The sequence below is a fragment of the Mucilaginibacter sediminis genome (genome assembly GCF_051903035.1).
Lineage (GTDB): Bacteria > Bacteroidota > Bacteroidia > Sphingobacteriales > Sphingobacteriaceae > Mucilaginibacter.
Window position 1 is genome coordinate 4,091,753 of sequence record NZ_CP170602.1, and the last position, 57,671, is coordinate 4,149,423.

The 57,671-nt window shown below is 44.0% G+C and carries 48 protein-coding genes (1 of these 48 cut by a window edge); 26 read left to right on the forward strand and 22 right to left on the reverse strand.

From position 1 onward, the window contains the following. Positions 1 to 148: 148 nt before the first annotated feature. On the forward strand, positions 149 to 1,150 hold the full coding sequence (locus ACFGVS_RS16660; RefSeq protein WP_439694797.1) for a glycoside hydrolase family 43 protein: 1,002 nt from the start codon (positions 149 to 151) through the stop codon (positions 1,148 to 1,150). 114 nt (positions 1,151 to 1,264) lie between these two features. Here the strand turns inward: ACFGVS_RS16660 and ACFGVS_RS16665 are convergent, their stop codons facing one another. Both ACFGVS_RS16665 and ACFGVS_RS16670 read right to left on the reverse strand, forming a co-directional pair. Next, positions 1,265 to 2,521, reverse strand: coding sequence for a pyridoxal phosphate-dependent aminotransferase (locus ACFGVS_RS16665; protein ID WP_439694798.1), 1,257 nt, complete (start codon positions 2,519 to 2,521; stop codon positions 1,265 to 1,267). 272 nt (positions 2,522 to 2,793) lie between these two features. After that, complete coding sequence (locus ACFGVS_RS16670) at positions 2,794 to 3,528, reverse strand: acyl-CoA desaturase (RefSeq protein ID WP_090641046.1); 735 nt, start codon at positions 3,526 to 3,528, stop codon at positions 2,794 to 2,796. An 812-nt stretch (positions 3,529 to 4,340) separates the two neighbouring features. On the opposite strand from ACFGVS_RS16670, the gene ACFGVS_RS16675 reads away from it, so the two are divergent. Next, entirely contained in the window at positions 4,341 to 4,760 is a 420-nt protein-coding gene (locus tag ACFGVS_RS16675; protein ID WP_090641044.1) for a response regulator, read from the forward strand. Here the strand turns inward: ACFGVS_RS16675 and ACFGVS_RS16680 are convergent. After that, positions 4,757 to 5,533 (reverse strand): MBL fold metallo-hydrolase, encoded by a 777-nt coding sequence (locus ACFGVS_RS16680; protein WP_439694799.1) that lies wholly within the window; start codon positions 5,531 to 5,533, stop codon positions 4,757 to 4,759. The two genes, ACFGVS_RS16675 and ACFGVS_RS16680, sit on opposite strands and share 4 nt — an antisense overlap. 85 nt (positions 5,534 to 5,618) lie before the next feature. On the opposite strand from ACFGVS_RS16680, the gene recJ reads away from it, so the two are divergent. The 4 genes from recJ (at position 5,619) to ACFGVS_RS16700 (ending at position 10,846) form a co-directional block, all read left to right on the forward strand. Beyond that, positions 5,619 to 7,319: a single-stranded-DNA-specific exonuclease RecJ gene (recJ, locus tag ACFGVS_RS16685; RefSeq protein WP_439694800.1), complete on the forward strand. Its 1,701-nt coding sequence runs from the start codon at positions 5,619 to 5,621 to the stop codon at positions 7,317 to 7,319. Positions 7,320 to 7,983: 664 nt separating this feature from the next. Beyond that, positions 7,984 to 8,724 (forward strand): LPS export ABC transporter ATP-binding protein, encoded by a 741-nt coding sequence (gene lptB / locus ACFGVS_RS16690; protein WP_090641041.1) that lies wholly within the window; start codon positions 7,984 to 7,986, stop codon positions 8,722 to 8,724. A 12-nt stretch (positions 8,725 to 8,736) separates the two neighbouring features. Further along, positions 8,737 to 10,260, forward strand: a complete 1,524-nt coding sequence (locus ACFGVS_RS16695; RefSeq protein WP_439694801.1) for a GH3 auxin-responsive promoter family protein — start codon at positions 8,737 to 8,739, stop codon at positions 10,258 to 10,260. A gap of 58 nt (positions 10,261 to 10,318) precedes the next feature. Beyond that, positions 10,319 to 10,846 (forward strand): hypothetical protein, encoded by a 528-nt coding sequence (locus ACFGVS_RS16700; protein WP_439694802.1) that lies wholly within the window; start codon positions 10,319 to 10,321, stop codon positions 10,844 to 10,846. A gap of 164 nt (positions 10,847 to 11,010) precedes the next feature. Here ACFGVS_RS16700 and ACFGVS_RS16705 read toward each other — a convergent pair whose 3' ends face one another. Further along, positions 11,011 to 11,502, reverse strand: coding sequence for a GNAT family N-acetyltransferase (locus ACFGVS_RS16705; RefSeq protein ID WP_439694803.1), 492 nt, complete (start codon positions 11,500 to 11,502; stop codon positions 11,011 to 11,013). 9 nt (positions 11,503 to 11,511) lie between these two features. Continuing rightward, positions 11,512 to 12,363 (reverse strand): dihydropteroate synthase, encoded by an 852-nt coding sequence (folP, locus tag ACFGVS_RS16710; RefSeq protein WP_439694804.1) that lies wholly within the window; start codon positions 12,361 to 12,363, stop codon positions 11,512 to 11,514. Positions 12,364 to 12,527: 164 nt separating this feature from the next. On the opposite strand from folP, the gene ACFGVS_RS16715 reads away from it, so the two are divergent. The 5 genes from ACFGVS_RS16715 to ACFGVS_RS16735 all read left to right on the forward strand — a co-directional run bounded on the left by ACFGVS_RS16715 (position 12,528) and on the right by ACFGVS_RS16735 (position 16,984). After that, on the forward strand, positions 12,528 to 13,010 hold the full coding sequence (locus tag ACFGVS_RS16715) for a DUF1599 domain-containing protein (RefSeq protein WP_439694805.1): 483 nt from the start codon (positions 12,528 to 12,530) through the stop codon (positions 13,008 to 13,010). Then, the gene (locus ACFGVS_RS16720; RefSeq protein ID WP_090641031.1) at positions 13,007 to 14,158 is read left to right on the forward strand and encodes a BT_3928 family protein; all 1,152 of its coding nucleotides are present in this window, start codon (positions 13,007 to 13,009) and stop codon (positions 14,156 to 14,158) included. The genes ACFGVS_RS16715 and ACFGVS_RS16720 overlap by 4 nt, the downstream gene beginning before the upstream one ends. Positions 14,159 to 14,160: 2 nt before the next feature. Beyond that, entirely contained in the window at positions 14,161 to 15,219 is a 1,059-nt protein-coding gene (locus ACFGVS_RS16725; RefSeq protein ID WP_439694806.1) for an ABC transporter permease, read from the forward strand. A gap of 127 nt (positions 15,220 to 15,346) precedes the next feature. After that, complete coding sequence (locus ACFGVS_RS16730; protein WP_439694807.1) at positions 15,347 to 15,859, forward strand: shikimate kinase; 513 nt, start codon at positions 15,347 to 15,349, stop codon at positions 15,857 to 15,859. 291 nt (positions 15,860 to 16,150) lie between these two features. Further along, positions 16,151 to 16,984 carry a maleylpyruvate isomerase N-terminal domain-containing protein gene (locus ACFGVS_RS16735; RefSeq protein ID WP_439694808.1) on the forward strand — a complete coding sequence of 278 codons (834 nt, stop codon included), beginning with the start codon at positions 16,151 to 16,153 and terminating at the stop codon, positions 16,982 to 16,984. Between the two features lie 94 nt (positions 16,985 to 17,078). On the opposite strand, the gene ACFGVS_RS16740 is transcribed toward ACFGVS_RS16735, so the two are convergent. Further along, complete coding sequence (locus ACFGVS_RS16740; RefSeq protein WP_439694809.1) at positions 17,079 to 17,264, reverse strand: hypothetical protein; 186 nt, start codon at positions 17,262 to 17,264, stop codon at positions 17,079 to 17,081. A 91-nt stretch (positions 17,265 to 17,355) separates the two neighbouring features. Here ACFGVS_RS16740 and ACFGVS_RS16745 point away from each other — a divergent pair, with 91 nt between their 5' ends. Both ACFGVS_RS16745 and ACFGVS_RS16750 read left to right on the forward strand, forming a co-directional pair. Then, the gene (locus tag ACFGVS_RS16745) at positions 17,356 to 18,294 is read left to right on the forward strand and encodes an SPFH domain-containing protein (protein WP_090641020.1); all 939 of its coding nucleotides are present in this window, start codon (positions 17,356 to 17,358) and stop codon (positions 18,292 to 18,294) included. Positions 18,295 to 18,315: 21 nt separating this feature from the next. Next, a complete protein-coding gene (locus ACFGVS_RS16750; RefSeq protein WP_439694810.1) occupies positions 18,316 to 18,867 on the forward strand; it encodes a DUF922 domain-containing protein in 552 nt (183 codons plus the stop codon). A 91-nt stretch (positions 18,868 to 18,958) separates the two neighbouring features. Here ACFGVS_RS16750 and ACFGVS_RS16755 read toward each other — a convergent pair whose 3' ends face one another. The 3 genes from ACFGVS_RS16755 to ACFGVS_RS16765 form a co-directional block, all read right to left on the reverse strand. Further along, on the reverse strand, positions 18,959 to 21,415 hold the full coding sequence (locus tag ACFGVS_RS16755; protein WP_439694811.1) for a PIG-L family deacetylase: 2,457 nt from the start codon (positions 21,413 to 21,415) through the stop codon (positions 18,959 to 18,961). A gap of 151 nt (positions 21,416 to 21,566) precedes the next feature. After that, a complete protein-coding gene (locus tag ACFGVS_RS16760; RefSeq protein ID WP_090641014.1) occupies positions 21,567 to 22,046 on the reverse strand; it encodes a nucleotidyltransferase in 480 nt (159 codons plus the stop codon). 2 nt (positions 22,047 to 22,048) lie between these two features. Next, positions 22,049 to 22,213 (reverse strand): hypothetical protein, encoded by a 165-nt coding sequence (locus tag ACFGVS_RS16765; RefSeq protein WP_274211364.1) that lies wholly within the window; start codon positions 22,211 to 22,213, stop codon positions 22,049 to 22,051. Positions 22,214 to 22,399: 186 nt separating this feature from the next. On the opposite strand from ACFGVS_RS16765, the gene ACFGVS_RS16770 reads away from it, so the two are divergent. Together ACFGVS_RS16770 and ACFGVS_RS16775 are read left to right on the forward strand one after the other, a co-directional pair. Further along, a complete protein-coding gene (locus ACFGVS_RS16770) occupies positions 22,400 to 22,597 on the forward strand; it encodes a hypothetical protein (protein ID WP_090641012.1) in 198 nt (65 codons plus the stop codon). A gap of 9 nt (positions 22,598 to 22,606) precedes the next feature. Next, positions 22,607 to 22,888, forward strand: coding sequence for a type II toxin-antitoxin system YafQ family toxin (locus ACFGVS_RS16775; protein ID WP_090641010.1), 282 nt, complete (start codon positions 22,607 to 22,609; stop codon positions 22,886 to 22,888). A 7-nt stretch (positions 22,889 to 22,895) separates the two neighbouring features. On the opposite strand, the gene ACFGVS_RS16780 is transcribed toward ACFGVS_RS16775, so the two are convergent. The 8 genes from ACFGVS_RS16780 to ACFGVS_RS16815 form a co-directional block, all read right to left on the reverse strand. Next, positions 22,896 to 23,879: a glycoside hydrolase family 43 protein gene (locus ACFGVS_RS16780; RefSeq protein WP_439694812.1), complete on the reverse strand. Its 984-nt coding sequence runs from the start codon at positions 23,877 to 23,879 to the stop codon at positions 22,896 to 22,898. A 115-nt stretch (positions 23,880 to 23,994) separates the two neighbouring features. Then, positions 23,995 to 25,002, reverse strand: a complete 1,008-nt coding sequence (locus ACFGVS_RS16785; RefSeq protein WP_439694813.1) for a family 43 glycosylhydrolase — start codon at positions 25,000 to 25,002, stop codon at positions 23,995 to 23,997. A 208-nt stretch (positions 25,003 to 25,210) separates the two neighbouring features. After that, positions 25,211 to 27,184, reverse strand: coding sequence for an alpha-L-arabinofuranosidase C-terminal domain-containing protein (locus ACFGVS_RS16790; RefSeq protein WP_439694814.1), 1,974 nt, complete (start codon positions 27,182 to 27,184; stop codon positions 25,211 to 25,213). Positions 27,185 to 27,467: 283 nt separating this feature from the next. Then, the gene (locus tag ACFGVS_RS16795; RefSeq protein ID WP_439694815.1) at positions 27,468 to 28,955 is read right to left on the reverse strand and encodes an arabinan endo-1,5-alpha-L-arabinosidase; all 1,488 of its coding nucleotides are present in this window, start codon (positions 28,953 to 28,955) and stop codon (positions 27,468 to 27,470) included. Positions 28,956 to 28,972: 17 nt separating this feature from the next. Continuing rightward, complete coding sequence (locus tag ACFGVS_RS16800) at positions 28,973 to 31,045, reverse strand: hypothetical protein (RefSeq protein WP_439694816.1); 2,073 nt, start codon at positions 31,043 to 31,045, stop codon at positions 28,973 to 28,975. A 126-nt stretch (positions 31,046 to 31,171) separates the two neighbouring features. Continuing rightward, positions 31,172 to 32,731: a RagB/SusD family nutrient uptake outer membrane protein gene (locus ACFGVS_RS16805; RefSeq protein WP_439694817.1), complete on the reverse strand. Its 1,560-nt coding sequence runs from the start codon at positions 32,729 to 32,731 to the stop codon at positions 31,172 to 31,174. A 20-nt stretch (positions 32,732 to 32,751) separates the two neighbouring features. Then, complete coding sequence (locus ACFGVS_RS16810; protein ID WP_439694818.1) at positions 32,752 to 36,030, reverse strand: TonB-dependent receptor; 3,279 nt, start codon at positions 36,028 to 36,030, stop codon at positions 32,752 to 32,754. Positions 36,031 to 36,251: 221 nt separating this feature from the next. Further along, positions 36,252 to 37,346 carry a FecR family protein gene (locus tag ACFGVS_RS16815; protein ID WP_439694819.1) on the reverse strand — a complete coding sequence of 365 codons (1,095 nt, stop codon included), beginning with the start codon at positions 37,344 to 37,346 and terminating at the stop codon, positions 36,252 to 36,254. A 222-nt stretch (positions 37,347 to 37,568) separates the two neighbouring features. Here ACFGVS_RS16815 and ACFGVS_RS16820 point away from each other — a divergent pair, with 222 nt between their 5' ends. From ACFGVS_RS16820 to ACFGVS_RS16830, 3 genes are all read left to right on the forward strand, one after another. After that, positions 37,569 to 38,591, forward strand: coding sequence for a PDDEXK nuclease domain-containing protein (locus tag ACFGVS_RS16820; RefSeq protein ID WP_439694820.1), 1,023 nt, complete (start codon positions 37,569 to 37,571; stop codon positions 38,589 to 38,591). A 190-nt stretch (positions 38,592 to 38,781) separates the two neighbouring features. After that, entirely contained in the window at positions 38,782 to 39,456 is a 675-nt protein-coding gene (locus ACFGVS_RS16825) for a cyclase family protein (protein WP_274211354.1), read from the forward strand. A gap of 85 nt (positions 39,457 to 39,541) precedes the next feature. Continuing rightward, on the forward strand, positions 39,542 to 39,901 hold the full coding sequence (locus ACFGVS_RS16830; protein ID WP_274211353.1) for a hypothetical protein: 360 nt from the start codon (positions 39,542 to 39,544) through the stop codon (positions 39,899 to 39,901). A gap of 146 nt (positions 39,902 to 40,047) precedes the next feature. Here the strand turns inward: ACFGVS_RS16830 and ACFGVS_RS16835 are convergent, their stop codons facing one another. Both ACFGVS_RS16835 and ACFGVS_RS16840 read right to left on the reverse strand, forming a co-directional pair. Next, entirely contained in the window at positions 40,048 to 40,638 is a 591-nt protein-coding gene (locus tag ACFGVS_RS16835; RefSeq protein WP_439694821.1) for an RNA polymerase sigma-70 factor, read from the reverse strand. Positions 40,639 to 40,687: 49 nt separating this feature from the next. Beyond that, on the reverse strand, positions 40,688 to 41,863 hold the full coding sequence (locus ACFGVS_RS16840; RefSeq protein ID WP_439694822.1) for an aldose epimerase family protein: 1,176 nt from the start codon (positions 41,861 to 41,863) through the stop codon (positions 40,688 to 40,690). 307 nt (positions 41,864 to 42,170) lie between these two features. Between ACFGVS_RS16840 and ACFGVS_RS16845 the strand changes: the two genes are divergently transcribed. The 6 genes from ACFGVS_RS16845 (at position 42,171) to ACFGVS_RS16870 (ending at position 50,883) form a co-directional block, all read left to right on the forward strand. Further along, a complete protein-coding gene (locus tag ACFGVS_RS16845; RefSeq protein WP_439694823.1) occupies positions 42,171 to 42,872 on the forward strand; it encodes an NUDIX hydrolase in 702 nt (233 codons plus the stop codon). Positions 42,873 to 42,979: 107 nt separating this feature from the next. Continuing rightward, on the forward strand, positions 42,980 to 44,698 hold the full coding sequence (locus ACFGVS_RS16850; protein WP_439694824.1) for a ribulokinase: 1,719 nt from the start codon (positions 42,980 to 42,982) through the stop codon (positions 44,696 to 44,698). Beyond that, positions 44,695 to 45,393 (forward strand): L-ribulose-5-phosphate 4-epimerase, encoded by a 699-nt coding sequence (locus ACFGVS_RS16855; protein ID WP_090640978.1) that lies wholly within the window; start codon positions 44,695 to 44,697, stop codon positions 45,391 to 45,393. Before ACFGVS_RS16850 ends, ACFGVS_RS16855 begins: the two co-directional genes overlap by 4 nt. A 2-nt stretch (positions 45,394 to 45,395) precedes the next feature. Next, positions 45,396 to 46,763, forward strand: a complete 1,368-nt coding sequence (locus ACFGVS_RS16860; protein ID WP_439694825.1) for a glycoside hydrolase family 27 protein — start codon at positions 45,396 to 45,398, stop codon at positions 46,761 to 46,763. Between the two features lie 156 nt (positions 46,764 to 46,919). Continuing rightward, positions 46,920 to 48,410 (forward strand): L-arabinose isomerase, encoded by a 1,491-nt coding sequence (gene araA, locus ACFGVS_RS16865; protein WP_439694826.1) that lies wholly within the window; start codon positions 46,920 to 46,922, stop codon positions 48,408 to 48,410. A 766-nt stretch (positions 48,411 to 49,176) separates the two neighbouring features. Further along, on the forward strand, positions 49,177 to 50,883 hold the full coding sequence (locus ACFGVS_RS16870) for a sodium:solute symporter family transporter (RefSeq protein ID WP_439694827.1): 1,707 nt from the start codon (positions 49,177 to 49,179) through the stop codon (positions 50,881 to 50,883). A gap of 209 nt (positions 50,884 to 51,092) precedes the next feature. Here the strand turns inward: ACFGVS_RS16870 and ACFGVS_RS16875 are convergent, their stop codons facing one another. Together ACFGVS_RS16875 and ACFGVS_RS16880 are read right to left on the reverse strand one after the other, a co-directional pair. Next, a complete protein-coding gene (locus ACFGVS_RS16875; protein ID WP_439694828.1) occupies positions 51,093 to 53,027 on the reverse strand; it encodes a PAS domain-containing protein in 1,935 nt (644 codons plus the stop codon). A gap of 195 nt (positions 53,028 to 53,222) precedes the next feature. Continuing rightward, positions 53,223 to 53,627, reverse strand: a complete 405-nt coding sequence (locus ACFGVS_RS16880) for a hypothetical protein (protein ID WP_439694829.1) — start codon at positions 53,625 to 53,627, stop codon at positions 53,223 to 53,225. A gap of 286 nt (positions 53,628 to 53,913) precedes the next feature. Here ACFGVS_RS16880 and ACFGVS_RS16885 point away from each other — a divergent pair, with 286 nt between their 5' ends. Next, positions 53,914 to 56,385: a TonB-dependent receptor domain-containing protein gene (locus ACFGVS_RS16885; RefSeq protein ID WP_439694830.1), complete on the forward strand. Its 2,472-nt coding sequence runs from the start codon at positions 53,914 to 53,916 to the stop codon at positions 56,383 to 56,385. Positions 56,386 to 56,487: 102 nt separating this feature from the next. Here the strand turns inward: ACFGVS_RS16885 and ACFGVS_RS16890 are convergent, their stop codons facing one another. Further along, positions 56,488 to 56,679 carry a hypothetical protein gene (locus ACFGVS_RS16890; protein WP_090640963.1) on the reverse strand — a complete coding sequence of 64 codons (192 nt, stop codon included), beginning with the start codon at positions 56,677 to 56,679 and terminating at the stop codon, positions 56,488 to 56,490. 219 nt (positions 56,680 to 56,898) lie between these two features. Here ACFGVS_RS16890 and ACFGVS_RS16895 point away from each other — a divergent pair, with 219 nt between their 5' ends. Further along, positions 56,899 to 57,671 carry the beginning of a PAS domain-containing sensor histidine kinase gene (locus ACFGVS_RS16895; RefSeq protein WP_439694831.1) on the forward strand. Its footprint extends 1,900 nt past the window's final position, so 773 of the gene's 2,673 nt are visible here — the first part of the coding sequence; it begins with the start codon at positions 56,899 to 56,901; its stop codon lies beyond the right edge, outside the window.

Consider the following 57,671-nt stretch of genomic DNA (forward strand, 5'->3'; position numbering starts at 1 on the left):
CTAAACTTACAACAAATAGCTATTATTTTTCATGATGTATATAACAATAGCATGTCATGGCCAATAACAGCAAAAATGTTATAAAAATCTTAATTTACTAAACCAATTTAGCTGTTATATTAGCGGCCTTAAAAACATGTAACCTATTATGAAAACGGGCATTTACCATAAAATTCTTTTAACGGCGGTTATGGCAACCGCAATGACGATGCCAGTCCGGCAAGTTTTGGCGCAGGATAAAAAAACATCGGGCAACCCCGTGGTTGAGGGTTGGTATGCCGATCCGGAAGCTAAAATTTTTAATAAACAATATTGGCTATATCCAACCTACTCGGCTAAATACAACGAGCAGGTTTTCATGGATGCCTTCTCTTCGCCCGACCTGGTACATTGGACCAAACACCCCCACATTGTTGATACCACTGGCGTAAAATGGGTTCGCCGGGCGCTTTGGGCGCCTGCCGTTACCGAAAAAGGCGGCAAATATTATATCTTCTTCGGCGCAAACGACATCCAGAACAATAACGAAAAAGGCGGCATCGGCGTAGCCGTAGCCGATAACCCGGCAGGCCCGTTTAAAGATTACCTGGGCAAGCCGCTGATAGACCAGATTATTAACAAAGCCCAGCCTATAGATCAGTTTGTTTTTAAAGATGATAACGGCCAGTACTATATGATATATGGTGGCTGGGGCCAATGTAATATTGTAAAACTAAAAGACGACTTTACCGGCGTTGTTCCTTTTGAGGATGGCGTCACTTACAGAAAAATAACTCCCGAGGGCTATGTAGAAGGCCCGGTAATGTTTAAACGCAAAGGTAAATACTACTTTATGTGGAGCGAGGGCGGCTGGACAGGCCCCGATTACCGGGTAGCTTACGCCGTAGGCGATACCCCGTTCGGTCCGTTTAAGCGGATAGCTACTGTTTTAAAGCAGGATGCCAGTATTGCCACCGGCGCGGGGCACCATTCGGTTATTAACGTGCCGGGTACCGATGAATGGTACATTGTGTACCACCGCCGACCATTGACCGAGACCGACGGCAACCACCGCGTAATGTGCATTGATAAAATGTACTTTGATAAAGACGGCATGATACAGCCGGTGAAGATAACCAACGAAGGTGTTGCGGCGAGGGAGATAAAATAATTTGAAGATGGCTGAATCAGAATTTTCAGAATTAAAGAATGCCCAGAATTATTACAGTATTGAATTTACAGGATTTTGTTAATTCTAAAATCCTGTAAATTCTGATTCTGACAATTACTTCAGCTTACTCAAAGCCGCTTTCACCCTCGGTATCAGCTGCTCAATATCCTCCAGTGTGCTTGCACCTACTGATGCACGGAACCAGTTAACCGAATCATCGGTACCGAAGGCCGAAAATGGCACCAGGGCCACTTTAGCTTCTTTGATAAGGTAAAAGTTAATATCGGCCGAGTCCTTTAATACCTTACCATCTGGTGTGGTTTTGCCGGTGTAATCGATTTTAAGAGTAAGATATATTGCGCCCATTGGCGTTATCGAATCTACCTGGAAACCTTCGGCTTTCAGTGCCTGGAAACCTTCGTGCAGGGTTGTTAAGCTGGCGCGGATTTTTCCTTTCAAATCATCCAGGTAGGTATCTACAGCGGCGGTATCGGTAATAAAATGAGCCATGGCAACCTGCTCGGCCTTTGGCGACCATGCCCCCATGTGGCCAACAATGGCTTTCATATTATCAATAATATTTGCCGGGCCAAAACCCCAGCCTACGCGTACGCCTGTTGAGGCAAAACATTTAGATGCACCATCAACAAATACGGTATATGGCCTCAGTTCCGGGCGTAAAGTAACCGGATCGTAATGTTTAAAATCACCGAAGGTTAGTTGCGAATATATTTGATCGTACAGCAGGTACAAAGGCTTTTCGCCGGCTGCGCGGTTTTTGTTTTCGGCAATTACCAGGTCGCAAATCTCTTCCAGGTCTTTTTTATTAAACATGGTACCCGTTGGGTTCAGGGGCGAGCAAAGCGCCAATAAAGTTGCGCCTTTCAAATGCGGTGCAATTTCATTTGCCGTAGGCATAAAATTATTTTCGGGCTTGGTTTCAACAATAATAGCTACAGCACTGGTAAGGTCGCTGTAGTGGTTATTGTTCCATGATGGTGCCGGAAAAACAACCTTATCGCCCGGATCAACCAGGGCCAGAAAAGTTGAATAGATCAACGGACGTGAGCCGCCCGAAATCAATATCTCGTTAGCTTTATAATTTAAACCCATGCGGCTGCTTAAAAATGCCGATACACTTTCGCGCAGGTTAAGCATACCATCAGCCGGCGGATAATTAGTTTGGTTGTGGTTATAAGCATCAACAATACCGTCTTTTAAGTCGGCAGGGATGGGGTAAATATTGGAGTCGAAATCGCCAATAGTTAGGTTGGCAATATTTTGCCCCTGGCGTTTTAATTCATTTATCTCGCCCGCAATCTTAATGATCTCCGAGCCGCGTAAATTTTGAGCTAATTTAGAAACACTCATGTTGTGGATTTTATGAGCGGCAAATATAGGGGGAAAAAGGTGAAAGGCTAAAGGTTAAAGGCGAAAGGTGAAAAAAGTGAAAGAAGAGAGGTTAAAGGTGAAAGGACAAGGGCGAAAGGTTGGGATAAGGTGCATATGGGCTCAAAACAAAAAAGCGAAAAGCCAATCCAACCAGATCACTTTTCGCTTTTATATATGGGCAAAAAACCTTTTACCTTTAGCCTTTACCCTTTCACCTAAAATAAAGCCTTTCGCCTTTATCCTTTTACCTTCTATAAATATGCTTTCCTTAGCCTGATGATATGCATCCAGTGCATTACTTTCATTACAGGGTAAACCGGGTCAATCTCGAACCATTTGGCGCCGAAGTTGGCACGGTTAGGGCGCTTGTGGTGGTTGTTCTGGAACAATTCACCAAGCATTAAAAAATCAAACGGGGTAGTGTTTTTTGATTTGTCGCCGTTATCAAAATTGGCATAACCATATTTATGACCGCACCAGTTAACAATAGCGCCATGTATTGGGCCCATTAAAAAATGAACCGGAATTAACAGGTACATCCACCATTGGGTAGCAAACACAACATAAAAAGCAACATATAACACACCAAACGCTATACGCGATACCATTGACGAACCTATGTAATCAACCGTACGCCATTCCGGAATGTTTCCTTTAAAGCGTTCTTCAGGATCTTTTAGCCTTTTTTCGTGCATGCGGTAACTTTTGGCGGTGTACACCATCATCTGGAAAACATCCCTGAAAAAATGTGGCGAATGCGGGTCTTTCTCCGTATCGCTGTAAGCATGGTGCTCACGGTGCATAATTGCATAGGCACGCGGGTTTAAAAACGATGAACCCTGACAAATAAATGTCAGCAGATAAAATGTACCCTCAAAAAATTTATTGGTAGTGAACATTTTATGAGATGCATACCTGTGTAAAAAGAACGTTTGGAAAAAGAGCGACAGGAACCAGTGCCCGATGAAGAAAATTATTATTACCACTGAATTAGAATGATTAGAATGAACTGTTATTTATAATCTTTCCAAAGATACGATTAAAACACATAAAAAGTTTTAACCTGTTTTTTTTTGAAACTATTCTATATCCAATAAAAGCTGCTCATGTATGCAAAAACCGCCTTTTTGGTTAAAATATTTATTTTGCTCGCTTACTGTATTTCAAATTGTTGGGCTGGTAGCCGGTATCATTGCAGCCTATAGTTAAAATCTTCGCAGATGGTAACTGCCATTATTTCATCAACATCATAATTGCCGGCTAACCAGGTTAGCTTCAGTTTATTTTGGGATGACATGCCGGTAATTACCCGTAAGAGTTGTGGCAGATTATACTGAGCCCGGCAGCAGGGCTCTCTCCTGGCCGGCTACTATCAAGCACGCTGCGTGTTCAACTTTTCTTTGTATCTATAATAATTATGTCAGCACCAAAATACGCATGGGCTTGCCGCGGGGATATGGTTTAAGTTTTATGGCCGGGGGATTATTTTAGTAAAACACCACGAAGTTTGTAACAAACTTATTACGTTTTTCATGGCTTTTGCACCCTCCGGGCTAATCAATACCCTAACTTTTTAGCCTTCACATGATTTATCAGGCGCTATCTGGCACTACACCAACATCATTTCCAGTTCTTAATCAGTATGTTTATCCGGGCTAAAACCATCTTCATCAATAAACCGTCATTATTGCCGGTTTAATTTAATCAGGGCATAAAATATTTTAGTAAAATACCGTTTTTGGGGGTATAACCTTTTAATTTAAGGTTCCGTATAAAGCATATCGATTTTAAGCGTATTATGACAATTAACACAAAATCCGTTAGTGTATTATTGGTTGATGATGATGAGATAAATAACTTCATCTCCATTAAATTGATAAAGAAAGCTTTATTAAACACAGAGATCATGGCCTGTTTGAACGGTAAATTTGCTATTGAGCAATTATCCGAAATCCAACAAAAAGACCCGGCTAAACTGCCCGATTATATTTTGCTGGATATTAACATGCCCATTATGAATGGTTGGGAGTTTTTGGACGAGTACAAACGTTTAAACCTCGATCCGCTGGGCAAAAGCAAAATCTTCATTATCTCATCATCAGTATTCAGTAACGATATTAACAAAGCGCGCTCATACCCGCTGGTAAAAGATTTTATCAGCAAACCATTAAACGTCGAAAAAATTAAGGAGCTTTTTGAAGTTCAGCCACAAGACTAAGCCGGCGTTACCTTAAAGTGTTCGCCGCCATCATCGCTGCTTACATTGCCAATAGCAATTGTTTTGGCATGATAAAACAGACAGGTCCATCCTTCTTCGGATGCTAATTTTCCATATTCCTGGCGCAGCTCCATTGCCTTACGCCCATCCATATCATATTTAGCTATAAACTTTCGTATCAGTTGCTCAGGCTCAGGTAATTCGTCGCCGCCAAACAGCGCTTTTGAGCCTTCTATATCTATCCAGAATACCTGGTGATTGGGGCAATGCCCGCCGGATAATTCATAACGGATGCCCGGAAGCAATTCGCCGCTGCCCTCTACAAACATAATATCTACTGCACCGTCAAGGGCTTCAAAAATCTCTTTATGGTATGATGATGATTTGCCGGTAATGCCAAACTCCCACTCCCCTTTTTGTATCACGTGCCTGGCCTGCGGAAAGCTGGGCTGCAGCTTGCCATTACGCTCCACAACCAAACCGCCCGAGTGGTCATAATGCAGGTGCGACATGAGCACCAGTGTTACATCGTCCGGATCAAATCCCGCATTGCGGATGTTTTGATGCAGGATAAGCTCATCGCGGGTATCTTTAAAGCCAAGGCCGGTATCCAGTACAATAAGGTGATTGGTGGTTTTTATCAGGAATGGGTTTACATGGATGAATAATGAACCCGGGCGATCCCTGAAATTGTCGGTTTCGGGGTTAAAGGGGATAAATTTTTTAGTCGAATCAACTGAATATGAGCCTTCTCCTAACGCGAAAATTTCCATAGCTGCGATGTATCAGATTTTGAATGTAACTTTAGCCTTTTAAAGTACCAAAAATTATATTTACCGTTATAAAAGCTGCAAAGATATGAATAAACGTTGGGCGATAAGGGATAATGCCGATGAGGATTTGGTACGCAAATTATCTGCCGAACTGAATATTGATACCGTTTTAAGCAGCCTGCTGGTACACAGGGGAATAACTGATTTTGAGGGCGCCCGCTACTTTTTCAGACCCGACGAACGCCACCTGCACGATCCTTTTTTGATGAGGGATATGGAGGAAGCCGTTTTACGCATTGAAAGCGCCATTGCCGCCGGCGAAAAGATTCTTATTTATGGCGATTATGATGTAGATGGCACTACAGCGGTTGCCACTGTGTACGGCTTTTTTAGCAAGCAGTATAAAAACATGGAATATTATATTCCGGATAGGTACAAAGAGGGCTATGGCATATCAACCCAGGGGATTGATTATGCTGCACAAAATGGTTTCAGCCTTATTATTGCACTTGACTGCGGCATTAAATCGGTTGATAAAATTGACTACGCCAATACCCTGGGGATAGATTTTATAATTTGCGACCATCACCTGCCCGGAGCGCAGCTACCCGCCGCCGTAGCGGTGCTTGATCCCAAACGCGCCGATTGCGAATATCCTTACAAAGAATTATCGGGTTGCGGTATTGGCTTTAAGCTGATACAAGCTTATGCCGAAAAAAACGGGATCCAATTTGAAGCGGTAGCGCAATACCTTGACCTGGCCTGCATCAGCATATCATGCGATATTGTACATATCACCGGCGAGAACCGGGTGCTGGCACACTTTGGCCTGCAAAAAATAAATACCGACCCATGCATTGGTGTAAAAACGCTGATTGAGGTTGCCGGCAAAACACCCGGAAACTTAACTATATCTGACGTAGTGTTCCTGATAGGCCCACGGATAAACGCCGCCGGGCGTATTGACGATGCCAAACACGCCGTTGAATTGCTGATAGCTTGTGATGAAAACGTGGCCAGGGCAAAAGGCCTCATGATAAACACCCGCAATACCGAGCGCAAAGGGCACGACCTTACCATTACCGACCAGGCGCTTGATATAATAGATGGCGACGAAGTGCTGATAGGCCGAAAATCAACCGTGGTATTTAACAAAGATTGGCACAAAGGCGTTATTGGTATTGTGGCATCGCGCCTTACCGAAAAATATTACCGCCCCACCATTGTGCTTACCCAATCAAACGGGCATGTGGCCGGTTCGGCACGTTCTGTTTTGGGATTTGACCTTTACGAGGCGCTTTGCGAGTGCAGGGATCTGCTTATCCAGTTTGGCGGGCACAAATACGCGGCGGGCTTAACCCTATTGCCCGAAAACGTAGAAGCTTTTAAGGATAGGTTTGAAGAAGTGGTGAGCGCTACAATATCGCCGGAACAATTGATTCAGCAGATACAAATTGATGCCGAATTACGTTTAAGCCAGATAGAACCGAAATTTTTCAGGATACTGAACCAGTTTGCGCCTTTCGGGCCCGAAAATATGGCGCCGGTTTTCATAAGTAAAAATGTGTATGTTAGCGGTAACGCAGGCCTGGTGGGGCAGGCACATATTAAAATGGCTGTAATGCAGGAAGGTACGGCGGCCTTTGATTGTATTGCCTTTAACCACGGCGAATACCTGCCGCAATTAAAGCCAGGCGTGCCCTTTGATATTTGCTACAGCATTGAAGAAAACATTTGGCGTGAGAGGAGAAGCATACAGTTGAACATAAAGGGGATAAGGTTTTAAAGGCAAAATTAAAAATTCAAAGTCAAAAATTTTGGCTGGAGGAATGACACACGAAAATAAAAGACTGTCATGCTGAGGAACGAAGCATCTATTCGCGAACTTTTCTATCGGTCATGCATAGCTGATATCCTTCGTTCCTCGGGATGACAAAAAAGCATCACCTGGGAAATGATAGATTTGTTGATGAACATTCTGTCGGCAATGCATGTCGGCGAAGACTCACCCCGACGAGGCTACGCCCGTCTGGCCCTCTCTCCGACTGCGTCGCATAGAGGGGCGAAAAAAATAAATATGGGGTTTACCCTCTTGGCGGCGTAAGCCGGAGAGAGAGTCGGCCAGCGAAGCGGTGCCGGAGTGAGTCGTGACCAGCGTTCAGGCCGGAGTAAAACGCGTTAGGGATTGAAGTGGATACCGGCCCGTGACTAAGGCCTGCAGGCGTATGAACGAAAAGCCCGGCCGAAGGAACGCCCGGGTTAAAGTCAAAATTAAAAAGTCAAAAGTCAAAAATTTTGGCCGGAAGATTATAGATATAGGTGGAAAGCAAAGGTAAAGCGACAGGTTTTTACTTTTGAATTTTGACTTTTGAATTTGAAAACGTATAAGTTGAAAGCAGAGGTAAAGCGACAGGTTTTTACTTTTGAATTTTGACTTTTGAATTTGCAAAATGATACTACGAGCAGAAAATTTAGTAAAAAAGTACAAACAGCGTACCGTTGTTAACGATGTATCGTTTGATGTGGCGCAGGGCGAAATTGTGGGTTTGCTGGGGCCGAATGGCGCCGGTAAAACTACTTCGTTTTACATGATAGTTGGCTTGATAAAGCCTAACGAAGGCACTATTTTTCTGGATGATAAGGATATAACCCAGGACCCCATGTACCGTCGCGCGCAAAAAGGCATAGGCTACCTTGCGCAGGAAGCGTCGGTATTTCGCAAACTGACGGTTGAGGATAACATTAAAGCGGTGCTGGAGATGGGTGGTATGCCTAAAGACCGGCAAAAAGATAAGCTGGAAGAATTGATTGACGAATTCAGCCTGCATAAAGTACGCAAAAACCGGGGCGACCTGCTCTCGGGTGGTGAGCGCCGCCGTACCGAAATTGCCCGTGCCCTGGCAGCCGAGCCTAATTTTATTTTGCTGGATGAACCTTTTGCCGGGGTTGACCCTATTGCCGTGGAAGAGATACAAGCGATGGTAGCCAAACTAAGGCACCGCAACATAGGCATCCTGATTACCGACCACAACGTACAGGAAACACTGTCGATCACCGACCGTGCTTACCTGCTTTTTGAGGGTAAAATATTAGAATCGGGTGTACCTGAGGTATTGGCCGAAAATGAGATGGTGCGGAAAGTATATTTAGGTGCTAACTTTGTACTCAAGAGAAAAGTATTCCCCCAATAATAAACAAGCTGTATGACAATATTTAACTCCGTATTTACATGGTTCATGAAAAAGCGCATCCACCAGATTGAGCTTTTTATGAAATATCCCAACGAAGTACAGGAGGAATGGTTTGAGCAGCTGATATCAATGGCCGAGAGTACCGAGTGGGGCCGCAGGTACCAGTATAAAAGCATTGAAAACCTTACCCAGTTTAAAGAGCGGGTACCCATACAAAATTACGATACGCTGAAGCCTTACATAGAGCGTATGCTCAAAGGCGAAAAAAATGTGTTATGGCCGTCAGAGATCCGCTGGTTTGCCAAATCATCTGGTACCACTAACGACAGGAGCAAGTTTATACCCGTGAGCGAGGAAGCCCTGGAGGAGTGCCACTTTAAGGGCGGCAAGGATGTGCTCACCATCTATTTTAACAACCAGCCCAACGCCCGCATGTTTACCGGTAAGGTGCTTACGCTTGGCGGCAGTCACCAGGTAAGCACCATAAACCCGGAGGCTTCGTTTGGCGACCTATCGGCGGTGATCATGAAAAACCTGCCCCTTTGGGCCGAGCTTCACCGTACGCCGCAACTGGAAATTGCCCTGCTGGATAACTTTGAAGAAAAATTAGAAAAAATAGCCCAGGCTACCAAGGATGTAAACGTAACCAGTATTGGTGGCGTACCTACCTGGAATTTGGTGCTGTTTAAACGGATACTGGAAATAACAGGCAAAAAAAACATGCTGGAAGTTTGGCCCAACCTGGAGATGTATTTTCACGGAGCGGTTAACTTTGGCCCCTACCGCGATCAGTTTAAAGCCCTGATTCCCAGCGACGACATGTACTACCTGGAAAATTACAATGCATCCGAAGGCTTCTTCGGCATCCAGGATACCCGCGAACCAGGCGATATGCTGTTAATGCTGGATTATGGCATTTTTTACGAATTTTTACCTCTTGAACACCTGCACCAGGAAAATCCCGAAACACTTACACTTGATGAGGTGGAGCTGGATAAAAACTACGCGCTCATCATCAGTACCAATGCCGGGCTTTGGCGGTATATGATAGGCGATACCATTAAATTTACATCGCTGGCCCCTTTCCGCATCCGGGTAACGGGCCGCACCAAACATTTTATCAATGCCTTTGGCGAGGAAGTGATTATTGACAATGCAGAGCAAGCCCTGGAAGAAGCCTGCCAGCAAACCGGCGCCGTTATTTGCGAGTACACTGCCGCGCCTGTTTATTTTAACGGTAACGATTGTGGCGCCCACGAATGGATAATTGAGTTTGAAAAGCAACCCAACGAATTTGAACGTTTTGTGGATATCCTTGACGAAACCCTGCGCCGCATCAACTCCGATTACGACGCCAAGCGCTTTAAAGACCTGGCCCTGCGCCGCCCCATAGTACGCCGCGCCCCCGAAGGCACTTTTTTTAGCTGGATGAAAGAAAAAGGTAAATTAGGCGGCCAGCATAAAGTACCCCGCCTGGCTAATGACCGCGAGTATGTGGATGCTATATTGAAGGTGATGGAATTGGTGGAGGAATAGGCGTTAGAGTCAAGAGCCAAGAGTTAAGACAAAAAAATGAATAGTTTTTAAATTTAAGATGAAAAAGCTGCTCTTTATTACTGTTCTATCTATTTACCTACCTGGCAATAATGTTTACGCACAGGTAACCACACAATCTATTTTAAACTCCTCGGGTATTTCTAAAACAGATATTGTAGGTGTATGGCAATTAGGCACAGCTACACTTGGCGCAAATTTGTTAGAGTATTTCCAGTTTTTTAAAGATGGCACCTTTGTTTATCATTACGATGGTAACGACGATACCAGGAATATAATATCGATAAAGGGAAGATATTTACTGGATAAGAATCAATTGATTTTTACGATAAGATCTAAAGTTGAGCGAACAGGACAGGGAATAGCAACAGGAGGAATAGGCACCGATGCCAATATCTTTGTTTTGGATAATGATTCGACTAAAGTGATTTCAGAAAAGAATCCCAAAAAACTTGATCCTGTGTTTATCTTAAACGCAAAAAAGACCGCGAAGTATTTTAAGATCGACATTAACAATCGCACCTATTATAAGCTGTCGTCCGATCCAAATAAGTTTTCAGATAATTGAAGCTTTTATTATCTGTATTGCATAATAAATGTTGAATCTCCCGCGAGATTAGCGTAGCGTAGCTCGTGGGTAAAACTGGTTGAAGCCTTTGGCTTCAGTTCAGCTGAAAGCTGAAACCATGTTTAGCCACGAGTTGGAACCTCGCGGCAGTCGGGAAATCATCTTCAGCCCAATTTTGATTTCAGCAGGTTGATATCATCCCAAACAATCCAGTGCGGGTTTAAAAAAGTGCCGCCATATTTCAGGTAAAATTGTTGATATGGATTTTCCGGGGCTATGCCCACACACAAACTTTTGGCATTAAGGTTCATAGCCCAACTTGCGGCCTCCTTTAAAAGTGCGGTACCAATGCCACGGCGCTGATATTCTTTCAACACGTAAAACGATTGAATTTCGGCATCCTTATCATAGCGGCTTGTAAGGTGTACCGCCAGATAGCCTACCATCCTATCCTGGTCAATAGCCTTTAATACAATCCTTTGCGGCCTGGCGCTGGCGGGCGATTGTTTTGCAAAATAAGTTTTCCAGCGGTAAGCCCTTGTTTCAAAGTCGATATCGTGCGGCTCTATCAATTCGGGAAACGATTGTAATTTACTGTCAATCTCCACATGGGTTATTTCCTCAATATCTGCCGTTGTAACTACCTGGATTTCCATATGAAATACTTACTGGCAAGCCTCCCATATCTTCACCGCCTCAACAGCCTCTTTTACATCATGTACCCGCAAAATATTGGTGCCTTTAGTCAGGGCGATGGCATTTAAAACAGTTGTGCCATTTAATGCATCCGCAGCAGCACTCCCCAATAATCCATACACCATTTTTTTTCGTGATATACCGGCAAGCAACGGCAATTCCAAAATATCAAAATCCTGCATCCGCTTCATCAGTGCATAATTGTGTTCCTGTTTTTTGGCAAAGCCGAAACCGGGATCGATAATCACATCATGTACGCCCAATTGCTTTAGCTGCTGATATTTACTTACAAAATAATCCAATACCTCGTTAAAAACATCGTCGTACTGCGCCATTTGCACCATGTTTTGTGGGGTGCCCTTCATGTGCATCAAAATATAGGGTACCTGCAGGCGGGCCACCGTGGCAAACATGCCTGCATCCAAGGTGCCGCCCGATATATCATTAATCATATGCGCACCCGCTTTAACCGCCGCTTCGGCAACCTGCGCGCGGAAGGTATCTACCGATAAAACAGCATCGGGAAAGGCAGCTACAATTGCCTCAATAACAGGCAGCAACCTGTCGGCCTCTTCGGCAGCAGTAATATCAACAGCACCGGGGCGAGACGAATAAGCACCGATATCTAAAAACGCAGCACCGTCGGCCAGCATCTTTTGGGCTTGCTGCAAAGCTTCATCAACAGATGGCTTGCGGCTGGTGGCATAAAAAGAATCGGGGGTAATATTGATAATGCCCATTACCTTCGGCGCAGCCAGGTTGATAAGTTTCCCTCCTGCATTCAGGGTTATCTTTTTACGAAAAAATGTATCTTTAGCCACTTTGTTTGTTGTAATATTGACAGGGGTTAATGCGGTAAAGTTAATAACTTTATAGCGGTAGCATATCCCCGTAATTACAACGCCCCAACTTTAAAATATTCAGACCATTGGCTAACACATCAGCAGAATACGACGCGGTAATAAACAATTGTAAGGGTCTTTTCATGAAAAAGACCCGCGACTATGGCACCGCCTGGCGCATCCTTCGTTTGCAATCTATCACCGACCAGATTTTTATTAAAGCACAACGCATCCGCACACTCGAAGAAAAAAAGATTTCGAAAGTGGGCGACGATATTACCGGCGAATACATTGGAATTGTAAACTACTGCGTTATAGCCATGATGCAGCTGGACAGCTCGCCCGAAACGCCACAGGAACTGGCAGTTGACCATGTGGAACGCATGTTTGACGAAAGAGTCCTGGAAACCAAAGAGCTCATGTTTGCCAAAAACCACGATTACGGTGAGGCCTGGCGCGATATGCGCATCAGCTCATTAACCGATCTGATACTCATGAAACTGCTGCGTGTAAAACAAATTGAAGACAACCAGGGCCTTACCGAAGCATCTGAAGGGGTAAAAGCCAATTACCAGGATATGCTGAACTACGCGGTATTTGCCCTTATAAAACTTGGAGTAAAATGAAGAACGCTTTGATTTGGTTTTGCAGGATAGCGGTAGGCTTACTGTTCATATTTTCCGGACTGATAAAAGCCAACGATCCATTAGGCTTTTCTTATAAACTGGTGGAGTATTTCGAGGTTTTCCATATCACGTTCCTTAATGATCTTTCGTTAACCATAGCTATTTTGCTTTGCGCCCTGGAAATGATCCTGGGTTTTGCCCTGCTTATTGGCGTGCGGCCGGTAAAAGTAGCTTGGGGCTTATTGCTGCTCATTATCTTTTTCGGTTTTTTAACTTTTTACTCAGCCTTTTTTAAAGTGGTGCAAACCTGCGGCTGCTTTGGCGATGCTATACCGCTTACCCCATGGCAATCGTTTAGCAAGGATATGGTATTACTGGTTTTAGTAGCCGTGATATTTGTAAACCGGGCTAAAATAAAACCCATATTTAGCGCAAAAGCAGGTGACAAATGGCTTATCGGCGCTGCCCTTGTTTCGGTAGGGTTTGGCCTTTACACCTATAACTTTTTGCCGGTAATCGACTTTTTGCCCTATAAAATAGGCGCCAATATTTCGGCCGAAATGGATACCCCGCCCAATGCGCCCAAAGATGTTTTCGTGCTTACTTATAAACTAAAAAACAAGAAGACTAAGGAAACTAAGGTAATGACCGATAAGGAATACCTGACTTCCGGCATCTGGAAAGATGCCAATTGGGAAACCGACGGCGACCCGGAAAACCGCCTGGTAACAAAAGGTTACGAGCCGCCAATCCGCGATCTGTCTATCCAGGATGCCCAACGTAATGATTTTACCAAAGAGTTGCTGGCAAGCCCTTTTTACAGCATTATCATCGTAGCTTACGATCTGGATAAAACCGATGATGACGCGATAAACAAACTGAATGCCCTGGCCATCAACGCTACCCAGAACTTTAATATCCGCACCATGCTGCTTACCGCAAATTCGCCGCAAAGCGCGCAGGCGTTCGTAAAAAAACACCGGATGATCAGCGAGGTTTTTTATGCCGATGGCGTACCGCTTAAAACCATGATCCGTTCTAACCCCGGAGTAATCCTGCTGAAGAATGGTGTCGTCATCAATAAATGGCATTACCATTCGGTGCCTAAGTATGATGACCTGGCGAAAACGTATTTTCAAAAACAATAACCATGATCAGCTACCTCATCCGCAAATTATTTTACGGGCTGGCCGTAATGCTGGGGGTGGTGCTGGTAGTTTTCTTTTTGTTTAATATTTTACCGGTTGACCCCGCCCGCATGACGCAGGGGCAGCGGGCCGACGTGCAATCGTTACAGGCCGTACGCAAGGAATTTGGGCTGGATAAGCCAAAGCCGGTACAATTCCTTTATTACATCAATGATCTTTCGCCCGTAGGCATCCACCTGAATACTGCCGAAGAACAGCAACGGTATCACTACGTAAAACTATTTGCGGTAAGCGATGCCAAAGTGCTTGGGCTAAAATGGCCTTACCTGCGCCGCTCGTACCAAACCCATAAGGATGTGGCCAGTTTACTGTTAGAGGTTATCCCAAATACTATGGTATTGGCTACCACGGCTATGATCTTCGCTATTGTTATTGGCGTATTTTTAGGCGTGCTGAGTGCTGTACATAAAGATACCTGGATTGATAAACTGGCAATAGGCTTTTCTACTTTGGGTATCTCCGCGCCGGCTTTTTTTGCAGGGATCATCATCGCCTGGATATTTGGTTTTGAGCTGAGTAAATATACAGGCCTCAACATGTCGGGCAGTTTATTTAGTTACGATCCTTTCCGGGGCGAAGTGATAACACTTAAAAACCTGGTGCTGCCCATGATCACCCTCGGCTTGCGTCCGCTGGCAATTATTGTCCAGCTCACCCGTAATGCCATGCTCGATGTTTTAGGGCAGGATTATATCCGTACTGCAAAAGCCAAAGGATTAAGCAACAATACCATCATTTATAAACATGCGCTAAAAAACGCGCTAAACCCGGTAATAACCGCCATTGCCAACTGGTTTGCATCGCTGCTGGCCGGTTCATTTTTTGTAGAATACATTTTTGGCTACAACGGTCTGGGCAAAGCTACGGTTGATGCGCTGGAAATGTCGGATTTTCCGGTAGTGATGGGTTCAATCCTCTTTATTGCCTTTATATTTGTAGTGATTAGTATCCTGGTAGATATAATTTACGTTTGGATAGATCCGCGGGTAAAATTAAGTTGAAGGCGGAGCAAGGATTTTTGGATATTGGATAAAGGAGCAAAGGCGGAAGGATAAAGGAGTTTTGGAGTCGGATTTTTTTGGATAATCTGAAATCTGCATATTTGAAATTTGCACATCTATAAAAATTATGAAGTACTTTTTAGTCGGGTTTATGGGTTGTGGCAAAACCACCTGGAGCCGTAAGCTGGCTGCCAAATTAGGCTACGAATTTATTGATCTTGACCATGCACTGGAAGCTAAAGTAGGCATGAGTATAGCCGAATATTTTTCGAGTTTTGGTGAAGACGCCTTCCGCCAGATGGAATCAGATTTGCTGAAGCAAACCGAATATCCCGAAAACGTAGTGGTATCAACTGGCGGCGGTCTGCCCTGCTTTTTTGATAATATGGATTGGATGAATGCCAACGGCAAAACCCTGTACGTGAAATTATCGCCCAAAACACTGGCCGACAGGCTGGAAAACAGCAAAACGGTTCGCCCGGTACTGCAAGGCAAAAAAGGCGATGAACTGGTTGAATTTATTACCGGCAAACTGGCCGAGCGGGAAAGCTTTTATTTGAAAGCACACCACCATGTAGATGGTATCGACATGTCGGTTGAGAAACTGGAAGGTGCTTTGGGTTTGGGCGAGGTGGTATAGAAGAAAGTTGAAACATTGACAAGATCTAAATAACATTGTCTTTTTCAAGTAGTAAAATCTATGGAGTTCTGAAGGGGAAACGACATTAAAAATAAAATACTGTCATCCTGACGAAGGAAGGATCTGTTCGCTATGCCTCGCCGAAATGCATGGCCGGTAGAAAAGTTTACAGATGCTTCGTACCTCAGCATGACAAACTTTAAGGGACATTACTCGCCTTTCAGAATCGGCGTTTTTTGCTACTCCCGACAGCGGGGTTAAGATTTTAGTCACACCAACAAATTTATCACCATGGAAAACCGCATTGAAGTAAGGCATCTTTTTAAACCATTGGATGGAAAACTGATGGAACTGCTGGAGTCATTAACCCCGGCAGATTGGGATAAGCAAACCGTGGCCAAAGCCTGGAAAGTGAAGGATGTGGTATCGCACTTGCTGGATGGTAACATCCGCGCATTATCCATTCAGCGCGATAAATATTTTGGCGACCTGGCGCCTGCCAACAACAACTATCATGACCTGGTTGACTGGCTAAACAAACTCAATGCCGATTGGGTGAACGCCACCAAAAGAATAAGCCCCGATATATTGCTCCTGTTGCATAAAACAACCGGTCGGTTGGCATCTGCCTATTATGAATCGTTGAACCCTAATGACACCGCCATATTTTCTGTTGGCTGGGCGGGCGAACAGGAAAGCCTTAACTGGATGCACCTTGCCCGCGAGTACACCGAAAAATGGCATCACCAGCAGCAAATAAGGGAAGCAACCGGCCGCGATGGCATTATGACGCGCGAGTTTTTTTATCCCTTTATCGATACTTTTTTTAAAGGCCTGCCCCATACTTTTAAAAACACGGGGGCTTCCGTAAATACCCTCATAAAAATCACCATCACATCCGGAATTGGTGGTAATTGGTACCTCAAGAAAATAAAAGACGGATGGCATTTATTGAAAGATGCCGATACAGAGAGCTTTACCGCTACCGTAAAAATCCCGCCTGATATCGCCTGGAAACTGTTTTCTAAAAGCATCCGCCCGGACGATGTAAAAACGCGGGTTGAAATAACCGGGAATGCGACGCTTGCCGGGCAGGTGCTTAATATGGTATCGGTGATGGCTTAGCGGAAGTCCGAAGTCTATAGTCTTTAATCGGAAGTTTGAAGTAGTTTTATTATTTTTTGACTCAAGACTCCCGATTCCGAACTTAAGACTAATATCAGGCCTCGTCTTTAGTATTGCGCACCAGGCTGATACCTGTAAAGAAAAATAAAATAGCTATTATGGCTACTACAATTAGTGTGGTGACCTGGCCACTGTGGTTTATAACACCAATGCCTGCATAAATTAAGCCGATGATACCGAGTACGGTAAGTATGGCCCCGAAAGTGCGTTTTAAGTTCATGATAGTGTATGCTGTTTAAATAAGCTTTTTTATAAAAACAAATAGCACACCAATAATTTACCTATATTTATTTAATTAATAATAAGCCCTTATGACAGGTTCAATCATCACATTACTCATTGTATTTATTATTTTGGCAATCATATTATCATCCTTTGTGTCTGTAAAACAGGGCACAATAGTGGTAATTACCGTATTTGGCAAGTATCGCCGCATACTTACACCGGGGCTTAATTTTAAGCTGCCATTTATCGAAAACATTTACTCCAAAATCTCAATTCAGAACCGATCGGTGGAATTAGAATTCCAGGCGGTAACTTACGATCAGGCTAACGTTTACTTTAAGGCGATGCTGTTGTACTCGGTATTGGACCAGCAGGAAGAAACCATCAAAAACGTAGCTTTTAAATTTGTTGACGAACGCAACCTGATGCAGGCGCTTATCCGCACCGTTGAAGGTTCAATCCGTGCGTTTGTGGCCACCAAACGCCAGAGCGAGGTTTTGATACTGCGCCGCGATATTGTGGAGCATGTTAAGGAACAATTAGATGTGATACTGGAAGGGTGGGGCTACCACCTGCAGGATTTGCAGCTGAACGACATCACTTTTGATGACGTGATCATGAAATCGATGAGCCAGGTAGTTGCATCAAACAACCTGAAGGCCGCCGCCGAAAACGAAGGCCAGGCCCTGCTGATCACCAAAACCAAAGCTGCGGAAGCGGAGGGTAATGCCATCAAAATTTCGGCCCAGGCCGAGCGCGAGGCTGCACAGCTACGTGGCCAGGGTATAGCCTTATTCCGCGAGGAAGTTGCCCGTGGTATGACGGTTGCCGCCAAAGAAATGGCCGGTGCCAACATGGATACTTCGGTAATACTGTTTACCATGTGGACAGAATCTATCAAACACTTCTCTGAAAACTCAAAAGGGAACGTGATTTTCCTGGATGGATCTACCGATGCCATGCAGCATACATTAAAAGAAATGATGGCCTTAAACCTTTTACATACCGACGACGTCAAAAAGTGAAAGTTTTAAACCCTGCACTTAATGGAAGTACGATTAGTGAAGTTGATTGGCGCTGCCGCCATATGTTTAATGACGATGACTGCCAGAGCGCAGCAGTACCAACGTTATCATCCGCTAACTATTAATGATTTTTTAGGAACCCCGAGGCCAGATGCCCGTGGTGTTGTTGCATACACCAACTGTACCATCGATTTTAAATACGAGGCCAGTAACCGCAGCGGGTCGTATATCCTTACGGCAACCGTAAACCTGCTGCTCAATAACTACAAATCATGGCTCGACAGGAGCCGTGTAACATCGCAGGAGATGCTTTCTGAAATACTGAAGCACGAACAAGGCCACTACCTGATTGCTTACCTGGAGCAGCAGGAGATATTAAGGCAGATAGGCAAAACCCGTTTCAGCTACAATTACCGAAATGAAGCCATGGCTCTTTTTAACCGCATAGATGCCAAATACAAGCAGCTTAACTCCAATTACGACGACGACACCCAGCACATGACCAACCGCCAGCAACAACGCAGTTGGGATTTATACTTCCAAAAACGGCTGGAGTATGAACCGGAGGAGTAGTATTTAAGTTCGAAGTCTTAAGTAGAAAGTTCTAAGCCAAAAAATAAGAAATCCACCTTTAAATCAGGGCTTAAGACTTTCGACTTGAGACTCAATTCCCCGGTTTACTCAGTAAATTCACAAACAAACGATACGCCCCTGGCACCCCGGCTGGCAGTTCCCTGAAAAAAGCCAGCGAGGTATAAACAAACCTGCCCTTGCCATAGTCGCCAACTATGAGCGATCCATTAAGGGGCGATTCTCCTTTATCATTCATTTGCAAAATGGCTTTGTATTTGGGGTCGATATCGCTTACAAAATATAACCCGCGTTCCTGTATCCAGCCTTTAAAATCATCCTGGGTAATTTTGTTGGGGTAGTTGAGTAGGGGGTTCGGCTGATCTAAAACGGTTACAACCGCATCCTCATCTGTAACCCTTCTGTTAACTACGGTAAAGGGATACGGGCCAATTTGTTTGGTAACCAGGCCCGAGTTATTGTTGTATTGTACTACAAGGTTGCCACCATTTTTTACATACTCCATCAACTTAGGCTGCTCAAAAGCAAGGCGCTCGTTTACGTTGTAGGCGCGCACCCCGGTAATAATGGCATCATAGGTTGATAAATCGCCGTTCATGATCTCGTTTTCTGACAGCATGTGCACATCATAACCAACCTGGCGCAGCGCCTCGGGCATCAAATCGCCGGCACCGGCAATGTAGCCTAATTTTTTGCCTGCAGTTTTCAGGTCGAGGTTTACCAGCTTGGCTTCGGCCGCAGGGAACAGGGCAATTGCAGGCACATGATCATACCTTATTCTGCGTAATGCTAATGAATACGGCTTTCCGTTTGCCATCACAATAACCTGCAAGTCGGCAGTTTTTGGCTTATTATCGGCGGGTGCTACAGTAAAAGAAACCGTCCACTCATCGTTTTTATTTTTATCACTGAACTCAATTTTTTCCGGGCTTATTTTCCAGCCATCTACAGGTTTTATGCTGACGTTACCGCTGGCTACAGTAAAGCTTTTGAGTTTAACCTGGATGCTTTGCGGTTTCTGGCTGTTAAAAATGTAATCTTTCCCGTCGATATTAGCGGTAACCGGCGGTGTAATTTCTAATGGCTGATAAACTTCACCACGTACCGGGTCAACATATTTGTATACCAGGCGGCGTTCAAAGTTTACCGGTTTCCCTTCTATTATAAACTGAAAGCTTACTTTAAGCAGATCCGGATTTTCGGGGTTGCCGGCCATTGCATCATCAGGGATATTGTAGGTGCCTATCTTATGATCTGATGCTAACCAATAAGGCTGTGTTATTTTATCGGCTATAGTTGAACTTTCAAAACTTTGCTGCTGGTTGGCAGGGATAACTTTTGGCCCCAGGTCCAAAACATCGTTGCCAACGCCTATTTTATTGATCTTCACCTTATCATTATACCTGTTCACCACTGCCGATCGGATCTGGATCTTATCCCCTACCGCATAAGTGGCCTCGGTGGCATAAGCCTCAAACCACAAGCCTGCGCAGGCAGCTATTAAATCGCCCAGTTCTTTTGTCTTCTGGGTGCGCCAGTATACGTCTGATATCTTTTCAACCTTACCCAACAATGCCACCAATGGCGTTACCGATTTTTCGGGGGCTTCCACATCAAAATTCCGCCTGATAACTTTTATCGATTCGCCAATATCCGCGCCGTCTTTAACACGCTTCCAGCCGGTTTCTACCCCATCCATCAGGTCGGTTTGCGGGGCATCTCCCAAAATGGTTTTAAAATATTCAAACGACTCGCCCCTTTGCTTAGCCGAGCCAAAGCCCTGGGTTTTATGGTTGCTGCGGCTCTCGGCAGCTATTTCGCCATAGCTTTTGCCAAGGGTAGTGTTGTATACGCCTACATCAATCTTAAACTGGTCGGCGGCGGTGGTATTGGTACTGCCAAAGTTGAAGGTGTTCCACATCAGGCGTTTGGCCTGCCATGGTTTTACATATTTTAATTGCCCGGGATACCTGGCTGGGTCGGCAGCGGCGCTAAAAGCCTCCTGGGCCAATATAGCCGATGAGGTATGATGCCCGTGGCCACCTTCGCCTGTAGTAGGGAAACGGCAAATGATAACATCGGGCCTAAACTTGCGGATAACCCAAACTACATCGCCCAAAACTTTTTCTTTATCCCAAATTTTCAAAGTTTCTTCGGGCCCTTTGGAAAAACCAAAGTCGTTGGCACGGGTAAAAAACTGCTCAGCACCATCCACCTTTCTGGCGGCCAGCAGTTCCTGTGTACGAATAAGCCCCAGCAACTCGCTTTGCTCGTTACCTATTAAATTCTGTCCCCCATCACCACGCGTGACCGATAAATATCCCGTGCGGTAATGCTTTTCCTGCGCCAGGTATGCCAGCAGGCGGGTATTTTCATCATCGGGGTGGGCGGCTACGTACAATACGCTGCCCAAGGTATTTAGCTTTTTAAGATTTTGCTGAATAGTCCCGATATCCGTTGGCGGCGAAGTTTGGGCGGTTACACAGCTATAAAGGAATAATAAGGCTATAACAAAGGAGGTACGCTTCATGAAAACAAATATATTGAAAGATACCTATTTACAATTTTCTGTATCAATAATATAACATTAGGCCGACTTTTGGCACAAAGCGCAGTAGAATCGCTGGCGCTGCTTAATTTATTGGTATCGCACAGGCCCGATACCCCGGAGATAAACAAATTTAGATATCATCCCTTAATTTACGTATCTGTTCAAGCGCCAAAACATCGCTTTGATCTTTCGGCCTGTTAACCCGCTTTTTGTTGATTATCAGTTGATTGATATGCAGGAATGGTATTTTTACATTTTCAATATCGGCTACAGAAGCCATTTGCAGACATTCCTCAAAGCTGTATTGCTCCAGGCCCTTCATTTCGGTGAGTATATCAAGCCGGAGACTGTTGTTTAGGTGAAATTCAGTCCAGCCAGGCACAAATTGCATGGTTTCTATTATTGGATAATCACCCATATTACAGGCTATGAAAGCTTTACGTAAGGCTTGCCTGTTTTCTAAATTGTCGTTAATCCAAATATCCAGGTCACCTGTGAAACGCTGATAACCATGGAAATTTATAGCGTAGCCACCTATCAGAATATATTGCACATGGTAATCTTGCAGGGCTTTCCAGAAATTAACAATTTCCTCATCAAATACATCCACAATTATTTACTGATAAATGGTTTATGAGTTACTGAAGCTTTGCTGGCAGCTTGCTGTATTTTATATAAACGGGTAGCCATTTCAAAACGCTCTTTATAGCTTCGCTTTAAACCTTCTTTTAAAAGTTCTAATTCGGCCTGATCAAATGATTGCTTCACTTTTTCCATAACTTAAGCCATTAAATATTATCAAATTTAAGGAAAATACCGGTGAAAATAATTAACACAGGTATTTAAGCATAACGACTAAAGCTAAAGTGATTGCAAACTTGATCCGGCTTATAAAAATATGACATGTTTTTATTCAAGCTGATTACAATTAAGTAAATTTGTATTACATCCAAAAAGTTTGTTATGCAAATACTTGAAATAAATGTACCAGATAATAAAACCCGCCTTGTTAAGCAATTTTTAAAGGAACTTGGAGTGACTGTTAAAGTAAAAAAGCAATCCGGCATTCCAAATGCGGATACTATTGCCGCTATGGCGGAACTTAAAGCCGGAAAAGGACGGAAATACAAAAGCGTAGATGAATTGTTCGACAGTATCTGATCAAGGAAGATGTTTGAAATAGTTACTTCCACAAAATTCTTAAAAGATCTAAAACTGCTTAAAAAACGATCCGTTAAAGATTTACAATTATTGCAACAGGTTATTACTACGCTTGCTGAAAAAGGGCATAGCGGACTGTCAAAAAAACACAATGCCCATAAACTCAGCGGCGACTATAAGGGTTATTGGGAATGTCACGTAAAACCAGATCTGCTACTTATTTGGGATGAAAATGAACAAATAATGCTTCTTGAGTTGGTGCGCACAGGCACGCATTCCGATCTTTTTTAATCAAATCCTATTTAACCTTACTCACCCCCTCGCTTGTCATCACCACTCTTTTTATTGTACCATCTTTATTATAGTACAAATAATCGATACATACCGAGCGATGGAAGCTGCCGGCATCGGGCACCAGGGCGCCGTTATGGTATATAAAATAATCTTTGCCTTTAAAGTTGATGATAGCCTGGTGATTGGTGTTGGAGTTGCCGGCAATTTCGTTGATGATGCCTTTATAAACCCAGGGGCCATTGATATTGCGGCTCATGGCGTAGGCTATTTTCTCGGGAAACTCATAGGCGTATGAAAGATAATACCATCCATTACGTTCATGAATCCATGGCGCTTCGGTATAATGCGGCAGGGTAATGGTTTTAATTTCTCCGTCAAGTTCGGTCATGTTGGGTTTTAGCTTGGCATAATAGCAAATGCCGTTGCCCCAAAACAGGTAGGCCTGCCCGTTTTTACCAATAATAACCGATGGGTCGATGTCGTCCCAGGAGTGTTTAACGGCTTTGGTCATATCGTTGGTAACCAGGGCCGTTCCGCGGGCGTCTTTAAAGGGGCCGGTTGGGCTGTCGCTAACGCCTACACCAATGGCTTTGCCGTGTATGGTGGCGTGCTCAACAGCTACATACCAATAAAATTTGCCATTGCGCTCAATTACCTGCGATGCCCAGGCATCATCACGCGCCCAGGTAAAATCTTTTACATTCATTGGCGAAGGATGCTCCGTCCAGGTGACCATATCCGAAGATGAGAAGCACGTCCAATTATGCATTACGTAACCGTTGTGGTTGGTTGGCGCTTCGTCATGGCCGGTATACAGGTATACTTTACCTTTGTATACCATCGCAGCCGGATCGGCGGTAAATTCGTGGCGGATGATTGGGTTGCCATCGGTATGGATAATGGAATCCGATTTTACCGTTTGGGCTTTTACCGAAGCGAGGCAGCATAGTGTTAATGATAATGCAAGCAAGTATTTTGATGTTTTCATAATGTATTACATGAACCGTCATTGCGAGGCACGAAGCAATCCCAAACTATGTGGGACTTAGCTTATCGGGGATTGCTTCGTACCTCGCAATGACGCGACTTTTATTTCGAGTCTTTTACCGTCCCCCTATCACCGGCCATCCATTAACCCAGGTCAATTTTTTTAATTGCAGTTTGGATATGCCCCGGTCTGCTGCATCGTAGCCATGGTAAATAATATAATCATCACCATCAAAGTACGCAACGCCGTTATGGCCTACGCCATACCAGTTACTATCGCCTTCTAATAAAATACTGCCGCCGCCTTTGTTCATGGCCAGGCCGGTTTTATCAAGGTAAGGCCCTTTTAACATTTTTGAGCGGCCAATGATCATTTTATAAGTGCTCTTAGGTCCTTTGCAGCAGTAGTCTATCGATGCAAAAAGGTAAAAGTATTTATCGTGCCTGTAAATAAACGGGCCTTCAATGGCGTTACCACCGGCATCAACCGGGTTACCATCCACAGCGGGCAGGTTTTCGCTAACTGCTTTTCTGCGCGTTGCAATGGTTGGGATATTGTCTATGTTCTCGGCAATGCTCAGCCGGTCTTTATTGAGTTTTACAAGTTTTAATCCATCCCAAAATGAGCCGAAAGCCAAATAGGGCGCGCCATCTTTATCCGTAATTAAATTAGGGTCGATAGCATTCCAATTGGTTTTACCGGGGACAGATTGGATCACATTACCATGATCAACCCATTTATAAGCCGGATCATTAGGACGTAAAGTGGTATTGGTAGCCACGCCGATAGCCGAGGTATTTTTACCAAATGCCGATACCGAATAAAACAGGTAGTAAAGGCCGTTATAATACGAGATATCCGGTGCCCAGATATGACCTTTGAAACCGGGGATAGCATCAACAGCCCATTGTGGCGCACTGGCAAACACAGGCTGTTCATGCTTCCAATGCACCTTATCTGCAGATGACCACATGGATATCCCCATGCCGGTGCAAAAAATGTAATACGCGCTATCCTGCTTCATGATCACCGGATCATGCACCGATATCCCAGTTTTTAACTCCTGCGCATGGGCGACGATGCAGGAGGTTATCAGGAGGATGGCGATGATTAGTTTTTTCAAAATCAATTGTTTAACTGAAGTTTTACTCCCCGTCATTGCGAGGCACGAAGCAATCCCCTACATGCTTAGTCCCGCATAGTTCAGGATTGCTTCGTACCTCGCAATGACGGTAGTTTAGAACACTCATCTAACGATATCCGTTGCACATCATAACAATTCTCAGGTTTCATCCGATGGATACTCGCAATGACATAATCATAACAGGTATCTACTTATTCTTCAACCTGATTATCTTAAACGTATTAGCCTCCACGTTAACATTTACCAATTTGCCGCTTACCGCCATGGTGCCTTGTACCGGGCTTATTGCCGTTGGGTTATCCAACGAGTTTTCGTCGCTGCCTTTTTCGCTGTGCAGTGTTATTACAGTAGCTTTTTTCTGGTAGTTTCCGCCGTTTATTTTAAAGCTTACGTTTTGGGCAGTGGCGGCAGTATTTACAAATTTGATGATCAGCTCATTGGTGTTTTTATCCAAACTGGCGGTGGCATAACAGCCATCCTGCCCGGCAACCGACTCGTTGCCCAGCATCAGGGGTACCACATCGGTGCCTTTATTTAGCGAGAACAATTGTTGTACATAGTAATTTGGTGTACCGTAGCTTTTCAGGTTATCAAACCAGATCAAATCGGGGGTCCATTGCCAGCCGTCTACATGGGCAAAAAGCGGCGCGTATGATGCCATGTTAACAACATCGGCGTTACGCTCAAGGCCGGTCATAAAGGCTGCTTCGGCAAGGGCGCATTCCCAGGTATTTTTGTTTAGGGGGCTACCGGTTTGTACACTTTGTGCGGCATATTCGCCGGCAAATATTTTTGGCCCTTTGCGGTCATAATTATCATAACGGCGTGCATTGTCCCTAAACCATTTTGGCGATGCGTAATAATGCTCGTCCAATATGTCGGCACCCAGGCTGCGGAAAGTTTTGTTCAACAGATCAAACTCCGGCCCTTTAGGGAACGGGCCTAAGGCCGATACAATTTTTACATCGGGATATTTTTCTTTAATGGCTTTGGTAAATATTTTCCACCTGTCAATATATTGCGGGCCCCATTGCTCATTTCCCACACCAATCAATTTCAGGTTAAAAGGAGCCGGGTGACCAAGATCAGTACGGAGCTTGCCCCATTTGGTATTTACATCGCCATTGGCAAATTCAATAAGGTCAAGCGCATCCTGCAAATAAGGATCAAGCTGATCAAGCGGAACCATTTCGGATGTATTAAACTCGCAAGCCATACCACAATTCAGAATAGGCAGCGGCGATGCGCCAATATCTTCAGCCGTCATGAAATACTCCATAAAGCCCAGGCCAAATGTTTGGTAATAATCGGGCGCCGGACGATGCGCAAACTCGGTGTTCCAGCGGTTAATAATGTTGGTACGTTTATCAATATCGCCAATGCTTTTTTTCCATTGGTAGCGGGTATTTAGTTCGCGGCCTTCTACAATACATCCGCCCGGGAAGCGCAGGAAGCCAGGTTTAATATCGGCCAGTTTTTGCACCAGGTCGGCGCGTAAGCCTCCGGGCCTGTTTTTCCAGGTATGTTCAGGAAACAGGGAAATCATATCCAGGTCGATAACACCTTTGCCTGTTAGCCAAACATAAACCTTTGCTTTTTTAGCTGTGGCCGATGCCGTAAATTTTACGCTGTAACGGTTCCACTCCTTATCAGGCGCACTCAAATCGGCTTTGCCAATAATGGCGTCATTATCGCCATGCAGTTCTATATTCAGTTTTACGTTACTGTCGCCATTTTGCCTTGCCATTACCGAAAAGCTGTATGTTTCGCCTTCCTTAATACCGGTTCCACCGCGGAAGCCTTCATTTTCCAAACCGAATGATCCGGTTTCTGATGTTACATAAGCCTTTATAAAGTGCGGGTTTTCCGGCCTTTCTGTCGCGCGGTTAATTACTTCTATCCGGCCGTCGCCGCCGTCTTTTTTATGATCGTCCCAGGCCATCATCGGCATGTTAAACTCAAACGACCGGTTTTTTATTAATTCGGCATAAACACCGCCATCAGCAGCCTGGTTAATATCTTCAAAAAAGATACCGTACATGGTTTTTTGTATGGGCGTTTTAATTTTATCGGCCTGTATGGTATAAACCCGTGGCGTTTGCGCTTGTGCAGATAAAAGCATGCCTGCACCGCAAAAAGTAAAAAAAGCTTTCCTGATCATTGTTGGTTTGTATTGGTACGCTAAAACTACAAAAAAATATTAATAAGTGTAATTTTCACAATCATTATTTAAAAAAATAAAAAAATGTCATTTCGAGTTTTAAAATCCACGGATTCTGACGGAGGAAATGACATTCAAAAATAAAAGACTGTCATCCTAAGGCACGAAGGAACTATTCGTGAACTTTTCTATCGGTTATGAATGGCTGATAGATCCTTCGTACCTCAGGATGACAGGAAAATTGGACAAGCGAGAATGACTATATCCTACAACTTGTTACTGTTTATCTCTTCTTCCCCCAAACAGCCGTGCCTATATTATCCAGCCCGGTAAATATCAAGGTTGATGATACTTTGTTTTCCCAGTCGCGTTCGCGTTCAACTTTTAATTTGTAGGTGGCGCCGGCAGCGTATTTTAGGGTGATGTATGGCGAGGCATAAGTCCAGGTATCAGTGGCGCTGCCATCTATGGTACCGGCGGCATCCAGTTTAAATGTAGTAGCTACCTGGAAATCGGGATTGGTTTGCTCGGTTCCGTAGCCAGGTACAATATGGTAACCTAAAGTTATCTTCTCGTAAGTACCCACGACATCGGCATTAGCAATAGCTGTTTGGGCAACATTGGCATAACGCTCCGGCGAAACCACCGGCCAGCCATCAGGTGTCCATGATATTTTGCGAACATGAAGGTCCATGAAATAGGAGTTAACGCCCGGCCTGCCCTGGTGTGCCATAAAATATTGCCCGCTGCCATCATCAAATACCGCGCAATGCCCGGTTCCCTGCCAGCCGCCATGGCCGTTAAACTGGTATGGGGCCAAAATCATTGGCCCATGATCAACATTGGTATTGATATCTTGTCCGTTATAATCATAAAACGGACCGGTTGGGCTATCGCCCCTGCCTACCCTAACGTTGTATTTGGTTTGCAGCCAATCGTAACTGATAAACAGGAAATATTTTTTCAGGTCGGGGTTATAAATCACCTCGGCACCTTCAATGTTGCCATTGTATTTGCCGCCTGTAAAACCGCGGTTGGCAATCCGTTTGCCTTTATCGCCGGGTGATGCCGCAAGGCCGGTTGAAGCATCCAGCTTTAAAATATAGATACCATCCCATGCCGAACCGTAATACATATACTGCTCGCCTGCGGTTGTGGTTACCACCGTTGGATCGATAGCGTTGGTTTGAATGGATGCATCATTGGCCGATGTTACCACTACCCCCTTCTCGGTCCATGGCCCCTCGGGCGATGTGGCGGTTGCCATACCGATAACACTTAACCGCGCTACTGCCGATGAGAGGGAATAATACAGGCGATACTCAGATCCTACCTTCATTACATAAGGTGCCCACAACGAGTTGAACGGGGTGCCGCCTTTACCGGTAATGTATGCCGAACCCTGCGCAGGTAAAGATGAAAATACCCAACCCACATATTCCCACTGCACCAGATCTTTCGACCGGCGGATTTGCAGGCCCGAACGGACATCGATCCCAAAACCAACATCGGTACTGTAGCAATAATAGTAATCGCCAAATTTTTTGATGGATGGATCGTGTACATTGTATACCGTCCATTTTGGGTAATAAGTAAAAGCCGAGATATCGGCATAAGTATCCGTTATGGAATTGATATCAAAAGCTGCCGGCGTTACCGGTGTTGTAGTTGTATCCGTTTTGGTTGGCGTAGGCGTGTCCTTTTTTGAGCAGGATATCATTACTGTTGCCAGCCCTGTTATCGCCAATAGGTATTTTGCTTTCTTCATCATGCTATTTCCCGGTTTTGTTATTGTTTAATGTTCAGTTCAAATAGTGTTACGCTTAAAGGCCCGGAGCTAAGTGCCTGACCGGCATTTTTAACTGCCGATGGTATAATACTTACAGTTGGTTTAGCTCCCGGCACATTGATGGCTTTTAAATCAGTACCTGCTATAGTCCATTTTTGCCCGTCGGCAGCAATGTTTATATTTTTATATAGTATATGCAGTGTTTGTATTTGCCTTGTTGGATTAACCACCGCGATGGTTATTTTCTTGCCATCGTTAGTCAGCGCGGCCATTACATCTAATGGATAAGTGCTGCTGCCTGATGACGTGGCGGGCCTGTCGGCACCGGTGGTACCGGCAACCTGGGGCTGATTGGCGTTGCCGCTTACCATTACCGGGATACTGCCAAAATGATCGGCATATAGTTTAATAACGAGGCCGTTGGGCTGCATGGCGCTTGCAGTCGCGTTGTACAACAAACCCAGCGGCGCGCTTGTTGATGTATAGGCCGACATTTTGATAATATCGGTATGCCGGGCTATCTCATTAAAGCCTTCTGCGGTTGCCAGTGCGTCTTCCAGTCCCCAGCCATCTTTCATACGCCATTCGTCCATCGCCATCAGGATGTTCCGGCTTTTTACTTCGGGAATGGTATTCACGTATTGTTCAAAAGCTTCGGCCGCGCCTTTGATGCGGTTGGGCAGGCGCCTGATGCGTTGCGGCAATGAATCGTTCACGTGATCAAACCGCTGCGTTTTTTCGTTGTAGGCCGAATCGGATATGGGGTATAAATGTTCGGCTATAAAATTCATGTACCGGGCATCGCGGGCCAGCAAATTGCCCGACCAATCCTGTTCCGAGCCGTAGCTATATGGCACATGTGCAATTTCGGGGTGGCTAACGTATACCGATGTCGCGCCCATTTCAAATGGTGATGCACCGGATGCCACCAGGATTATTGATGGATCTTGCTTTTTCATTTCCCGGGCAAAAACCTCGTGTTTAATCACGTAGTATTTTATAGGCATGTGGCCCAGTTGCCACTCGCCATACATCTCGTTACCTATACCCCACCATTTTACATTATAGGGTTGCGTATGCCCGTTTTGAGCCCTTAGTTTACCCATCGGTGTTGATGCAGATCCATTAACATATTGTACCCATTGAGCAGCTGAATATGCCTCGCCAAAACCGGCATTTACGCCAATGTAGGGCACCACACTCAGTAACTTGCAAAGGGCCATATATTCATCTGTACCCACATCGTTTGATTCCATGGCGCTCCAGGCGTAATCATATTTGGGGGCGCGTTTGTCCCTGTCGCCAATACCATTGCGCCAGTCGTAACCGGATGATGCATTACCGCCCCAGCGGATGATGCCCAAATTCATTGACTTTAAATCCCGTAAAATATCCGCCCTGAAACCTTGCACGTTATCGGCAGGCATTAAAGAAACCGCGCCAATATTAAAGGAACCATTACCCTTTGCCCATACTTCAAAAGTGGCTTTGCCTGTAGTAGCCCTAAACTTAAAGGAGTATTTATGAAACCCGTTATCTATCACCGGGAGGGCAATGTTCAGGTTACCTAAGTTATCATCAGCAATAACATCAATGTTAATTATTGTGCCTTTTTTGGCTTTTACAATTATGTAACCTGCATAAGCCTTATTCTTTAAAAAGGTGAGCCCGCCTTGCTGTATACCATGCGTTGATTTATTGTCCATAACAACCTTAACCGAATGCTCGCCGGTATAGGCGTTCGCGCTATCCATTTTTACAAATGCATCGGGGCCAAGCGGTTTCCATCGGCCTAAATAATTACGGGAGTTGCCAGGGATTAATTTTTCATTTGAATTTACCGGGTAAAAAAATTTCCGGTCGCCCAGCATTTCGGCCCACAGGCCGCCTTCAAAATAATTAAACAGCAATTCAATAAACTGCCCGTATACCAATTTTGATATTACCGGCCCTTTATGGCCCGCATCAATGGTAACATCAACAACAGCTTCCTTTTGATTTACGGATTGCGCATTAACCCGTTGCTGAAACGCGAGGCATATGCAAGTTATAAAGCAAAGTTTTTTTATCACCGCAAAAATTTTATTTGGAGTTAAATAAGCTGCACCGTTTATAAAAAACGGCACAGCTTTAACCTAATCTGTGTTTATTTTATGCAGAGGCGTAAACAAGCGCCCCTGCATAACATTTAACCTTACTTAATAAGTAGCGTTTTGTTTAAAACCAGGGTTGTTATCAATTTCTGATTGCGGGATAGGAAAATATTCGCGGCCTGCCTGGTAAGTATTAAACTCGGCATCGCGCGATTTTAATAAAGCCAGTTTGGCCGGATCCTGCAACCATCCCCAACGGCGTATATCATCAAAACGGTGACCTTCCAAACAAAACTCCAATAACCTTTCATGTGCAAGCTGATCGCGCATCTGTGCCTGGTTCATGCCCGGCTTGGTAGTTGCCAGATCGGGCAGCTTGGCACGGGTACGCACCATCTGTATGTACGGATAAGCCTGTGCTGTTTGGCCGGTCTCGTTCAGGCATTCGGCATACATCAGCAATACATCGGCGTAGCGCATAATCCTTTCGTTAATGCCCGAGCGCCAGTCAAATTCATCAGCACGGGTATCACCGTTTTCATATTTGCGGCAAAATATGTCGTTCAAATCGGCAGGGTTATTCTTGTACCTGTCAAAAAACGATTGGCCATACAAGGTCTCGCCGGGTTTGTTGTAATAAATGGTGGCATCAACCCTTGGATCAACGTTACCGTCAACTGTTTTTTCGATCATGTATTCGTTCAATGCCGAAAATGTAGGTTGCACGTCTGTCCACCCAAAACTGCGCGGAGCAAATGTAATGGCCCTTGCCGATGTACGGCCCCAGGTTGATACCGGCGCACCGCCCCAGCCAAGGTCTGTACCCCCGGCGTCGCGTGAAAACTGCACTTCAAATATCGATTCTGAATTATTTTCGTTAGCTTCGGTAAAATTGTCTTTGTAGTTTGCAACCAGGCTGTACACGTTTGCGTCAATAATCGCTTTAAACTGCGTAGCGGCTCCGGCAAAATCTTTGTTAAACAATAAAGCTTTGCCCAGGAATGCCATGGCGGCGCCTTTAGTGGCACGACCAATCTGGCCTGCATCCGGTCCGTTGGTTGATGTGTAGGATGCCGGCAGCAAAGCAGCAGCCGCGGTAAAATCATCTTCTACCTGTTTCCAGCCTTCGGCCTCGGTTGATTGTTTTACAAAATAATCGGCCGATGTTTTTACATAATGGGTAGGCAACGATACCTTGCCAAAAAAGTTAACCAGGTGAAAAAAGTACAATCCCCTTAAAAAATGGGCCTGGCCAAGTATGCGGCTTTTTAAGCCGGCATCCATTGTAATGTTGGGCACATTATCCAGCACCTGGTTGGCACGGGCAACACCTTCGTAATATGCGCCATAAGCCCAGCCGTAGCCAGCCCCATCGGCAGTACCTAATGCAAAACGGCCAATGTTATAAAATGCTGTCCATGGGCTGTTGCTGCGTACATCATCGCCCCTGATATCCAGCATAGCCGGTGTAAAACGCATGTAAGTACCATCAATAATTAAACTGCCATAAGCGGCATTTAAGCCAGCGATAGCATCGGCCTGCGTTTTCCAGAATGACGCTGCTGTTTGCTGATTTGGATTTACCTGGTCTAACTTCTTAGTACAGGCGCTAAGGCATACTACAGCTGCGAATGCCCATATAAAATATTTTGTGTTTGTTTTCATGACTCTGTTTTTAATAAATTTTACAATCCTACCTGTACACCTAACATAACCGTTCTTGGATTTGGAAACGATCCATAATCATAACCACGGCTAAATAAACCGTCGCTTATAAAATCAGGGTCGTAGCCACGGTATTTAGAAATGATCAATAAATTCTGACCAGACAGATACACTCTTAAGCTGCTGAAAACATGTGTTTTATTTAAAATATTTTTAGGTATGGTATAACCTAACTGCGCGTTTTGTAATTTGATATAGCTGCCGCTTTCCACAAAACGATCAGAGAAGCGCGAGTTGCCGTTCGGGTCGCCAATGATTGGTCGCGGTATGTTGGTATTGGTGTTTGTCGGGGTCCAGAAATTCAGTTCGGCTGTTGATGAGTTGCCGTACTGGCCAACCATCAGGTCGTGATACACACCGTTAAATACCTTGTTGCCAGCGCTGCCTTGCAGAAAAAACGATGCATCAAAGTTTTGGTACGATGCCCCCACGTTTAAGCCGTAGTAAAGTTTTGGAATTACCGAACCCAGGTAAACCCTGTCGGCATCAGTAATCACATGGTCGCCGTTAACGTCTTTAAATTTAACATCGCCTGGCGCGGCCAATGTTTGAGTAGCGTGACTGGTAATATCGGCCTGGTTTTGGAAAATGCCTTCAGTAACAAAGCCATATAGCTCGCCTACTTCGCGGCCAACTTCAGTTTTACTGCCCGCGCCGTATATAGGGTTGTTGGTACCGCCCAATTTTAATACTTTATTTTTAAGCGTGCTGACATCGGCTTTAATATTTAACTGTAGTTTGTCAATATTTTCGTGATAGTTCAACGTAAACTCAACGCCCTTGTTTTGTGTGGATGCTGCATTGGTTACTACTGTATTAGGAACCGAACCTACCGATAAAGGCAAAGGAATACTGGCTAAAATATCGGTTGCTTTTTTATAAAAATACTCGGCAGTAAATGTAAGCTTCTCTTGAAAAATACCTAAATCAATAGCAGCGTTGCTCGTAGTTGTTGCTTCCCATTTAACATTTGGATCGGCCACTGAAATTACTGCTGCCCCCGGGGCCAATGTATTACCAAAAACATAACTGGCATTGCCATTTATATAACCTGTATTAAGGTAGTTACCAAAATTTTGATTCCCTAATGAGCCGTAACCGCTCCTTAGTTTTAAACTACTGATAAATGATGGCAGATGGAAAGCCTTTTCGTTGCCTACATTCCAAGCTACGGCAACCGAAGGGAAGTTACCATAATGATGGGCAGATCCAAACCTTGATGAACCATCCCGCCTGAAGTTTACGGTTAACAAGTAACGGCTATCGTAATTATAGTTTAACCTGCCAAAGTATGATAATAATGTGCTGGCATCTTTATAACCATCTAACCCTTTTGAGGTTGGATCGGCAATGGAGCCAAAAGTAAAAAACTGAAGGCTGCCGGCGGCCGATGCTGTACCGGTAACAAACTGGTTATGATCTTCCTGGTATGATGTACCCGCCAAAACATCCAGCTTATGTTTGCCTGCGGTTAACTGGTACGATAAGGTATTTTCAACCAGGCCGGTATGCGCGTTACCGTTTTGATCATTAAGGTAATACTTGGTATTCAGGTAGTAAAAACCAAGGTCGTATGATGGTTCGTAATGGAAGTTCTCATAATCGGTACGGTCGTAGCTTACGTTAACCTTGTATTTAAGGTTTTTAACCAGTTCCAGTTCGCCCCAAAAGTTACCAAACATCCTGTTACGGTTGCTATAATCGGTTACCAGGTTATTCATACCAATAACGTTAAGGGTAATAGCCCTTTGCGTTACGTTATCGCTGCCCCCGTAGCCACCCAGCCTGTTAGGGTCATAAACCGGCATAGTTGGTATAGCGGTCAGCATGCTGGTAAGGCCGCCGCCAAATACCGCGTGCGAACTTGTAATAGCCGGGTTATTTTTGTGCGATTGGGTGTAAGCTGTTTTACCACCAAAGCTAAATATGCCTTTTTTACCCTGGAAACTTCCTGTAAAGTTATAACGCTTGTAGCTTTGCGGGCCCGATAGTGTACTGGTATTATCAAAATACCCAAGGCCAACATTATAGCTTATAGCATCGCTGCCGCCAGATAAGTTCAGGTTATGATCCTGTATTTTACCGGTTTTAAACATTTCCTTTTGCCAGTCGGTATTGGTTTTACTGATGAAAGCGGCGTTTGAAGGGTCATTTGCCGGGGCTATGGTTAAGCCGGCATTTAACTCCGCTGCGGTAGTTATTTTTTGATAACCCACCCTATCGGTAACATCCATCCGTTTGGCAATATTTTGCAGGCCGTAGTAGCCGTTATAATTAACTCTTAAAGGACCCGATTTTCCTTTTTTAGACGTGATAATAACTACACCTGTAGCAGCACGCGAACCATAAATTGCAGCTGCGGATGCATCTTTTAATACCTGTATGGTTTCTATATTATCGGTAGGGAAATCAAACGGGGCATCAACGGGTACGCCATCAATAACAAACAGGGGGCTATTGTTGCCAAATGTAGATATACCCCTGATTTTGATTTGTACAAAACCACCCGGCTCGCCAGATCCCTGTACGCTTACGCCGGCTGCCTGGCCCTGTAATAGCTTGGCCACATCATATGATGCTGTTTTTTTGGCATTATCAACGTTTACTACCGATACAGAGCCTGTAAGGTCTTTCTTTTTTACCGATCCGTACCCTACAACAATAACTTCGTTTAATGAATTTGACGATGCTTTAAGCTGAACATTAAGCGACGAACTGCCATTTAACGGTACTTCCTGCGTAGTATATCCTATAAACGAAAACACCAACACCACGTTACTGGCGCTGGCATCCGGAATGTTCAGTACATACCTTCCCTGCACATCAGTTTGCGAACCGGCGCTTGTTCCTTTTACTTTGATGCTTACGCCGGGCATAGGCATACCAGCCTCGTCGGTAACCTTACCGGTTACGGTAAGTATCGATACTGTGGCACCTTTTTCTGACAGTATCACCAGGTTATTTTCGCTCAGCTTGTAAACCAGGTTGGTTTTGGCAAGCAGGGCGGCCATTGTTTCATCTAACGATGCATTGGCAACGTTAAGACTGGCGGGCAATTCATTTTTTGCCAGTATATCGTCGTTATACAAAAAGCGGTAGTCAGATTTTTTTTCGATCTCCTTGAACGCCTTCTTTAAGGTAACATTCTGGAAATTAACATTGATAACTGTCTGGCCATATCCTTTTGCAAAAACCTGAAATGACGATACAATCACCAGGGCAAGGATAAATTTAAACATAAGAAATATTTTCAAAAATTGGTTTAACCGCACTTGGTTAATGCGGGGTACATTTTTTTTCATAATTTAGCATTAAGGTTGTTTTAACTATTTGGTTTTCAAAAGGGCTGGTAGTTAACTTTTACCGTATTAGCGGGGGAATGGTGGAACATTCTTCCGCTTTTTGGTTTTCAGTTTAGATACTTATTTAAGCATAGGCTATTTGATTAATGGTTTAATGGTTAATAAATTAAAACTTGATTATTGTCGGTTTTATAATGGAAGTAGGTTGTTGTTTTAAGTGCTTTTAAAGCTTTGGCTATGGTTTCGTTTTTAAACTTGCCGGTAAACCTTAATTTTTTCAGGTCATCGTTTTTAAAAACAATGGTAACATTATAGCGGCGTTCCAGCTGTTTGGCCAGGCTTTCAAAGTCTTCGGCGTCAAAGGCCAGCTTGTTTTCAACCCACAGGGCTTCAGAAGGCAGCGTGTCTTTTTTTGCCTGATGAATCTGCCCCAAAACCATCAATGGCGTTTCTTCGGTTATGCTTTTATCTGATGGCACTAAAGCCTTGCCGGTTAAAACAGGCTGCTCATTATTAATGGTGAGCTTATCGGCGGCTTTTAAAATAATCTTTTTCTCGGGGGTTTTTAAAATGGTTAATTCTATACGCCCATGTATCAGCGATGCTTCGGATGTTTTATCGTTGTTATAGGCCCTTACATTAAATCGGGTACCCAGTACTTTAATGCTGATTGTTGATGTGGTAACTATAAACGGGTGTTGAGCATCTTTAACCACATCAAACAGCGCCTCGCCCTGCAGGCTAACTTTTCTTTGTTCAAGCCCGTAGCTGGCATCGTAAATTAGTTTACTACCGGCGTTTAACCATACCCTGGTGCCATCAGACAGCTGAATTTTACTGATCCCGTTTTGTGGAGCGGTTATTTGGTTTGACTTAACAGGACCTGTTACATCTTTTTTGTTTATCAAAATAAACACCAACGCAAAACAAGCGGCCACTACCATCGAAAAAAACTTAAGAAACTTAATAATGCCCGATCTGGATTTACCGTGCTCCTGGTTTTCTGATTGGGCCAACTCGTCGGCCTCTGCTTTATCGGCTACGTCAAGTTTATCTTCAAAGGCAGCCCATTTAGCTTCCAACTTGTCGTCGGCTTTTATTTTATTTTCTTCGCGCCATAAATTTTCCAGTAAATCAACCGGGTATAAATCGGTACCGCCTTGCCGCAAAAGTTCTTCAAGTTCGGCCAGCTCTTCGGCGGTAGCCTCCCCACTTAACTTTTTACCAATAAGTATCCAGATATTGTTGATCATTATTTACGTCTCTCTAATTGTAAAGACTGTAATTAATGGCAACACCCTGGTGGGAAATGAAAATTATTTTTTTAAATATTGTGGTATGTCCGGCTAATTCAAACGCCCTCTATTTGGCGTTTGGGTTACTGTTTCGCTTTTTTTATAAGTGAAGTTGCGTGTGATGGTCTTTTTGTATACGTTAGCAATCAAATAATTAAAAAGTTAGTATTACTATTTATAATGAGCGACATAGACCGTATAAAACCAATAACTAACGATATTAAGAACCTGATTGATAGTAGCAGGCTTGATGTAGCTTTGGCTGTCAACAGCGAAATTACATTGCTTTATTGGAAAGTTGGCCAACGGATTAATGAAGAGGTTCTGCAAAACTCAAGGGCTGAGTATGGCAAACAAATTGTTGTTATGCTATCTCAGCAATTGACTGAAGTTTTTGGCAAAGGCTGGGGCGAAAAACATTTAAGGCTTTGTATCCAGTTTGCCGAGGTCTTTCCCGATATAGAGATTGTCTACGCGCTGCGTAGACAATTGAGTTGGACACATCTAAGAATGTTAATTCCTATTGAAAACTCATTAAAAAGAGATTTTTATGTTGAGGTGTGTAAGCTTGAAAAGTGGTCATCCAGGCAACTACAGGAACGCATTAAATCTATGTTGTATGAGCGAACTGCAATAAGCAGAAAACCCGAAGAAACAATTCAAAATGATTTAGATACGCTCAGAGCCGAGGAGAAAGTAACCCCTGATCTCGTTTTTAGAGATCCGTATTTTTTAGATTTCCTTGGATTGGCTGATACTTATTCTGAGCGGGACCTTGAAACTTCAATTATAGCAGAACTACAGCGTTTTATCATAGAGTTGGGATCAGACTTTGCATTTATGTCCCGGCAAAAAAGGATTACTATTGATAATCGCGACTACTACATTGATCTGTTATTTTTTCATCGCCGATTGAAATGCCTTGTGGCCATAGATCTCAAAATTGGTGAATTTGAAGCAGGTTACAAGGGACAAATGGAGTTATATCTACGCTATCTGGAAAGATATGAAAGAGTAGAAGGTGAAAATACACCAATAGGCTTAATTCTTTGCGCCGGAAAAAATGAAGAGCATGTTGAGTTAATGCAGTTACATCAAAGCAATATCAGAGTTGCCGATTATTTGACCATATTACCCTCACAAGAAATTTTGCAGCAAAAATTACACAAAGCGATAGAAATAGCAAAAAGTAAAATTATATAAAGACCACTTAATTAATTACTCATACGATAGTAGTGATTAAATAATAAATTCGATCATCTTATCAGGAAATTCGGTCAGCTATTAAAATCCCAGACACTGCCTGGGAATCTCCAATCTGAAGAGTGTTCGAATTTTTTAAGAAACAAGGTATTCAAGTTAAATTCACCCAAAAACCATCATTTCCCCGTCCATGAAACAATCCAATAACAACCCCAAACTGGTAGATCTCAGCCACGTTATTTTCGACGGATTGATAACCTATAAAGGCCTGCCAGCCCCAATCATTTGCGATTATTTAAGCCGCGAAAAATCAAAAGAGTTTTATGAAACCGGTACCGAATTCCAGATAGGAAAAATTGAAATGGTAACCAATACGGGCACATACATTGATTGCCCTTTCCACCGGTTTGAGCACGGCGCCGATATGTCTGAAGTTTCTTTAGAACAATTTGCCAACCTTGAGGCCACCACCATAAATGCCTGCAATGTAACGGCAATTGGCCCCGATTTCTTTCGTGATAAAGAAGTTCGGGGTAAGGCAGTAATTGTATTTACCGGCTGGAGCAAACACTGGAATACCGATACCTATTTTGAAAACCACCCCTACCTTACAGCCGAAGCTGCCCAATATTTAAAAGAACAGGAAGTAAAATTGGTTGGTATAGATAGCCATAACATTGATGATACTACAGGCAAAAGCCGGCCGGTACACACCACTTTATTGGGCGCGGGGATTTTAATAGTAGAGCATTTATGTAACCTGGACAAACTCCCCCCGGATGGTTATAAATTTAACGCCGTGCCACCTAAGTTTAAAGGTGTGGGCACTTTTCCGGTAAGGGCTTACGCGATGGTGGCGGGCTGACGAGGAAGCTTCGTGGTGTTAACAAAGCAATTTTCAATAGCCTGTTTAGCTTTATATACCAGATAGTTGATTAAAAAATAATAAAATGACCAGGAAAATATTATCGGTAATTGTGGGCTACATTGTATTTGCAGCAAGCTCGGTTTTGCTGTTTAAGTTAACGGCACAGCCTCCTCACCAGGATGCGCCACTCACTTTTAAAATGTTGACCATAGTTTACGGCACATTTTTTTCGGTTTTAGCCGGATTTATATTGCAATTGATAGCCAGGCAAACAAAACTTACACTAAATTTCATTTTAGCTTTGGTTATCTTTTTGCTGGCAGCCATCTCAATGCTGACATCTGCCAGCAGCCATTGGACGCAGCTATTTGCTATGTTGATTTTTGCGCCGGTATCTATTTTAGGTGGGTATTTAAAGCTTAAGTTGATCAGCAAAAAATAAAGCGGAAAAAGAAACCGCTACTGAAGCATATCACAACCAAATTAAAGAAGCAACAGACCTGTTTATTATGGCCAGATTAGCCACCCTGTAACTCATACATAGGCAAACAGGCTGCCTTTGAAAGCATAAACAGATGCCATCCCCCATTATTTTTCAGAAACCACCTTTCCCTGAGCAGGCAGCTGGTCTTTTTGCGAGTTAACTATCCCGACCGAAATTTGCCGCAGCGCATTGCCCATATGATATTCTACCGTTTTTATGGATAGGCCTAACAGTTCGGCAACTTCGCGATATTTAAGGCCATCTTCTTTTACCAGTTTAAAAACCAGTTTGCATTGGTCGGATAATTTACTGAGCGAATTGTTGATAAGCGCTGTAGTATCACTACATATCAGCCGGTCTTCGCCTGTAGCTGCCGAATCGGCAATGTCTACCTCAACATCATCAATATTTACCTGGTTCAGCTTCGCTTTTGAAACATGTGTTAATGATTTATTTTTAACCGACATATAGCAATAGTTACTAAAATTACCAATATCGGTTAGCCTCGCGCGCTGCATCCAAAGGTTTAAAAACACGTCGTCTATGATCTCCTCGGCGGCCTCATCGGTTTTTACAAACGATTTGGCAAACCAAAATAATTTGCTGTAATAAAACAGGTACACCCTTTTAAAGGATGCCCTGTTGTTATTTAAAGCAATATCATTTAGCAGATATTTTATTTCGGTATCCAACATCTCAATTCGGGATAATAATCATCAAACGATAACACTAATTAAACAAGGCCTACTTATTACTGAATTTGTAAATGGTTGTAGTATGATAAGTTTGCCCAGGCTTTAACACGGTTGATGCAAACGCAGGCTGGTTTGGCGCATCAGGAAAATGCTGCGTCTCCATGCAAAATGCCGAACGGTGCGGGTAAGATTTACCGCCTTTACCGTCTTTGGTTGCACCGGTTAAAAAGTTACCGCTATAAAACTGCAGGCCCGGTTCGTCGGTATATATGTCCATCACAATACCTGTTTTTGGGCTGCTTACAGTAGCTATAGATTTGGTGATATCATGCTTATTAAGCGCAAAGTTATGATCGTAGCCTTTACCATTTTTCAGTTGGTCGTCCTTATCGTTAATGTTGGCACCAATGGCTTTTGCAGTAGTAAAATCAAAAGGCGTGCCTTTTACCGGCTGTAATTTCCCTGTCGGGATCAGTGTGGTATCAACCGGTGTTATGTTGTCGGCATCAATTTTCACTATGTTATCTAAAATAGTAGAGTCGCCCGCGCCGTTCAGGTTAAAATAGGCATGGTTGGTAAGGTTCACTATGGTAGTTTTATCTGTTGTAGCCGTATATTCTATCTTAAGCGCGTTATCAGCTGTTAAGGTGTATGTTACTTTACTTGTAAGCGTGCCGGGGTAACCGCCTTCACCGTCTTTAGATACATAAGTAAGGTTAAGGGTACTGTCGTTTGGTTGCGCGGCATCAAACACCTGTGCATAAAACCCTTTAAAGCCGCCATGCAGGGTATTAACACCATCGTTTATATCCAGTTGGTAAGCTTTGCCGTCAAGGCTAAATTTTCCTTTGCCTATGCGGTTACCATAACGGCCTATAATGGCGCCAAAAAATGGTTCTTTAGGCTTTTGGTAAGTTTTTACGCTATCATAGCCCAAAACCACATCGGTTAAAGCTGCTTTATTATCGGGTACCAGCAGGCTTACAACGCGGCCGCCATAATTGGTGATGGCTACGCTGGCGCCTTTGTTGTTTTTTAATGTGTAAAGCTTAACAGCCTTGCCGTTTATAGTAGCCTCAAAGTTTTTGGCATCAGGTGCCGCGGTGGCTACTGTTGATGTAGAATCTGCCGCTGCTTCCTTTTTTTCGGCCGGGCCACTGCAGCTTACCAATAGCGATAACGCGAAGCTGTAAAATAAGTACTGTTTTTTGAATACTTTTTGCATAATTCCTGAAAGTTTTTGTCGCTTTTTTAAACTTCTTTGAAGTTTTTGAGCGGTTTAACTGGTTATAATTTGGTGTTTGGTTTTGTGATTGGGGCAATTGGCCACCCTAATCAAAATCTAAGGTAGAATAAAATTTATTTAATTGTGAAAAAAACAATTAAAATATTTTTACTTTTATTGGTGTAAGCCAAACACCAATAAAGCCTGCTAAATCAATTTTAAAGCTGTTTTGCCAGTAAAATGGTATTATATTTAGATTTTTAGCGGTCAAAAAAATTACATTTGGCGCTTTTTTTTACCCCATCACATGCAAAAATACTCGAAACAAACGCGACTTTTACTGGCAGTTGACTGCATTATATTTGGATTTGATGGCGATACTTTAAAAATTCTGCTGATAAAAAGAGGGTTCCAGCCCGAGAAGGGGAACTGGAGTTTGATGGGTGGTTTTGTACAGGTTACCGAAAGCCTTGACCAGGCTGCCAACCGTATTTTAAAACAGCTTACCGGGCTCGAAGGCGTCTATTTAGAGCAATTACACACATTTGGCAGCACAAAACGCGATCCTATTGAACGCACCGTGTCAATTACCTACTTTGCATTAATAGATATAAATAAATACGAGATACAGCTAAGTAAAGATTACCACGCCGATTGGTTCCCGCTAAAACGCGTACCTAAACTCATTTTCGATCAGCAGGAAATGGTAGAGGCAGCCAAAAAACGCATCAGGTACAAGGCCGCCATGCACCCTATTTTGTTTGAACTTTTACCGGCAAGGTTTACAATTCCGCAATTGCAAACCCTTTACGAGAGCGTTTTTAACACCCAGATTGATAAACGCAATTTCAGCAAACGCGTTTTGGCCACGGGTTTACTCATTAAGCTAAACGATAAAGATAAATCCGGCTCAAAACGCGGCGCGTACTATTATCAGCTGAACATGCAAAATTATTATGCTAAATTTCAGGCATTTATGAATTTTATTCCCAACCCGGATACACTTTAAACTAAGCTTTTAAGCCCCTTGTTTCAGTAACAATTTAAATGTTTTTTAATAAAAATTTTTTATTGTAAAAAAATAAGTGTTACTTCAACACGAATTATTTAACCAATATGAGAGAAGACCAATTTGTGATTGGAGTGGACTATGGTTCCGACTCCGTTCGCTCCGTGTTAATCAACGCGCACAACGGCGAAGAAATAGCCTCATCTGTATTCAATTATCCGCGCTGGCAGCAAGGCTTATTTTGCAAACCGGCCGAAAACCAGTTCAGGCAACACCCTCTTGACTATATAGAAGGATTAGAAACTACTATAAAAGATTGTATTGCAAAGGCAGGCGGAGCCGAAGTAGCCAAAGCAGTAAAAGGTTTATCGGTAGATACTACCGGATCGACCCCAATAGCGGTTGATAAAACAGGTACGCCATTAGCTTTAACCCCCGGTTTCGAGCAAAACCCCAATGCCATGTTCATTTTATGGAAAGACCATACCTCGGTATTGGAAGCCGCCCAGATAAACGAACATGCTACAAAATTTGATATCAATTATTTAAAATATGTTGGCGGCATCTACTCATCCGAGTGGTTTTGGGCCAAATTACTGCATATTGTAAGGGTTGACGCCCAGGTACGCGACGCCCTGCACTCGTGGGTAGAACATTGCGACTGGATCCCATTCCTGTTAACCGGAGGTACCGATGTTAAAGAAATTAAACGTGGCCGGTGTTCTGCCGGCCATAAAGCCTTATGGGCCGAGGAATTTGGCGGCTTACCACCCGATGAATTTTTCTCGTCGCTTGATCCGTTATTGACAGGTATCACCGGTAAGCTATTTAAAGATACTTACACCGCCGACGAAGCCGCAGGAACACTGAGCGCAGAATGGGCCGAAAAATTGGGCTTATCTACCGATGTTATTGTAGGTACCGGTGCTTTCGATGCGCACATGGGCGCGGTAGGCGGCCAAATTGAGCCATACCATTTAAGTAAAGTAATGGGTACATCCACCTGCGATATTTTGGTTGCACCATCTGTTGAGGTTGAAGGCAAGCTGGTAGCCGGTATTTGCGGACAGGTAAATGGCTCGGTTATACCAGGGATGACAGGGTTAGAAGCTGGTCAGTCGGCCTTTGGCGACACTTATGCATGGTTTAAAAATGTGCTTTTATGGCCTTTAAATAACCTGTTATCGCAGTCAGCCATTATAGATACAGCAACCGCCGAGGCGTTAAAAGCCGAAATGGCCGAACTGATCATCCCTGAATTAAGCCGCCAGGCCGATTTGTTGCCTTTGGATTTTGATAACGAATTATCTATCGATTGGTTTAACGGCCGCCGTACACCGGATGCCAACCAGGAATTAAAAGGCGCAATAACCGGCTTAGGCTTAGGCAGCGATGCACCGCGCGTATTCCGCTCATTGGCCGAAGCTACCTGCTTTGGGGCTAAAAGCATTGTGGAGCGTTTTATCAGCGAAGGTATCCCGGTTAAAGGGATCATTGGTATTGGTGGAGTGGCTAAAAAGTCGCCGTTTGTAATGCAGATGATGGCCGATGTATTGGGTATGCCTATCCGCATTCACCAGTTTAAACATACCTGTGCTTTGGGCGCGGCCATGTTTGCAGCTGTTGTTGCCGGCATTTATCCAACGGTTGAGGATGCCATGCAGGGTATGGGCCGCGGATTTGATGTAGAGTATTATCCAAATAAAGAAAAAGAGGCCTTATACCTGGCCCGTTACAATAAATACAAAACCTTAGGCAGTTTTATAGCGCAGCAAATAGCTGCAAAAGCTACCCACGGCGTTAAAGATAATTCTGTTTTGGCATGAGTAAGTATCAACACATAAAACAAGCGGCTTATGAAGCCAATATGCAGCTGCCCAAATTGGGGCTGGTGCTTTTCACCTTTGGCAACGTAAGCGCTGTAGATAGGGAACTGGGCGTTTTCGCTATAAAACCAAGCGGTGTACCTTACGAAGATCTATCGCCCGAGAAAATGGTGATCGTTGATTTTGATGGGGTTACTGTAGAGGGCGATCTGCGCCCATCGTCAGATACAAAAACCCATGCCGTACTTTATAAACACTGGCCAAACATTGGGGGTATTGTGCATACACACTCCACTTATGGTACTGCCTGGGCGCAATCGCAACGTGATATTCCTATCTTCGGCACCACACATGCCGACCACCTGACAGCCGACATCCCTTGTGCACCGCCTATGAGCGATGAAATGATTGAGGGCGACTACGAGTACCAAACCGGTTTCCAGATCATGGATCATTTTACAGCTGCCGGCCTGGATTATAACGAAGTAGAAATGGTGTTGGTAGGCAACCATGCGCCATTTACCTGGGGCAAAACAGCACATAAAGCCGTTTATAACAGCGCCGTTTTAGAAGCTGTTGCCCAAATGGCCTACTTAACCGAGCAAATTAATAACCAGGCCCCACGTTTAAAGGACTCGCTTATCAAAAAACATTTTGAGCGTAAACACGGACCAAACTCATACTACGGCCAATAATTATGAAATCATTACGCTATATCATTATACTGGCAGCCGGTCTGCTGGGAGCACAGGCATCATCGGCACAAACCGTTGCTGCTACGCCGCCTATGGGTTGGAACAGCTATAACTGCTTCGGCTCGGCTGTACATGAGGATGAAGTAAAGGCCAATACCGACTATATGGCCCAAAACCTGAAGCAACATGGCTGGGAGTACATTGTGGTCGATTTTTTATGGTCGTACGATAACCCGCCGGGCAGCAATATTGGTAACCCGTTTCAATTACGCTTGCAGGATGGCTCCTATGTGCCCTGGCTTACTATGGACCAATGGGGACGTTTAACGCCGCAGCCTACCAAATTCCCTTCGGCTTTTGGAGGCAATGGCTTTAAGCCTTTAAGCGATTACGTACACGCCAAAGGATTAAAATTTGGCATCCACGTAATGCGTGGTATTCCAAGGCAAGCATACTGGTCAAAATCACCTGTTAAAGGCACCAACGGTATCACTGCCGATATGGTGGCCGATACCAACAGCAAATGCCCCTGGATGAACCACATGTACGGACTGGACATGAAAAAGCCCGGTGCGCAGGAATATCTTAACTCTATTTTAGAATTATATGCCTCATGGGGCGTAGATTTTATTAAGGTAGATGACCTATCGCGCCCTTATAGTAATGCCGAGGTGGAAGGCTACCAAAAAGCCATTCAAAATTGTGGCAGGCCGATAGTATTAAGCCTTTCGCCGGGCGAAACTCCGGTTGCACAGGCGGCACACGCTACCCAATATGCCAATATGTGGCGCATGGCCGATGATTTTTGGGATAACTGGAAAGAGATATTGCACATGTTTGATTATGCCAAAAGCTGGGAAGGTGTAAGCGGCCCCGGTCATTGGCCCGATTGCGATATGATACAAATTGGCAAGCTAAGTAAACGCGGCCCTGTTGGGCAGGAGCGCTACAGCCGCTTTACCCAGGATGAAGAAATTACCCACATGACCTTTTGGAGCATTTTCCGCTCGCCGTTAATGATTGGCGGCAACATGCCCGAGAACCGCGACTTTGAACTAAAGCTATTTACCAACGATGAGGTTTTGGCAGCCAACCAAAAAGGGGCCAATCCCAAACAGTTGTATAAAAAAGATGGCGCCATGGTTTGGTATTCCACCATCCCCGGCAGCAAAGATGTTTACGTGGCCCTTTTTAACATTGGCGATGTAAATAAAGGCGTTGCGGTTGATTTTGCTGCATTGGGCCTTAAAGGCAAAGTAAAGGTGCGCGACTTGTGGAAAAAACAAGATGTTGGCCAGTTTAATAAAACTTACCAGCAAAACATTAACCTGCACGGCGCGACGTTATTAAGGTTATCGCCGGCAAAATAATAATTATTGAATTATTGATTGACTGAATTATTGAATATAAAACCATTAACAAGCATGTATCGCGATTTTAATTTTTTATTCAATAGTTAATCAAGCAGTAATTTAATAATACAATGACTCAATAATTCATTAATTCAATAAATCACTAATTATAAAATGATCGATCTTAAAAAATTTGAAGTTTGGTTTATTACAGGAAGCCAAAACTTATATGGGGAAGAAACGCTGAAAAAAGTTGCCGAACACTCGCAGGAAATAGCTGCAGGCATTGATGCTACCGGCAATATCCCCGTTCGTGTGGTTTACAAACCTGTTGTAAAATCGACTGAAGAAATTTATGAAACCCTGCAGGCTGCCAACGTGGCCGAAAACTGTATCGGTATCATTACCTGGATGCACACATTTAGCCCGGCTAAAATGTGGATCCGTGGGTTAAGCATCCTTAAAAAACCGATGCTGCACCTGCATACCCAATATAACCGCGATATTCCATGGAGCAGTATAGATATGGATTTCATGAACCTGAACCAAAGCGCCCATGGCGACCGCGAGTTTGGTTTTATGGTGTCGCGTATGCGCATGAACCGTAAGGTGGTTGTTGGCCACTGGCAAGATCCCGAAGCCTTGGCCCAGATTGAAACCTGGACCCGCGCTGCTGCCGGCTGGTACGACTGGCAAGGCGCCAAATTTGTACGCTTCGGCGATAACATGCGTTTTGTAGCCGTTACCGATGGCGATAAAGTAGAGGCTGAATTAAAATTCGGTTTCTCGGTAAATACTTATGGTATCGGCGACCTGGTTGCGGTGATTAACGCGATAAGCGAAGAATCGGTTAGCGAACTGATAGAAGAATATGAGGCCACCTACACCATGGCCGACGACCTTAAAAAAGGCGGGGCTAAACATCAGTCGGTATATGATGCCGCTAAGATTGAGTTGGGGTTGCGCAAATTTTTGGTTGACGGAGGCTTTAAAGGCTTCTCGGATACGTTTGAAGACCTGCACGGCATGATCCAGCTGCCAGGTATTGCCGCCCAGCGCCTGATGGCCGATGGCTTTGGCTTTGCCGGCGAAGGCGATTGGAAAACTGCGGCCCTGGTACGCGCATTTAAAGTGATGGGTGCCGGCCTGCCAGGCGGTAACGCCTTCATGGAAGATTATACCTACCATTTTGACCCTAACAATGCGTTGGTATTAGGATCGCATATGCTGGAGGTTGACGCGTCATTAGCTAATGGCCAGGCATCGTTAGAAGTTCACCCGCTGGGAATTGGCGGCAAAGCCGATCCCGCGCGTTTGGTATTTAACGTGGCCGGCGGTGCAGCGCTAAATGCATCAATTGTGGATATGGGCAACCGTTTCCGCCTGCTGGTGAACGAGGTTGAAGCCGTTGAACCGGTTGAAGACCTGCCAAACCTGCCTGTAGCCCGTGTACTTTGGAAACCACTGCCCGACATGAAAACCGGCTGTGCAGCCTGGATTTACGGCGGCGGCGCTCACCATACCGCTTACAGCCAGAATTTAACAGCCGAGCATATGCAGGATTTTGCTGATATGGCGGGCATTGAATTTTTAAGGATTGGCAAGGACACAACCATACCACAATTCAGAAATGAGATTTTGTGGAACGAGGTTGCTTATAAATAGGAAGAAGAAGCCTCACCTAACTCCTCTCCAAAGGAGAGGGCTTTGATTTGCAGCTTTATTTTTAGTTCCCCTCTTGAGAGGGGGCGGGATGGAAAAGTGCGGGGGCAGGGGTGTGTTATACGAGCGATAAAACGAATGATGTCATTGCGAGGACATATCAGGATGATCCTGAAAAAAAAGGGATGACATGTCGGCTTTAGAGCCTCACAACAACCATGTCATTGCGAGCGTAGCGCGGCAATCGCGAACTGTGCAGATCCGCTGTGCATGCAACGAGGTTGCCGCGCTACGCTCGCAATGACATATTTATAACGAAGTTTCCGCGTTAGGGATAGCAGCGGATACCGGCCCGTGATTAAGGCCTGTGCAGTATGAGCGGATAGCCCGGGCCAAAGGCAACGCCCGGGGAAGTAAGGATTGAAGGATTAAGGATTATAACAAACAGTAATAAAATACTGTCATGCTGAGGTACGAAGGATCTATTCACAAACTTTTCTATCGGTTATGCATGGCTTACAATAGATCCTTCGCTATCGCTCAGGATGACAGAAAATGAAACTTGTCATGGGTAGGTACGAAGCATCTATTCGCGAACTGTTCTGTCGATCAGGCATGGCGTAGAATAGATCCTTCGTACCTCAGGATGACAATAGTTTAAAAACAATAATACTAAACACACAACCCACGATGGGATTCAGGTTGTGTGTTTTATATAAAAAAGCAAAAGAGAGAACGAAATACAATAAAACAAATTTAAACCCAATTTATGAACAAATTTTCAACCATTGATTACGTCATATTCGTGATCTATTTTATTGTGGTATCCAGTTATGGTTACTGGGTGTACAGCCGCAAAAAAAAGGCCAGCATATCGGCGAGTCATGATTTCTTTTTGGCCGAGGGTTCGCTTACCTGGTGGGCCATCGGGGCCTCGCTTATTGCATCCAACATTTCGGCCGAGCAATTTATCGGCACCAGCGGACAAGGTTTCGCGGTTGGTTTAGCTGTGGCGGCTTACGAGTGGGTGGCAGCAATAGCGCTCATTATAGTGGCCGTATGGTTTATCCCGGTATACCTGAAGAACAAGATTTTCACGATGCCGCAGTTTTTGCATACACGGTATAACGAAACGGTGAGCTTTATTATGGCCATCTTCTGGTTGTTTTTATACGTATTTGTTAACCTTACCAGTATATTATACCTGGGCGCACTGGCCATTAATAACCTGATAGGCGGCGACATTAGCTCGATGCACAATATCATCATTGCGCTGGCTGTGTTTGCCTTATTCATTACCCTTGGCGGTATGAAGGTTATTGGCTTTACCGATGTAATACAGGTATTGGTGCTTGTAATAGGTGGCCTGGCTACCACTTACATAGCCTTAACGCTGGTGAGCGATCATTTTGGTTTAGGCAAAGATGCTATAGCCGGTTTAAAAATGATGTTTAAAGACTCGCCCGAGCACTTTAAAATGATGATGGCTAAACCAAAACCAGACGCGCCACAAGCCGAAATTACCAAGTACCTGGCACTACCGGGCATAGCCATGTATTTTGCAGGCCAATGGATTGTGAACCTGAACTACTGGGGCTGTAACCAATACATTACCCAACGTGCTTTAGGTGCCGATTTAAAAACCGCACGTACAGGCATCCTGTTTGCCGGTTTGATGAAACTGGCCATGCCTATCATTGTGGTAATACCGGGTATTGCAGCTTATGTATTATACAAAAATGGTGGCTTGCAACACGAAATGGCATCGGGTGGACATTTCAATTCGGATAATGCGTACTCGGCTATATTGGGCTTTTTGCCTACCGGGCTTAAAGGCCTTTCGGTAGCGGCGCTTACTGCGGCTATTGTGGCTTCATTGGCTGGTAAAGCCAACAGTATATCTACCATTTTTACGCTGGATATTTATAAAAAGCACATGGTTAAGGATGCCGACGAGAAAAAGATGGTTTGGGTGGGTAAGCTCACGATTCTTGCTGCCCTTATATTCTCCATCATCCTTACCTGGAAAGATCTTTTAGGTATTGGCGGCGAAGGTGGCTTTACCTTTATCCAAAAATACACCGGCTTTATCAGCCCGGGTATCTTCGCCATATTCATTTTAGGGTTCTTCTGGAAACGTACTACAGGCGCGGCAGCCATCGCGGGTATCCTTACCGGCTTTGCTATGTCGGTACTGTTTAATAACTATGCACCGGCTTTATTTGGTCACGAAACCATCCTGTACACAGCCTTCCCTAATGGCAAAGGTGGCTGGGAAATTCCATTCCTGATTTGTATGGGCCTATCGTTCATGTTTACCATTATTGTGATGGTGATCATCAGCCTGGCCGGGCCAAAAATCAATCCTAAAGCTTTTGATATTCCGCGTGCTATGTTTAAGGTTGATAAACAAACCCTGGCATTAATTATAGTTACGCTGTTATTACTTACCATGCTTTATGCCAAGTTCTGGTAGTGTTAAGTCAACAGTACTAAGTCGTAAGTCTAAAGTTGAATTTTTTTTGGCTTAGAACTTAAGACTTTGGGCTAAAGACTATCCGTCAATTTATCGTTGACGCGACAGTAATACAAAAACTTTGTTATAGGTTTCGTTGATTGAATCCCCGCGGCTTAATTGCCGGGGGATTTTTTATTGCATAAAGGCCCCGGGCCTGTTATAATCTGTTACGATAAATCAACAGCATCATTAATTTTGTTGTGAATCAGGTGAACGATGCCGTCCATCTCGTTGATAGTAACTTTTAGCAATTCAAGTGCTTCTTCTTTCTCCTCATTGCTTTCGGCTATATCTACCAGGTACATCAGGCCCAACATGGTTGCCACCGGTCGCCTTATCTCATGCGAGCTTAGCCAGGCCACCTCTTTTAAAAATTCATTCTGCCGTTTATTTTCCTGGATAGATTGTTTTAAATCGTTAATATCCTTAATAACGCCTATCAGCCTTACAGGTTCCTTTTGTTCGTTATAAATAAAGTATCCCTGGTCCATAATATACTTATATATGCCATTGCCGCAATTTATACGGTACTCGCAAGCCCAGTTGGTTTTACCTTCCCTTTTAATTTTTTGCTGGCTTGTTACTACTTCGGCAACATCATCGGGATGGATCAAACTACGCCACCACTCCAGGTTATAGGTTATTTGCTCATAAGAAACATCAATAAGCTGGGTTAAGCTGGCATTGTAAACAATGGTATCGGCAGGTATATTTAAATCGTAAATCACATCTTTGGTAGCCTGCGCCAACAGTTCATACCGCTCTACGGCTTCTTTAAGCTTAATATCTTTCAATTTATTTTCGGTTATGTCCGAAAAATAAACTGCCACGCCGTCATCCGTTGGGTAGGCGGCCAGCCTGATCCATTTGTTTAACACCAGCGAATACTCTTCCATCCGTACAATTACACGCTCTTCCAGCGCTTTTTGATAATAAGGGTACATACGGTTCCTCTCTTTGGGGAAGAGCGTAAAAATACTTTCGCCAACAATTTTGGTAAATTTTCCGTCAAGGATATCTTTAAAAGCCTGGTTAATACGGGTGATGCACATGTTGTAATCCAGGGCAAAAAAGGCATCGCTAATGCTGTTCAGGGTATTTTCAAGGTTGCTTAAATGCCTGTTTTTTTCTACTTCAAGTTCCTTAAGCTCGGTAATGTCCTGCATCGAGCCAATTACTTTTAGTGGCATGCCCGGTACCGTTTCTAAACGGGCCAATTGCCGCATATACCGGGTTTCGCCGTTAAGCACTTTAGTGCGGTGGGTTACATCAAGGGTTTTGCCATTGGTCATCAAATCGTTAAGCCCGGCCATCATCATTGGCCTGTCCTCAGGAAAAATATGCTCCAGGTAAATATCAAAAGGCTCCCGCTCATCATCCTGGCTAATACCAGTAAGCGTGTACAACTCATCCGACCATAGCAGCTTCCGGGTATCCGGAAAATACTCCCAGCCGCCCACCTTTGATATCAGCTGCGTTTCTCTTAAATTTTGTTTCTTGTTTGAAATGTCCTGGTTTATTTTTTCTAACCGCTGCTCAAATAATAGCTGTTCGGTCATATCCCGCACCATTACCAGTATATTGGGGTTGTTGTTGAAAGTTATTTTATGCGATGTAACGCTTACCTGGATAATGCTGCCATCCTTTTTGATATGCCGCCACGTACCGCTTAAATTCAGATTGGGCGCTAAGCCCCCGGCCGCCTCGATCGCCTTTCCGGCATCTTCGGGCGGGCGGATATCGTGGATACTTTTTGTTAAAAACTCGGCCCTGCTGTAACCGTATGTGATCACGGCGGCGTCATTAACCGAAACTATATTAAGGGCTTCGTCATATATCCACATAGGCACCGGGTTAGCCTCGTACATATTGCGGTACTGGGTTTCGCCTTGCTTAAGCTTTGCGTCGTTCTTTTTTATCAGGTAATGCAAAAACACCCCGCCGGCAATTACAAAAAAATACCCTTTGGCACTGCTAATGAATAAAACCTGTTCGCCGGTAAAGTTATGCTCCAGATAAAACAGCAAACGATCGCTAAAAGTGATCCAGAGCAAACTAATAATGATATAAATAAGGGCTATCCGTAAAGCTCCGTGCCGCATTAGCTTCGCGTTAAATTATTTATTAAATTAAACGTTTAAATACATTATTGGTTACAACAAATATCTATACGCGCCAATATATGTATTACAGCTTTTAATATTAAAGTGTTTTTAAAGCATGCCATCAATGTAATAAATATATTTATTCGAACATTAAAGCTTTAAAAACAAAAGAATTGTGGCAAGAGAGCGCGCTTACGGCAGTTTAACACCATAATCCAATTCAACATTAACCTCAAAAGTAACGTTTGCTACCCCATCAATCATTGGTACAGCAACTAACAGGATAGGAGCCTGCAATTCGGGTATACTCTCAAAAAGCGCCCAGCCATCCGCCGCCCATACCGCTATTTTAGTTAATATTTGGGAAGGGAAATAGTATTGGGCAGCAACATAGTAAGCAGTATCTTTTATTTTTAAAGTGATAAAAGGATCAACCATATCAGCAGTAACATTTGTAGTGTTAATAACTGGGCGCTGATAATATTGCTGGTCGGTAGCCCCCTCCACATTAAAAGCATTCATCCAGATGGGGTATTGGAGGTAATCGTTGATAGTAATGTTTTCCTCCAGCTTTGCAGTACCTATGTTATAACTCATCAGTACAAAAATAGATAAAGTTTTTTTCTCATTGCCCAATTGCGTCGACATACTGGAGCAATGCACTAAAACAAAAGCTCGCTGATCTTGAACATACGAAACATCACTATCCATTAACATAGCCGGTTAATCGAAATTATCGACCAATCGCCCATTTGTGCCGATGAAGCGCTACCCGCTATACTTAAACACCCCTACATCCCGGTGATTTGCCCCGTGGTCGATTATTTCTTTACGCCCGTCTATCGCGTTTTACCAAACGGTTGTATTGGTTTTTATTTGGGGCATGAAACTAAAATTACAATTCCTGCTCTTGTTCCTTTTACCTTTCACCATGGTAAAGGCTGCTAACCTAATTACCGATGCAGGTACGGGAATTACCGGTACTGTTATCGATTCGGTGAGCCAGAAACCGGTAGATTATGCTACCGTATCTGTTTTTGACCAGGCAAGTAACAAGGTTGTAAACGGCACCATAACCGCCACCGACGGTAAATTTACTATTGATAAATTACCTGCCGGCACTTACCGCTTAAGGATAAACTTTTTGGGCTATGCCAATAAAACCATCGCCAATATTAAAGTAGATGGCGGCATGCTTAAACTGGGCCGTATATTACTCAGTCCCGATAGTAAGCTGTTGAAAGAAGTACAGGTTACCGGCAAAAAAGCATTGATTGAAGAGAAGATAGACCGCACCGTATACAACGCCGAAAACGACCTGACTGCCCGCGGCGGCGATGCCACAGATGTAATGAAACGCGTACCCATGGTATCGGTTGACCTTGACGGTAATGTGAGCGTGCGTGGCAGCGCAAACATTAAAGTGCTTATCAATGGCAAGCCCTCGGCCATGGCTTCGGCAAGCGTATCTGACGCATTAAAGCAAATCCCCGCCGATTTGATCAAAAGCGTGGAGGTGATCACTTCGCCATCGGCCAAATACGATGCAGAAGGATCGGGCGGAATCATCAACATCATCCTGAGACAAAACACACTGCAGGGGCTTACGCTAAACTTAAACTCGGCAGCCGGCACACGCGGCGCCGACCTGGGCCTTAACGGCGGCTACAAAACAGGAAAGCTCACTTTTTCGTTGGGTGGTTTTGGCCGTACAGGTTACAATATCCCCGGCGAGTTTAACAATAGCCAAACCATAACCAGCCTTACCTCGGGCGATGCCCTGCTCACCACACAATCGGCCAATACGCATAATAAATTTTTGTTTGCCCGTTATAACGCGGGGGTTGATTATGATATTAACGAGCACAATTCACTTAGCCTTGGCGTGGTATTTGGCGCCAACAACCACCCAACTGTACAGGATAACTTTTTGACCAATAGCTATCTGAATGACGTACTTACCGGTTCGTCCCTACAAAAAAACAATATCACCAACAACTCCACTTCGGTTGATGCTACGTTAACCTATACCCTCACCGGCAAAAAGCCCGAGCGCGAATTCAGCTTCCTGACAGAGTACAGCCAGAATAACCGCCACAATAATTTTGAAAGTATTTTTCTTGATCAAAGCGATGGATCGTCAATTGGCGGATTAAAAAATAATAACAACAGCGTTAATAAGGAGCTTACCCTGGAGGCCGATTACCAAACACCGCTTGCCAAAAACCAGCTGCTGGAATTTGGCGCCAAGGATATTATCAGAACAGTAACCAGCGATTACACGTACCTGTCGGCAGCCGACGGCTCACTAAATTATCAGCCGGTATCATCGGCCAGCCTGTCAAACGCGTTTAACTACAAGCAAAATGTGGCATCGGGATATTTATCATTTACCTTTAACCCTTTTAAGAATTATACCATTAAAGCAGGTACCCGGTACGAGTATACCTCCATCAGCGCCGATTTCCTGAGCGGGCAGGCAGTTACCATTCCCAACTATGGCATACTGGTACCCAGCCTCAACATCAGCAAAAAGTTTGATAATGGCGATATGATTAAACTGGGCTACAACCGCCGCATTCAGCGCCCATCCATCGAGTTTTTAAACCCCAATATCCAGGCATCCAACCCACTGAATATAACCAGCGGTAACCCTGGCCTGCAGCCCGAGTTTACCAACAATTTTGAACTGGCCTACAGCACCAATATTAAAAGCAACCATTTCAATATTTCGGCATTTATGCGCAATACCAACGATGCTATCCAAACCATCCGGACAAGCAGCGGCGATACCATAAAAACCAGCTATCAAAATTTGGGCAAGCAAAATGCCTATGGTATGAGCCTATCGGCCAACCTTACCCTCACCAGCAAGCTAAGCCTTAATGGCGGCCTTGATATGTATTACCTTGATTTGGATAACCAGGACCCCGATCCGCTTTTCCGGGCATCCAACCATGGCTGGGTGGCCAACTACCGCATATTTGGCAGCTATGACCTGTCAGACAAGTACTCGGTACAGGCATTTGCCTTCCACCGTTCGCGCCAAATACAGCTACAGGGTTACCAGGGAAGTTTCGGAGTATATAATTTAAGTTTTAACAGGAAGTTTGCCAACAAAAAAGGCAGCATTGGCATTGGCGCAGATAACTTTCTGACTAACGGCTTCAGAATACCTACCGTTGTTAATTCGGGCAACATTAACCAGAATGCCGTAAACATAATGCACAACCGCAGCATCGAGGTAACGTTTACTTATAAATTTGGTGGCATGTCTGTTCAAAAGCCCAAAAAACCTAAAAAAACCATCAATAATGATGATTTAAAGGAAGGCAGCAGCAATAACAATAATTAATAAAAACCGCCCCCATTCAGGGTGCTATGCACTTGTGGCGGGCGGATAGCCTTCACCTTATCTTTTAATTTAAATCTTGCAGGGCAGGTTTGGATTTCAGGGTTAAGATTTACTTCTTTTTATATACTTCCTGTACAGGTATTCGGCATATCCCACGCTAATATAATCCGGAAATTTCCAGGTGGGGTAATATTTTCTTTGAATATATTTTACCCCGCTAAAAAACAGAATAGCCGCTATTAATAAAATACCTAAACCCAATAGTATGGCACCCAGTATTACAACAATATCCATAATTTAATCATTTTTGATTTGTACGCACCGCTTAAACAAAGGTTACATTTGTTTTAATAATTAATATTTGCCAACCCGGCCATTATCAATAATATAATAAACCTGTTTATAAACACCTCCTGTTATAACCGGCCGGTTACTAAAATGCAAACAATAACAACAAGTTGCGTTTAACCTGCGTAAAAAAGGCAGAAGCCAATTAGTAAACGAATATACGGGATGCCTGCCGAACAGCACGATTTAAACTTTGAGCAAATTGTTGATACCCTGAACAGGGGCGTCTATGGCATTGATACCCAAGGCAATTGTATATTTATTAACCAGGCCGCCACAAAGATGCTTGGCTACCCGCGCCAGGCCTGCATTGGCAAAAACATGCATAGCCTTATCCATTATCATCATATAAATGGTAACGTATACCCCGAAAGCGAATGCGCCATATGCACCGTAAATAAGGCCGTTAACGGACAACACAATCTTGACCATGTTTACCGGAGGGCCGATGGATCGGCGTTCAATATCAGGCATTCCTCAAGTCCAATTATTGATAATGGCATTTTTAAAGGAATAGTTATTGCTTTTAGCGATATATCCGATCAAAAAAACAAGGAAGCAGCCTTAACCGAATCTGAAAAAAAATACAAGCTCCTTTTTGATAACAACCCATCGCCCATGTTTATCTGGGATTTTGAAACCCTGCAGATAGTGGATTGCAATGAAGAAGCATTGATAAAATATGGCTATAGCAGGGAGGAGTTTTTAAAGTTAAACATCAGGCAGGTACGCCCCCCGGAAGATATCGCCCTTATTAATGAAGCCACAAAAAGTGAAGCATCTTATGGCTCCATCCACAAAAAAAACTGGCGGCACCTTAAAAAAAACGGCGATCTGATACACGTTGAAGTTACCGGTCATGTCATTGAGTTTAATGGCCGCAAAGCTTCACTGGTACTCATAAATGATATAACAGAGAAGCTAAAAGCAGAAAACGA

Excerpts from the sequence above, each read along its gene's own strand:
- ACFGVS_RS16660 (WP_439694797.1), top strand. The coding sequence starts at position 149 with ATGAAAACGGGCATTTACCATAAAATTCTTTTAACGGCGGTTATGGCA.
- ACFGVS_RS16665 (WP_439694798.1), bottom strand. The coding sequence starts at position 2,521 with ATGAGTGTTTCTAAATTAGCTCAAAATTTACGCGGCTCGGAGATCATT.
- ACFGVS_RS16675 (WP_090641044.1), top strand. The coding sequence starts at position 4,341 with ATGACAATTAACACAAAATCCGTTAGTGTATTATTGGTTGATGATGAT.
- ACFGVS_RS16680 (WP_439694799.1), bottom strand. The coding sequence starts at position 5,533 with ATGGAAATTTTCGCGTTAGGAGAAGGCTCATATTCAGTTGATTCGACT.
- recJ (WP_439694800.1), top strand. The coding sequence starts at position 5,619 with ATGAATAAACGTTGGGCGATAAGGGATAATGCCGATGAGGATTTGGTA.
- lptB (WP_090641041.1), top strand. The coding sequence starts at position 7,984 with ATGATACTACGAGCAGAAAATTTAGTAAAAAAGTACAAACAGCGTACC.
- ACFGVS_RS16695 (WP_439694801.1), top strand. The coding sequence starts at position 8,737 with ATGACAATATTTAACTCCGTATTTACATGGTTCATGAAAAAGCGCATC.
- ACFGVS_RS16700 (WP_439694802.1), top strand. The coding sequence starts at position 10,319 with ATGAAAAAGCTGCTCTTTATTACTGTTCTATCTATTTACCTACCTGGC.
- ACFGVS_RS16705 (WP_439694803.1), bottom strand. The coding sequence starts at position 11,502 with ATGGAAATCCAGGTAGTTACAACGGCAGATATTGAGGAAATAACCCAT.
- ACFGVS_RS16715 (WP_439694805.1), top strand. The coding sequence starts at position 12,528 with ATGAAAAAGACCCGCGACTATGGCACCGCCTGGCGCATCCTTCGTTTG.
- ACFGVS_RS16720 (WP_090641031.1), top strand. The coding sequence starts at position 13,007 with ATGAAGAACGCTTTGATTTGGTTTTGCAGGATAGCGGTAGGCTTACTG.
- ACFGVS_RS16725 (WP_439694806.1), top strand. The coding sequence starts at position 14,161 with ATGATCAGCTACCTCATCCGCAAATTATTTTACGGGCTGGCCGTAATG.
- ACFGVS_RS16730 (WP_439694807.1), top strand. The coding sequence starts at position 15,347 with ATGAAGTACTTTTTAGTCGGGTTTATGGGTTGTGGCAAAACCACCTGG.
- ACFGVS_RS16735 (WP_439694808.1), top strand. The coding sequence starts at position 16,151 with ATGGAAAACCGCATTGAAGTAAGGCATCTTTTTAAACCATTGGATGGA.
- ACFGVS_RS16740 (WP_439694809.1), bottom strand. The coding sequence starts at position 17,264 with ATGAACTTAAAACGCACTTTCGGGGCCATACTTACCGTACTCGGTATC.
- ACFGVS_RS16745 (WP_090641020.1), top strand. The coding sequence starts at position 17,356 with ATGACAGGTTCAATCATCACATTACTCATTGTATTTATTATTTTGGCA.
- ACFGVS_RS16750 (WP_439694810.1), top strand. The coding sequence starts at position 18,316 with ATGGAAGTACGATTAGTGAAGTTGATTGGCGCTGCCGCCATATGTTTA.
- ACFGVS_RS16755 (WP_439694811.1), bottom strand. The coding sequence starts at position 21,415 with ATGAAGCGTACCTCCTTTGTTATAGCCTTATTATTCCTTTATAGCTGT.
- ACFGVS_RS16765 (WP_274211364.1), bottom strand. The coding sequence starts at position 22,213 with ATGGAAAAAGTGAAGCAATCATTTGATCAGGCCGAATTAGAACTTTTA.
- ACFGVS_RS16770 (WP_090641012.1), top strand. The coding sequence starts at position 22,400 with ATGCAAATACTTGAAATAAATGTACCAGATAATAAAACCCGCCTTGTT.
- ACFGVS_RS16775 (WP_090641010.1), top strand. The coding sequence starts at position 22,607 with ATGTTTGAAATAGTTACTTCCACAAAATTCTTAAAAGATCTAAAACTG.
- ACFGVS_RS16780 (WP_439694812.1), bottom strand. The coding sequence starts at position 23,879 with ATGAAAACATCAAAATACTTGCTTGCATTATCATTAACACTATGCTGC.
- ACFGVS_RS16790 (WP_439694814.1), bottom strand. The coding sequence starts at position 27,184 with ATGATCAGGAAAGCTTTTTTTACTTTTTGCGGTGCAGGCATGCTTTTA.
- ACFGVS_RS16795 (WP_439694815.1), bottom strand. The coding sequence starts at position 28,955 with ATGATGAAGAAAGCAAAATACCTATTGGCGATAACAGGGCTGGCAACA.
- ACFGVS_RS16805 (WP_439694817.1), bottom strand. The coding sequence starts at position 32,731 with ATGAAAACAAACACAAAATATTTTATATGGGCATTCGCAGCTGTAGTA.
- ACFGVS_RS16810 (WP_439694818.1), bottom strand. The coding sequence starts at position 36,030 with ATGTTTAAATTTATCCTTGCCCTGGTGATTGTATCGTCATTTCAGGTT.
- ACFGVS_RS16815 (WP_439694819.1), bottom strand. The coding sequence starts at position 37,346 with ATGATCAACAATATCTGGATACTTATTGGTAAAAAGTTAAGTGGGGAG.
- ACFGVS_RS16820 (WP_439694820.1), top strand. The coding sequence starts at position 37,569 with ATGAGCGACATAGACCGTATAAAACCAATAACTAACGATATTAAGAAC.
- ACFGVS_RS16825 (WP_274211354.1), top strand. The coding sequence starts at position 38,782 with ATGAAACAATCCAATAACAACCCCAAACTGGTAGATCTCAGCCACGTT.
- ACFGVS_RS16830 (WP_274211353.1), top strand. The coding sequence starts at position 39,542 with ATGACCAGGAAAATATTATCGGTAATTGTGGGCTACATTGTATTTGCA.
- ACFGVS_RS16835 (WP_439694821.1), bottom strand. The coding sequence starts at position 40,638 with ATGTTGGATACCGAAATAAAATATCTGCTAAATGATATTGCTTTAAAT.
- ACFGVS_RS16840 (WP_439694822.1), bottom strand. The coding sequence starts at position 41,863 with ATGCAAAAAGTATTCAAAAAACAGTACTTATTTTACAGCTTCGCGTTA.
- ACFGVS_RS16845 (WP_439694823.1), top strand. The coding sequence starts at position 42,171 with ATGCAAAAATACTCGAAACAAACGCGACTTTTACTGGCAGTTGACTGC.
- ACFGVS_RS16850 (WP_439694824.1), top strand. The coding sequence starts at position 42,980 with ATGAGAGAAGACCAATTTGTGATTGGAGTGGACTATGGTTCCGACTCC.
- ACFGVS_RS16855 (WP_090640978.1), top strand. The coding sequence starts at position 44,695 with ATGAGTAAGTATCAACACATAAAACAAGCGGCTTATGAAGCCAATATG.
- ACFGVS_RS16860 (WP_439694825.1), top strand. The coding sequence starts at position 45,396 with ATGAAATCATTACGCTATATCATTATACTGGCAGCCGGTCTGCTGGGA.
- araA (WP_439694826.1), top strand. The coding sequence starts at position 46,920 with ATGATCGATCTTAAAAAATTTGAAGTTTGGTTTATTACAGGAAGCCAA.
- ACFGVS_RS16870 (WP_439694827.1), top strand. The coding sequence starts at position 49,177 with ATGAACAAATTTTCAACCATTGATTACGTCATATTCGTGATCTATTTT.
- ACFGVS_RS16875 (WP_439694828.1), bottom strand. The coding sequence starts at position 53,027 with ATGCGGCACGGAGCTTTACGGATAGCCCTTATTTATATCATTATTAGT.
- ACFGVS_RS16880 (WP_439694829.1), bottom strand. The coding sequence starts at position 53,627 with ATGAGTTATAACATAGGTACTGCAAAGCTGGAGGAAAACATTACTATC.
- ACFGVS_RS16885 (WP_439694830.1), top strand. The coding sequence starts at position 53,914 with ATGAAACTAAAATTACAATTCCTGCTCTTGTTCCTTTTACCTTTCACC.
- ACFGVS_RS16890 (WP_090640963.1), bottom strand. The coding sequence starts at position 56,679 with ATGGATATTGTTGTAATACTGGGTGCCATACTATTGGGTTTAGGTATT.